53 protein-coding genes, 1 pseudogene and 1 riboswitch are annotated in these 48613 nt (G+C 64.4%); of the genes and pseudogenes, 21 read left to right on the top strand and 33 right to left on the bottom strand.

Features of this window, described 5'->3' with window-relative positions; translation table 11 throughout:
- On the bottom strand, positions 1–299 hold a 299-nt coding region (locus tag Q0R16_RS01650), incomplete at its 3' end, for a DUF3237 family protein (RefSeq protein ID WP_295631134.1).
- Positions 296–1693, bottom strand: coding sequence for an aldehyde dehydrogenase (locus Q0R16_RS01645; RefSeq protein ID WP_295631132.1), 1398 nt, complete (start codon positions 1691–1693; stop codon positions 296–298). The genes Q0R16_RS01650 and Q0R16_RS01645, both read right to left, overlap by 4 nt.
- A 79-nt stretch (positions 1694–1772) precedes the next feature.
- On the opposite strand from Q0R16_RS01645, the gene Q0R16_RS01640 reads away from it, so the two are divergent.
- Entirely contained in the window at positions 1773–2204 is a 432-nt protein-coding gene (locus tag Q0R16_RS01640; protein ID WP_295631130.1) for a MarR family transcriptional regulator, read from the top strand.
- Positions 2205–2455: 251 nt separating this feature from the next.
- Here Q0R16_RS01640 and Q0R16_RS01635 read toward each other — a convergent pair whose 3' ends face one another.
- From Q0R16_RS01635 to Q0R16_RS01610, 6 genes and pseudogenes are all read right to left on the bottom strand, one after another.
- A complete protein-coding gene (locus Q0R16_RS01635; RefSeq protein ID WP_366857047.1) occupies positions 2456–3472 on the bottom strand; it encodes an NADPH:quinone oxidoreductase family protein in 1017 nt (338 codons plus the stop codon).
- Entirely contained in the window at positions 3469–4974 is a 1506-nt protein-coding gene (locus Q0R16_RS01630) for an MFS transporter (RefSeq protein WP_295631129.1), read from the bottom strand. Before Q0R16_RS01630 ends, Q0R16_RS01635 begins: the two co-directional genes overlap by 4 nt.
- Before the next feature lie 39 nt (positions 4975–5013).
- The gene (locus tag Q0R16_RS01625; RefSeq protein ID WP_295631127.1) at positions 5014–6585 is read right to left on the bottom strand and encodes a class I adenylate-forming enzyme family protein; all 1572 of its coding nucleotides are present in this window, start codon (positions 6583–6585) and stop codon (positions 5014–5016) included.
- Positions 6586–6589: 4 nt separating this feature from the next.
- Positions 6590–7792: pseudogene (locus Q0R16_RS01620) on the bottom strand (3-hydroxyacyl-CoA dehydrogenase NAD-binding domain-containing protein); the annotation flags it as partial.
- Positions 7793–7863: 71 nt separating this feature from the next.
- Entirely contained in the window at positions 7864–9099 is a 1236-nt protein-coding gene (locus Q0R16_RS01615) for a serine hydrolase domain-containing protein (protein ID WP_295631125.1), read from the bottom strand.
- Positions 9100–9109: 10 nt separating this feature from the next.
- A complete protein-coding gene (locus Q0R16_RS01610; protein ID WP_295631123.1) occupies positions 9110–9886 on the bottom strand; it encodes a thioesterase family protein in 777 nt (258 codons plus the stop codon).
- Positions 9887–10151: 265 nt separating this feature from the next.
- Between Q0R16_RS01610 and Q0R16_RS01605 the strand changes: the two genes are divergently transcribed.
- Both Q0R16_RS01605 and Q0R16_RS01600 read left to right on the top strand, forming a co-directional pair.
- Positions 10152–11327: an acetyl-CoA C-acyltransferase gene (locus Q0R16_RS01605; RefSeq protein ID WP_295631120.1), complete on the top strand. Its 1176-nt coding sequence runs from the start codon at positions 10152–10154 to the stop codon at positions 11325–11327.
- 14 nt (positions 11328–11341) lie between these two features.
- A complete protein-coding gene (locus tag Q0R16_RS01600; protein ID WP_295631118.1) occupies positions 11342–12211 on the top strand; it encodes a CPBP family glutamic-type intramembrane protease in 870 nt (289 codons plus the stop codon).
- On the opposite strand, the gene folP is transcribed toward Q0R16_RS01600, so the two are convergent.
- The 4 genes from folP to Q0R16_RS01580 form a co-directional block, all read right to left on the bottom strand.
- On the bottom strand, positions 12205–13329 hold the full coding sequence (gene folP, locus Q0R16_RS01595; protein ID WP_295631116.1) for a dihydropteroate synthase: 1125 nt from the start codon (positions 13327–13329) through the stop codon (positions 12205–12207). The two genes, Q0R16_RS01600 and folP, sit on opposite strands and share 7 nt — an antisense overlap.
- 8 nt (positions 13330–13337) lie before the next feature.
- On the bottom strand, positions 13338–14477 hold the full coding sequence (locus tag Q0R16_RS01590; RefSeq protein ID WP_295631114.1) for a site-specific DNA-methyltransferase: 1140 nt from the start codon (positions 14475–14477) through the stop codon (positions 13338–13340).
- Between the two features lie 215 nt (positions 14478–14692).
- Entirely contained in the window at positions 14693–15292 is a 600-nt protein-coding gene (locus tag Q0R16_RS01585) for a ribonuclease HII (RefSeq protein WP_295631142.1), read from the bottom strand.
- An 8-nt stretch (positions 15293–15300) separates the two neighbouring features.
- Positions 15301–17397, bottom strand: coding sequence for a S8 family peptidase (locus Q0R16_RS01580; protein ID WP_295631112.1), 2097 nt, complete (start codon positions 17395–17397; stop codon positions 15301–15303).
- 532 nt (positions 17398–17929) lie between these two features.
- Here Q0R16_RS01580 and Q0R16_RS01575 point away from each other — a divergent pair.
- The 4 genes from Q0R16_RS01575 to Q0R16_RS01560 all read left to right on the top strand — a co-directional run bounded on the left by Q0R16_RS01575 (position 17930) and on the right by Q0R16_RS01560 (position 20699).
- Complete coding sequence (locus Q0R16_RS01575) at positions 17930–18607, top strand: pyrimidine 5'-nucleotidase (RefSeq protein ID WP_295631110.1); 678 nt, start codon at positions 17930–17932, stop codon at positions 18605–18607.
- Between the two features lie 30 nt (positions 18608–18637).
- Entirely contained in the window at positions 18638–19474 is an 837-nt protein-coding gene (dapD, locus tag Q0R16_RS01570) for a 2,3,4,5-tetrahydropyridine-2,6-dicarboxylate N-succinyltransferase (protein WP_295631107.1), read from the top strand.
- Between the two features lie 103 nt (positions 19475–19577).
- Positions 19578–19781: a hypothetical protein gene (locus Q0R16_RS01565; protein ID WP_295631105.1), complete on the top strand. Its 204-nt coding sequence runs from the start codon at positions 19578–19580 to the stop codon at positions 19779–19781.
- A 495-nt stretch (positions 19782–20276) separates the two neighbouring features.
- Positions 20277–20699, top strand: coding sequence for a DoxX family protein (locus Q0R16_RS01560; protein ID WP_295631103.1), 423 nt, complete (start codon positions 20277–20279; stop codon positions 20697–20699).
- A 69-nt stretch (positions 20700–20768) separates the two neighbouring features.
- Here the strand turns inward: Q0R16_RS01560 and Q0R16_RS01555 are convergent, their stop codons facing one another.
- Positions 20769–21305: a hypothetical protein gene (locus Q0R16_RS01555; RefSeq protein WP_295631101.1), complete on the bottom strand. Its 537-nt coding sequence runs from the start codon at positions 21303–21305 to the stop codon at positions 20769–20771.
- A 187-nt stretch (positions 21306–21492) separates the two neighbouring features.
- Between Q0R16_RS01555 and Q0R16_RS01550 the strand changes: the two genes are divergently transcribed.
- Positions 21493–21777, top strand: a complete 285-nt coding sequence (locus Q0R16_RS01550; RefSeq protein ID WP_295631098.1) for a hypothetical protein — start codon at positions 21493–21495, stop codon at positions 21775–21777.
- Positions 21778–21944: 167 nt separating this feature from the next.
- Here the strand turns inward: Q0R16_RS01550 and Q0R16_RS01545 are convergent, their stop codons facing one another.
- Entirely contained in the window at positions 21945–22397 is a 453-nt protein-coding gene (locus Q0R16_RS01545) for a glycine zipper 2TM domain-containing protein (RefSeq protein ID WP_295631096.1), read from the bottom strand.
- Between the two features lie 205 nt (positions 22398–22602).
- On the opposite strand from Q0R16_RS01545, the gene Q0R16_RS01540 reads away from it, so the two are divergent.
- Positions 22603–23382: a transglutaminase family protein gene (locus Q0R16_RS01540; protein ID WP_295631094.1), complete on the top strand. Its 780-nt coding sequence runs from the start codon at positions 22603–22605 to the stop codon at positions 23380–23382.
- A 41-nt stretch (positions 23383–23423) separates the two neighbouring features.
- Here Q0R16_RS01540 and Q0R16_RS01535 read toward each other — a convergent pair whose 3' ends face one another.
- Both Q0R16_RS01535 and Q0R16_RS01530 read right to left on the bottom strand, forming a co-directional pair.
- Positions 23424–23630 carry a cold-shock protein gene (locus Q0R16_RS01535; RefSeq protein WP_295631092.1) on the bottom strand — a complete coding sequence of 69 codons (207 nt, stop codon included), beginning with the start codon at positions 23628–23630 and terminating at the stop codon, positions 23424–23426.
- Positions 23631–23894: 264 nt separating this feature from the next.
- Positions 23895–25193, bottom strand: a complete 1299-nt coding sequence (locus tag Q0R16_RS01530) for an adenylate/guanylate cyclase domain-containing protein (protein WP_295631090.1) — start codon at positions 25191–25193, stop codon at positions 23895–23897.
- Between the two features lie 149 nt (positions 25194–25342).
- Here Q0R16_RS01530 and Q0R16_RS01525 point away from each other — a divergent pair, with 149 nt between their 5' ends.
- On the top strand, positions 25343–25660 hold the full coding sequence (locus Q0R16_RS01525; RefSeq protein WP_295631088.1) for a zinc ribbon domain-containing protein YjdM: 318 nt from the start codon (positions 25343–25345) through the stop codon (positions 25658–25660).
- Between the two features lie 32 nt (positions 25661–25692).
- Positions 25693–26145, top strand: a complete 453-nt coding sequence (locus Q0R16_RS01520; RefSeq protein ID WP_295631140.1) for a YaiI/YqxD family protein — start codon at positions 25693–25695, stop codon at positions 26143–26145.
- A gap of 12 nt (positions 26146–26157) precedes the next feature.
- On the opposite strand, the gene Q0R16_RS01515 is transcribed toward Q0R16_RS01520, so the two are convergent.
- Positions 26158–27099 (bottom strand): OmpA family protein, encoded by a 942-nt coding sequence (locus tag Q0R16_RS01515; RefSeq protein WP_295631086.1) that lies wholly within the window; start codon positions 27097–27099, stop codon positions 26158–26160.
- Positions 27100–27156: 57 nt separating this feature from the next.
- On the opposite strand from Q0R16_RS01515, the gene Q0R16_RS01510 reads away from it, so the two are divergent.
- Complete coding sequence (locus tag Q0R16_RS01510) at positions 27157–27282, top strand: hypothetical protein (protein ID WP_295631085.1); 126 nt, start codon at positions 27157–27159, stop codon at positions 27280–27282.
- 24 nt (positions 27283–27306) lie between these two features.
- On the opposite strand, the gene Q0R16_RS01505 is transcribed toward Q0R16_RS01510, so the two are convergent.
- Positions 27307–27750: a DUF3833 family protein gene (locus Q0R16_RS01505; RefSeq protein WP_295631083.1), complete on the bottom strand. Its 444-nt coding sequence runs from the start codon at positions 27748–27750 to the stop codon at positions 27307–27309.
- A gap of 340 nt (positions 27751–28090) precedes the next feature.
- On the opposite strand from Q0R16_RS01505, the gene Q0R16_RS01500 reads away from it, so the two are divergent.
- Entirely contained in the window at positions 28091–28483 is a 393-nt protein-coding gene (locus tag Q0R16_RS01500; RefSeq protein WP_295631081.1) for a hypothetical protein, read from the top strand.
- A 289-nt stretch (positions 28484–28772) separates the two neighbouring features.
- Here Q0R16_RS01500 and Q0R16_RS01495 read toward each other — a convergent pair whose 3' ends face one another.
- The 11 genes from Q0R16_RS01495 to Q0R16_RS01445 form a co-directional block, all read right to left on the bottom strand.
- Positions 28773–28973, bottom strand: coding sequence for a hypothetical protein (locus tag Q0R16_RS01495; protein ID WP_295631079.1), 201 nt, complete (start codon positions 28971–28973; stop codon positions 28773–28775).
- Between the two features lie 184 nt (positions 28974–29157).
- A complete protein-coding gene (locus Q0R16_RS01490; RefSeq protein ID WP_295631077.1) occupies positions 29158–29415 on the bottom strand; it encodes a LysR family transcriptional regulator in 258 nt (85 codons plus the stop codon).
- Between the two features lie 85 nt (positions 29416–29500).
- Positions 29501–29893: a type II toxin-antitoxin system death-on-curing family toxin gene (locus Q0R16_RS01485; protein WP_295631075.1), complete on the bottom strand. Its 393-nt coding sequence runs from the start codon at positions 29891–29893 to the stop codon at positions 29501–29503.
- A gap of 2 nt (positions 29894–29895) precedes the next feature.
- Positions 29896–30123 carry an AbrB/MazE/SpoVT family DNA-binding domain-containing protein gene (locus Q0R16_RS01480; RefSeq protein ID WP_295631073.1) on the bottom strand — a complete coding sequence of 76 codons (228 nt, stop codon included), beginning with the start codon at positions 30121–30123 and terminating at the stop codon, positions 29896–29898.
- 137 nt (positions 30124–30260) lie between these two features.
- Positions 30261–30824: a hypothetical protein gene (locus Q0R16_RS01475; protein WP_295631071.1), complete on the bottom strand. Its 564-nt coding sequence runs from the start codon at positions 30822–30824 to the stop codon at positions 30261–30263.
- Positions 30825–31090: 266 nt separating this feature from the next.
- Positions 31091–31444: a cystatin domain-containing protein gene (locus tag Q0R16_RS01470; protein ID WP_295631069.1), complete on the bottom strand. Its 354-nt coding sequence runs from the start codon at positions 31442–31444 to the stop codon at positions 31091–31093.
- Entirely contained in the window at positions 31441–32079 is a 639-nt protein-coding gene (locus Q0R16_RS01465) for a hypothetical protein (RefSeq protein WP_295631067.1), read from the bottom strand. Before Q0R16_RS01465 ends, Q0R16_RS01470 begins: the two co-directional genes overlap by 4 nt.
- Positions 32080–32098: 19 nt before the next feature.
- Positions 32099–33943 carry a phosphomethylpyrimidine synthase ThiC gene (gene thiC, locus Q0R16_RS01460; protein ID WP_295631065.1) on the bottom strand — a complete coding sequence of 615 codons (1845 nt, stop codon included), beginning with the start codon at positions 33941–33943 and terminating at the stop codon, positions 32099–32101.
- A gap of 43 nt (positions 33944–33986) precedes the next feature.
- Positions 33987–34092, bottom strand: a riboswitch (TPP riboswitch).
- 61 nt (positions 34093–34153) lie between these two features.
- Positions 34154–35383, bottom strand: coding sequence for a hypothetical protein (locus tag Q0R16_RS01455; protein WP_295631063.1), 1230 nt, complete (start codon positions 35381–35383; stop codon positions 34154–34156).
- A gap of 146 nt (positions 35384–35529) precedes the next feature.
- A complete protein-coding gene (locus tag Q0R16_RS01450) occupies positions 35530–36474 on the bottom strand; it encodes a MipA/OmpV family protein (RefSeq protein ID WP_295631060.1) in 945 nt (314 codons plus the stop codon).
- A gap of 194 nt (positions 36475–36668) precedes the next feature.
- Entirely contained in the window at positions 36669–38219 is a 1551-nt protein-coding gene (locus tag Q0R16_RS01445) for an NAD(P)/FAD-dependent oxidoreductase (protein WP_295631058.1), read from the bottom strand.
- 211 nt (positions 38220–38430) lie between these two features.
- Between Q0R16_RS01445 and crtY the strand changes: the two genes are divergently transcribed.
- From crtY to Q0R16_RS01405, 8 genes are all read left to right on the top strand, one after another.
- On the top strand, positions 38431–39666 hold the full coding sequence (gene crtY / locus Q0R16_RS01440; protein WP_295631056.1) for a lycopene beta-cyclase CrtY: 1236 nt from the start codon (positions 38431–38433) through the stop codon (positions 39664–39666).
- Entirely contained in the window at positions 39663–41141 is a 1479-nt protein-coding gene (crtI, locus tag Q0R16_RS01435; protein WP_295631054.1) for a phytoene desaturase family protein, read from the top strand. The genes crtY and crtI overlap by 4 nt, the downstream gene beginning before the upstream one ends.
- Before the next feature lie 10 nt (positions 41142–41151).
- Entirely contained in the window at positions 41152–41733 is a 582-nt protein-coding gene (locus Q0R16_RS01430) for a TIGR00730 family Rossman fold protein (protein ID WP_295631052.1), read from the top strand.
- Positions 41734–41810: 77 nt separating this feature from the next.
- The gene (locus Q0R16_RS01425; RefSeq protein ID WP_295631050.1) at positions 41811–43715 is read left to right on the top strand and encodes a DUF3604 domain-containing protein; all 1905 of its coding nucleotides are present in this window, start codon (positions 41811–41813) and stop codon (positions 43713–43715) included.
- 21 nt (positions 43716–43736) lie between these two features.
- A complete protein-coding gene (locus Q0R16_RS01420; RefSeq protein ID WP_295631048.1) occupies positions 43737–44564 on the top strand; it encodes a peptidylprolyl isomerase in 828 nt (275 codons plus the stop codon).
- A complete protein-coding gene (locus tag Q0R16_RS01415; RefSeq protein ID WP_295631046.1) occupies positions 44561–45544 on the top strand; it encodes a HupE/UreJ family protein in 984 nt (327 codons plus the stop codon). The genes Q0R16_RS01420 and Q0R16_RS01415 overlap by 4 nt, the downstream gene beginning before the upstream one ends.
- A 114-nt stretch (positions 45545–45658) precedes the next feature.
- Positions 45659–46531 (top strand): cytochrome b/b6 domain-containing protein, encoded by an 873-nt coding sequence (locus Q0R16_RS01410; RefSeq protein WP_366857046.1) that lies wholly within the window; start codon positions 45659–45661, stop codon positions 46529–46531.
- Entirely contained in the window at positions 46528–47283 is a 756-nt protein-coding gene (locus tag Q0R16_RS01405) for a molybdopterin-dependent oxidoreductase (protein ID WP_295631044.1), read from the top strand. Before Q0R16_RS01410 ends, Q0R16_RS01405 begins: the two co-directional genes overlap by 4 nt.
- On the opposite strand, the gene Q0R16_RS01400 is transcribed toward Q0R16_RS01405, so the two are convergent.
- The 4 genes from Q0R16_RS01400 to Q0R16_RS01385 form a co-directional block, all read right to left on the bottom strand.
- Positions 47280–47501 carry a hypothetical protein gene (locus Q0R16_RS01400; protein ID WP_295631042.1) on the bottom strand — a complete coding sequence of 74 codons (222 nt, stop codon included), beginning with the start codon at positions 47499–47501 and terminating at the stop codon, positions 47280–47282. The two genes, Q0R16_RS01405 and Q0R16_RS01400, sit on opposite strands and share 4 nt — an antisense overlap.
- Positions 47498–47812: a hypothetical protein gene (locus Q0R16_RS01395; protein ID WP_295631040.1), complete on the bottom strand. Its 315-nt coding sequence runs from the start codon at positions 47810–47812 to the stop codon at positions 47498–47500. Before Q0R16_RS01395 ends, Q0R16_RS01400 begins: the two co-directional genes overlap by 4 nt.
- Positions 47813–47941: 129 nt before the next feature.
- Positions 47942–48457 (bottom strand): hypothetical protein, encoded by a 516-nt coding sequence (locus tag Q0R16_RS01390; protein WP_295631038.1) that lies wholly within the window; start codon positions 48455–48457, stop codon positions 47942–47944.
- A 9-nt stretch (positions 48458–48466) separates the two neighbouring features.
- Positions 48467–48613 (bottom strand): carboxyl transferase domain-containing protein (locus Q0R16_RS01385; protein WP_295631136.1); only part of this gene is annotated, 147 nt, incomplete at its 5' end.

Raw genomic sequence — 48613 nt, 5'->3', positions numbered from 1 at the left:
GCATAGCGCGTGTCGATCTTCGTCAGCCCGCCGGGCATGATCGTCTGCCAATCGCCCCCGCCGGGCATGACGGTTCCCGACAGGCGCGGGCCATAGACCCGCCCGCCGGTAATCGCGATGAAGCGGCGCCGGCCGCCATCGACAGTGCCTTGCTCGATTGGCGGTGCCAGTTCGATCCTTGCCGAGAACACGTAAGTCAGGTGCGGTGCGGGGGCCGATGGACCTTCGGGTCCGGGTCCGGCGGCACCAGCCATTGTCGCAAGCCCGATCGCCGCAGCCGTGATGATCGGCCGGATCATATGGGGAAGTGGCCGGGCTGCGTCTCGATCGTGATCCAGCGCAGTTCGGTGAAGCTGTCGATGCCGGCCTTGCCGCCGAAGCGCCCGTAGCCAGATGCGCCCACGCCGCCGAACGGCATCTGCGCCTCGTCGTGCACCGTTGGTCCGTTGACGTGACAGATGCCCGAGCGGATCTGGCGGGCAACGGCCAGGCCCTTTGCCGTGTCACGGGTGAAGACGGCGGCGGAAAGGCCGTATTCGCTGTCGTTGGCCAGTTCGATCGCGTGCGCGGTGTCGCGCGCTCTGATCATCGCGACCACCGGTCCGAAGCTTTCGTCGCGGTAGAGGTTCATCCCCGCCGCGACGTGATCGACCACCGTGGCGGGCATCAGCACGCTGTCTGCCTTGCCGCCCGCGATCACCGCTGCGCCTTTGGCCACGGCATCGTCGATCAACGCGTTGACGTGATCGACGGTCTTGCGATCGACCACCGCGCCCAGCGACGTGTTGCCCTCGCGCGGGTCGCCGGTGGGCATGGACTTGGCCTTGGCCGCGAACTTTGCGGCGAAAGCATCGGCAACGGCGTCGACTACGATGATTCGCTCGGTGCTCATGCATATCTGGCCCTGGTTCATGAACGCGCCGAATGCTGCGGCCTTGACCGCTTGATCGAGCTCGGCGTCTTCCAGCACCAGCAGTGGCGCCTTGCCGCCCAGTTCTAACAGGCACGGCTTGAGATGCCCGGCGGCGCGCTGCGCGATGATTCGGCCGACCGTGGTCGATCCGGTGAAGTTGATCCGCTTGACCTCGGGCGCATCGATCAGCGCGCCGACCACGTGTGCCGCATCGGCGGGCGCGTTGGTGACGACCTGGACCACGCCCTCAGGGAAGCCGGCTTCGGCGAACGCCTCGATGATCAGCGCGTGGGTGCGCGGGCAGCTCTCGCTGGCCTTCAGGATCACGGCGTTGCCGCAAGCCAGCGGAACCGCAATCGCGCGCACGCCCAGGATGATCGGCGCGTTCCACGGTGCGATGCCCAGAATCACGCCGACCGGTTCACGCAAAGCCATCGCCAGGCAGCCGGGCTTGTCCGAAGGGATCACTTCGCCCGCGATCTGCGTGGTGATCGCGGCGGCTTCGCGGACCATGCCCGCGGCGAGGCCCAGGTTGAACATCGCCCAGCCCGCGGTGGCGCCGATTTCGCCCATCATGGCTTCGACGAACGCATCCTTGCGCGCTTCAAGCGCGGCAGCGGCCTTCATCAGCACCGCGCGGCGGGCGTTGGGGCCTTGCGCCGCCCAGGCCGGAAAGGCGGCGGCGGCGCGGTGGGCGATCGCCGGAATGTCGGCGGCCTGCATCGCCGGAGCAGTCGACGCCACAGCACCGGTTATCGGGTTCAGTCTCTGGAAGTCCATCGCGATTCTCTCCCACGTTTGTTATGCTTCATAGCAATCCTGTTTGCGTTGGACAAGCGTCTTTGGTAGATCGGCTGGCATGAAAGACCCGCTGGTTTCGCTTCCTGGTTATGCACTGCGCCGCGCGGCTTCGGCGATGATCGCCGAACTGGGCGAACGGCTGGTCGAGATCGGCTTGCGCCACACCGATGTGTCGATCCTGATCCTGATCGAGGCCAATGCGCGCATCACCGCCAGCGCGCTGGGCCGCGCGCTCGACATCAAACGCGCCAACATGGTGCCGCTGGTCGGGCGGCTGGAGGCGGGCGGATTGATCGAGCGCCGGCCGATCGACGGCAAATCACATTCGCTCGAATTGACGGCGCGCGGACGGACACGATTGGCCGAGGCCTGGGCGATCATCGAGCAGTTCGAGGCCGAATTGCTGGCGCGCGTTCCGGCCGCGCACCGCGATCACCTGCTGCCCGCGCTGAACGCGCTGTGGCAAGGTCCGCCGCCCACTCTCGGCTGACCGATCGGTATTGCAGATTTCGCTGCAAGTCTGAGGATTTGCGGCGTGCAATCGTTTGATCCGGGCTATGCAGACGTATGCGCAGTTGCGTTTCGCACATGCGTGATCGTGCCTTTCGCACTTGCACAAAAACTGATGGTGGCCCACTTAAAACCTGCCTTTCAGGCATCCTCTCCCAAAACTTCCAAGGCCGCCCTGGCAACGGGGCGGCCCTTTTTTGTGGTGTTTCGGGGGGGTAAGGGTGGGCCCTTCTAAGCCCAGGGCAGGACCACGGTCCGCCCCACCACCGATCGGTCCTCCATCGCGGCAAAGCCATCGCGCCAGCGATCAAGCGGCAATTCGGCGTGAACCTGCGGCGAAATCGCACCCTCCTCCGCCAATTGCCGGATCGCCGCCACATTCGCGCGGCCCAAGTCAGGAAAGCGTCGGCCGTATTCGCCCGCCCTCACCCCGATCACCGAGAAGCCCTTGATCAACGCGACATTGGCCGAAAGCGTCGGGATGCGCCCGCCAGCAAAGCCCACCACCAGCAACCGCCCCGCAAAAGCGATGCACCGGGTCGATTCATCGAACACATCACCGCCGACTGGATCGTAAACCACGTCCACCCCGCGCCCGGCGGTGATTTCCAGCACCTTGTCGCGGAACCCCGGCCCGGCTTCGATCACGTGCTCGGGCGCGAAGGCATGCTTGATCGCCGCGCGCTTGGCCTCGCCGCTCGCCCCTGAATCCCCGGAAACCGCAATGGTTCTCAATCCCAGGCTCCGCGCCAGATCGACCGCCGCCAACCCCACACCGCCCGCCGCGCCGTGGACCAGCAGCCATTCACCGGGCACCACCACCGCGCGCCGCACCAGCGCCACCCATGCGGTGAGGTAGGCCGCGCGCAACGATGCGGCTTGGGCGAACGACAGACCAGCCGGCTTGGGCATCAGCGCCTCAGCCGGATAGACCCCGAATTGCGCAACACCCCCGGTCAGCCCGCCGGCGATCACCGCCATTCCCGGCGCGATGCCGGTCACGTCCGCACCGATTGCAACCACGATGCCCGACGCTTCCATGCCCGGTGTGAACGGCAGCGGCGGCTTGGCCTGGTAGCCGCCGCGCGTCATCAGCAAGTCCGGAAAGCCCAGCGCGGCCGCTTCGATCCGCACCAGGACCTGGCCCGGCCCGGGCTGCAGAACCGGATTTTCCACCAGCGCACAACCTGAAAAATCGGTCGACAGAGCCAGGACCGACAGCGCGCGCATGGTGTCTGGAGCGGTCATGGCCTTCCGGCATCGATATCCATCGGCACGTATTCGCCCTCGGAGCCAGGCAGGATCATACCGGCGGCAGCGATTTCGGAGAGGCGCCGATCATGCTCGGCGCGCCCGCCCAGCGGAAACCGCCGCAAAACCAGATAGCCGCACGTGGCCAGCACCACCACCAGCACGCAATAGATCACGATCAGGTTGTTGAGCACCGGGATCGCCACACGCCCCGGCTCGGCCTTGTCGGGGAAACCCACCGCAGACAGGATCGCGCCCGAAAGAAACAGCCCGATCCCGGTCACGCATTTCTGCATGAAGAACGATCCGGCGAAGAACAACCCTTCGCGCCGTTCGCCGGTGCGCGATTGTGCGTCCTCGACCACGTCGGCCATCATCGACGCGGCCAGGATCGTGACCGTGACGCTGAAGGCTACCGCGATCGTGGTCAGCAGCATCAGCACTGGAAACAGCAACGGCGTGCCGTTGTCGGGCATCACGCCCATTGCGCGCCCGATCAGCGGCGCGCAGACGATCGCCGGGTAGATCGACAGGCACAGCAGCGCCGCGCGCAGCTTGTCCATCCGCCGCGACAGCACCCGCGCCAACACCACCGCCACCGCCACGCCGCCCAGGACCGAGAACGTGTAAGTCACGAAAATGCTCTGCGGAAACAGCCAGACGTAGGAATTGAAGTAGGCGGCAAGGCTGAACGTCAGCCCCTGGCTGGTGAAGATGAAGACGCCCGCCATCAGCAATGTCAGAAATGCCCGGTTCCTGAGCGTGGCGAAAATGGCGTGGAAGGTGCGCCGCACCGGCGGGCGGACGCCTTGCGGCTTGGGCAGGAACTTGATGCGGTTATGCGTGCCCAGCGCCGACAGCACGATCGCCGTAGTCATCAGCACCGAAGCGGTGACCGCGTAATGCCGATAGCCCTCGGGATTGAGCTGGCCATGCGGATACTGGGCGGTCGGCGCCAGGAAGACCGCGAACGCCAGCAGCAGCATGACCATGCCGCCGCTCCACGAAAACAGGTAGCGCAAGGACAGCACGGCGGTGCGTTCGTGGTAATCGGCGGTCAGTTCGGGGGCGAGCGCGGAACTGGGCACTTCGTAGCAACTGATCGCCGAACGCACCGTCACCGCCACCGCGACCAGATAAGCGAGCGTGGCGAAGTGGCTGGCGCCCTCGGGCGGATTCCACAGCAGCAGGTACAGCAACCCGACCGGCAACGCGGCGGCGTACATGAACGGGTGGCGGCGGCCCCAGCGCGAGCGCAAATGATCCGAAAAATGCCCGATCACCGGATCGACGAACGCATCGATAACCAACGCCAGCATGATTGCCAGGCCCACTTGCCCCGCCGGCAAGCCCACGACCTGGTTGTAAAACAGCAGCAACAGCGTGGAAAAGCCGCTTTCCTTGATCCCGTAAGCGACTGAGCCGAAGCCGTAGGCCAGCCGCGTGCCCGTTCTGAGCGGTGGAGCAGTTGGGGGTGGACTGGCGGTCGCTGCGGTCATGGGCTCTCCGATGGGCTGTCTGGCCGCTATACGACACTGTCAGGCGTTTGTAATATGGCCAGAAACCGGATTTCCCCCGAACCGGTCACGAAGTTCGCGTTTGAGCACTTTGCCGATCGTGCTGCGAGGCAATTCGTCAACGATTTCAAGTCGACTGATGCGCTGGGTCTTGCCCAGTCGGGCGTTGGCCTGCGCCAAAATTTCAGCGAGATCGGCGGTCTTGTCGGCCAGCACCACCACGCCCACCGGAGTTTCGCCCCAATCGCGGCTGGGCACGCCGACCACTGCCGCTTCGCGGACGCCCGCGTGCTTGAGCAGTTCGGCTTCGAGGTCGGACGGATAGATGTTGAATCCGCCCGAGATGATCATGTCCTTGGCGCGGTCCATCAGGATCAGGAACCCATCCTCGTCGAAGCGCGCGACGTCGCCGTGGCGGATGTAGCGGCGGCCTTCGGCATCATGCCACTCGGTCTCGCGGGTCTTGCCCGGCTGGTTGTGATAGCCGTTCATCATCGCGGGTGAGTGGCCAACGACTTCACCGACTTCGCCTTGCGGCAGTTCGTTGCCGTCTTCGTCGATGATCTTGATCACATGGCCGGGCTGCGCGCGGCCGACGGTGTGGAGCTTGTCGGGAAATTCGTGCGCGAGCAGCAGGCACGTGCCGCCGCCCTCGGTCATGCCGTAGATTTCCATCAGCCCGCCGGGCCAACGCTTCAGCACATCGGCCTTGAGCTCGGCCGAGAATGGCGCGGAAGTGCAGGTTTTCAGGACATAGCTCGACAAGTCGAAGCTGTCGAAATCGGGCAGGTCCATGATCCGGCGGTACTGCACCGGCACCAGCATGGCGTTGGTCACCCGCTCGCGTTCGCTCAATTCGAGGAACTTGCGCGCGTCGAACTTTGTCATCAGCACGACTTTGCCGCCCGCCGCCAACGCGGGGATGAAGCTGACCAGCGTGGTGTTCGAATAGAGCGGAGTCGAATTGATCACCACCGTGTGATCGCCATAGCCGCCCTGCACGGTGCGGCGCAGGTGCTCCATCCGCATCTGGTGGCTCTGGACGATGCCCTTGGGGGTGCCGGTGGTGCCCGACGAATAGATGATGTTGAAGCCGTCAGTGGGCGCGGGCGTGTGCGGTGCGGGCTGCGCGCCCTCGGGGGCTAGCCATTTCTCGAACGGAATGCCGGGCGCGCCGGGTTCGAGTGCGACGCGGATCAGGTTTGCGGGCAGCGCCTCCCCCGCCAATTGCGCGGACATTGCGGCATCGGCGAGCAGGATGCGGCTGCCGCAATCGGCCAGCATTGCGGCGATCGCGGTAGGCGTAGCCGAGGACGTCAGCGGCGTGGCGATAGCCCCTGCCCGCACCGCGCCCAGAAACGCCAGCGCGTAGTTGACCGAATTGGCGCCGACAATCGCCACCGGTTCGCCCACTTGCACACCATCGCGCTGCAGCCCGGCGGCGACGCGATCGACCGTGGCGTCGAGTTCGCGCCATGTGACGCGGCTGGTTTCATCGGCCAGCGCGATCGCATCGCCCAGCCGCGCGCCGTGCGCGCGCAGGATCTGGCTGAATGGCACGAATTCGGCCTCGACGATCTCCTCAAGCCGCATCGGTTCAGCCGAACACTTCGCCGGCCGCAGCTTTCTTCGCCAGCAATGGCGCCACCGGCAGGTCATTGCGCTCCAGCCCCGCGACGATCTCGGAGAGCCCGACGTGATCGGCCCAATACATCGGCCCGCCGGTCCAGGCGGGCCAGCCGTAGCCGTTGAGCCAGACGGTATCGATGTCCGAAGCGCGCTGCGCGATGCCCTCATCAAGGATCTTCGCGCCTTCGCTGATCATGGGATAAAGCAGGCGTTCGCGGATCTCGTCTTTGCCGATCACGCGCTGCGCCGTGCCTTCCTTGGCCGCAAAGTCAGCGATGATAGACTTCACTTCGGGCGACGGGCTGCGCTTCCTGTCGGCGTCGTAGTCGTAGAAACCCTTGCCGGTCTTCTGCCCCCAGCGCCCGACCGCGCAAAGCGCCTCGCGCACCGTGGTCACCTTGGTGGGATCGCGGTGCCAGCCGATATCGAGACCCGCCAGGTCGCCCATCTGGAACGGACCCATCGGGAAGCCGAATTCGAGCAGCACTTCGTCCACGTCCCAGTAATTCGCGCCTTGCATGATCAGCGCATTGGCCTGCTGCTGGCGAGGGCTGAGCATGCGGTTGCCGATGAACCCGTCGCAAACGCCCGACACCACTGGCACTTTGCCGATCTTCACAGCCAGCGCCATCACGGTGGCCAACTGGCTCGCCCCGGTCAGCTTGCCGCGAACAACCTCCAGCAATTTCATCACGTTGGCGGGCGAAAAGAAGTGCATGCCCAGCACCGCTTCGGGGCGCTTGGTGGCATGCGCGATCACGTCCACATCGAGGTAGCTGGTGTTGCTGGCAAGGATCGCACCCGGCTTGGCGATGGCGTCGAGCCGGCCGAACACGTCCTTCTTCACGTCCATCGATTCATAGACCGCCTCGATGATCAGGTCGGCCCCTGCCAGCGCTTCGAAATCGAGGCTGGGGGTAAGCCGCGCCATCGCCGCTTCGGCCGCGCTCGCGTCGAGCTTGCCGCGCTTGACCGAATTCTCGTAATTGCGCCGCATTACCGCCACGCCCTTGTCGAGCGCTTCCTGTTCGCGTTCCACGATCGTGACCGGAATGCCGGCGGTGAGAAAGTTCATCGCGATCCCCCCGCCCATCGTGCCCGCGCCGATCACGCCGACGCACTGGATCGGGATCAGCGGGGTATCGGCAGGCAAGTCATCGATCGTGGCGGCGGCAATCCGCGCGGCGTCGATATGGGCTTTCGCTCCGGGTAGGGGATCGGACATCGGTTTTCTCCTGGAAATCAGGCGCGGCTGGTGGCCAGCGCGGCATAAATCAACGTCTTGAGCTGGCGGCGGATCGGGTAGGCGGAGCTTGGCATAAGCTGCGTCATGAACACCATGTGCAACCCCTCCAGCGGATCGATGAAGAACGCGGTCGAATACATCCCGCCCCAGTAGAATTCGCCCGCAGACCCCGGGATCAGGGTGCGCGCGGGATCGATCGTGACGCCGAAACCAAGCCCGAAGCCAGCGCCAGCATTATACGCCTCGCTGAACAACGATTTCGACATCTGCGTCAGGTCTGCACCGCCGGGCAAGTGATTGCGCGTCATCAGGTCGAGCGTCTTGGGCGAGACGATACGCACGTCATCAGCCGCGCCGCGCCCCACCAGCATCCGGCAGAACTTGTGATAATCGTCGATCGTCGAAAGCAGCCCGCCCCCGCCGCTGTGGAAGCCCGCCGGGCGCACCATGTTGCTGGTAGCGCCCGGATCGATCAGCCGCGGCGGCTTGCCGGGCACGTAAGCGAAGGCATCGGCCAGCCGGTGCTGCTGGTCCGCCGGGCAATCGAAGCCGGTATCGGTCATGCCCAGCGGTTCGAAGATGCGGGTGCGGAAGAATTCGCCGAGCGTCATGCCCGACAGCCGCGCCACCACCACGCCCAGCACATCGGTGGAAATCGAGTAATTCCAGCTTGTTCCGGGCGCAAATTCAAGCGGAATGCCAGCCAGCGCGGCCACGAACGCGTCGTTGTCGGGCAGCTTGCGCGCCATGTCGAGATCGGCCTTGCGGTACGCTGCATCGACATTGGTACGGTTCTGCAAGCCGTACGTAAGCCCCGACATGTGCGTCAGCAGATCGACCATCCGCATCGCCGGCGCGGGCTTGACCGGCAAGAACGGCGCATCGCCGCCACCGCCGGCATAGACGCCGAGACCGGCGAATTCGGGGATCACGCGCGTCACCGGATCGTCGAGCGCAACCAGCCCTTCCTCGACCAGCATCATGAACGCGATCGAGGTGACCGGCTTGGTCATCGAGGCGATGCGGAAAATCGTGTCGTTGGCGAGAGCCGGGCCATCCTTCCGCGCCGTTCCCAGCCCGAAGCGGAGCACTTCGGCCCCATCGCGCGCGAGCAGGAACTGTGCGTTGGGCAGCTTGCCGGTCGAAATGTAGTGCTTGTCGACGAAGGGCGCGATCCGCGCCAGCCGATCGGGATCGAACCCGGCATCCATGGGTGTCATGGTCTCGCTCATCGCTCTGCTCTCATCCGAAAATCGCCACGCTTTGCAGCCCGCGCATCACTTCAGCGCCATCCGCGTCCCACAGTCGCAAGGTTTCGCTGCTGAACCCGTCGCCCGCATAATTCGATGCGGTTTCGACCAGCCACCAGCCATCGCGCGTAGGCCGTGCCTCACCCAGCAGCGTCATCGACCAATTGATCGAACTCAGCGGGCCCTTGCGCACCATCGCGCGCGCCGATCCGGGGGGCAGCGCGTCAGCGATCGCCAGCAATTCGTCGGTTGCGTCCATGCCATCGCGTTCGTGAAGCCTGATCCAGCGCCGGAATGCGCCGATCCGCGTGCCGCCCTTGGTTTCGCCGCGGCGCTGCTCGAAGCGGTGCGTGAAAAAGCCGGGATCGCTGTGCGCGGGAAAGGGCTCGGCCTGGTCGAACGGCACGAAGTCCTCCGCCCGGCCCACCGCAACTTCGGCATTGGCGGGCCGCGCGCTGCCGAACAGCCACAGCGTGCGGTGCGCCAGCGCGCCGTCAGAATAGAGATCGGTCGTCACCTGACTGACGCTGCGCCCCTGCCGCAGCATCGACACTTCGATCGCGATATCGTCGAGCACCGGCGCAACAAAGCCCACTTGCGCCGCGCGCAGCGGCGGAAGATCGGGGAAACGGCTGAGGACTGCGCGATAGGCCAGATAAGTCGATGCACCGCCGTACATCGTGCGGCCCTGCATCCATCCATCCGCGCCCGACAGCGCCAGGCGCCCGTCGCGTTCTTCCAGCCGCGCAGCCAAAGCCGCCAGGCGCATCCCGTTCTCCCGATCTCGAATCGCGGCGGCCTTGTCCGGGCCCCGCGTAACAAGTCATTACGCTAGACGCGCCGCCCCCGCTTCCGCAAGCCGCACGTGCCAGGAGCCCGCGCAATTCCGCCATTTTACGGCTTGACGCTACGGCACGGCTGGCTCGACTCCGCTTGTCGCAACGGGCGCGCATCGGTAGTAAGGCGCGCGAGCGGCCAGAGCCGCCCCAAAGCTGCCAAAGCGCCAACAGGCGCCACAAACCGGAGAGAATTCCATGCGCGACGCCGTTATCGTCAGCACCGCCCGCACCCCGATCGGGCGTGCGTACAAGGGCGCCTTCAACATGACTGCCGGCGCCACGCTCGGCGCCTATTCGCTCAAGGCCGCGGTGGAACGCGCCGGGATCGACGGTGCCGAAGTCGACGACGTGCTGTGGGGTTCGGCGTTGCAGCAGGGCAACCAGGCCGGCAACCTCGCGCGCCAGGTCGCGCTGCGTGCAGGCCTTCCCGTCACCACATCGGGCATGACGATGGACCGTCAGTGCTCGTCGGGATTGATGACGATCGCCACCGCCGCCAAGCAGGTGGTGATGGACCGTATGGACGTGGTCGCCGCGGGCGGTCAGGAATCGATCAGCCTGGTGCAGACCAAGGACATGCGCGTCGGGCCGGATCGTTCGCTGATGGAAATGCACCCGGCGATCTACATGCCGATGCTGCAAACCGCCGAGATCGTCGGCAAGCGTTATGGCATAAGCCGCGATGCTTGCGATGAATATGCGTTCCAGTCGCAACAGCGCACCGCCGCCGGGCAGGCATCGGGCGCATTCGACGCCGAGATCGTGCCCGTCACCGTGACGATGGGTGTCGCTGACAAGGCCACTGGCGAAGTCTCGACCCACGAGATCACGCTCAGTAAGGACGAGGGCAACCGCCCCGAAACCACGCTGGAGGGCTTGCAGTCGCTCAAATCGGTGCTGCCCGATGGCATCGTGAGCGCGGGCAACGCCAGCCAGCTTTCGGACGGTTCATCGGCGGTTATCGTGATGGAAGCGGGCCTGGCCGCCAAGCGCGGGCTCACCCCGCTCGGCCGCTATGTCGGCATGGCGGTGGCGGGCACCGAGCCCGACGAAATGGGCATCGGCCCGGCGCTGGCGATCCCCAAGCTGCTCAGCCGCTTCGACCTGACGATGGCCGACATCGGCCTGTGGGAATTGAACGAGGCGTTCGCGGTGCAGGTGCTGTATTGCCGCGACAAGCTGGGCATTCCCAATGACTTGCTCAACGTCAACGGCGGCGCGATCTCGATCGGGCACCCTTATGGCATGACCGGCGCACGCTGCACCGGCCACGCACTGATCGAAGGCAAGCGTCGCGGCGCGAAGTATGTCGTGGTGACGATGTGCGTCGGCGGCGGCATGGGCGCGGCCGGCCTGTTCGAGGTGCTGTGACCGATTCACCGACTATGAATGACGACGTTTCCGGGTTCGCGCCGATCGGCGGCGCGGGCCCGGTGCCGTTCGTGGCGCTGACTTTTGCGATCAGTTGGGTGATCTGGCTTGGCGGCTGGCTGATGGCGGGGCGGCCCGGCTCGCTGGCCAATCCGGGGATGAGCGCGGCGGCTTACCTGGGCTCTTTCGGTCCCGGGATCGCAGCGGCGGTGCTGTCGCGGCGCGCGGGTCGGCTGGCGGCGGGTCAATGGGCGCAAGGCTTCCTGCGCTGGAACATCGGCTGGCGTGCCACAGCGGTGGTGGCGCTGGTCTTGCCGCTCATGGTGGAGGTACTGACGCTGGCGCTCGGGTTCACCCCGCGTATGCCGGCCGGTCAGGCGGCTAACCCGGTCCCTGCATTCGCCGCGCTGTTTCCCGTCTCGGTCCTGCTCGGAATGATCGCAGGTCTGTTGGGCCGAGGCCCACTCGGTGAGGAAGGCGGCTGGCGTGGCTATCTTTTGCCAAGGCTGCTCGCGCGCTCCGATGCGCTGAAAAGCTCTGCGCTGTTAGGCGTTATCTGGATCGTCTGGCAATTGCCGATCCTGCTGCTCTTCACCGATGCCCGCGACGGGCAGACGCTGGCCGGGTATCTGTCGATCGGCACGCTACGGGCACTCGCCCTGTCGTACATCGCAACCACGGTCTGGCGGCGGAGCCGGGGCAGTCTGGTGGCCTGCATCTGGTTGCAGGGCATGGTGCTGGCGCTCGCGCCCATGGCGTTCGTGCCCACCGGCTGGACCAGTTCGTGGAATGTGGCGAGCGGCTTCGTGCCGTTCACCCTTGCGCTTTGCCTGGTGGCAGCCGGGCTGGCACTGATCCAGAAACGGCGCAGCGGCGCCTACTGAGGCAACTCGATGAAATCGGTCAGTGCCGCATCGCGCAGGCCCCGCCACACATGCAGCGCCTGCACCGTTTCCGCCACGTCGTGTACGCGCAGCAGTTGCACGCCCGCATCGAACCCGCGCATTGCCAGCGCCAGGCTGCCGCCCATGCGCTTGTGCGCGGGCGCTTCGGCCGAGAGCGCGCCGATCATGCGCTTGCGGCTGCCGCCCAGAAGCAACGGCTGGCCGAGCGCGTGGAACAGCGGCAGAGCGTTAATGAGCGCGAGGTTTTCCGCCAGCGACTTGCCGAAGCCCAGCCCCGGATCGAGCATGATTTTCGCGCGCTCGATCCCACCAGCGATCGCTGCGTCGCGGCTGGCGCGCAACGCTTCGAACACGTCGAGCACCACATCGCCGTACTTGCCATCGGCGTGCAGGTCCCCCGCCCCGCCCGGCGCGTGCATCAGCACCACCGGCACGCCGCTGCGCGCAACAATCTCCATGCTGCGTGGATCATGCCGCAGCGCCGAAACGTCGTTGACGATCCCCGCCCCCGCCGCCAGCGCCGCTTCGATCACGCTCGATCGGCGGCTGTCGATCGACACCGCCGCGCCCGCGTTGACCAGCTTTTCGATCACCGGGACCACGCGCTTGAGCTCGTCGCCCTCCCACACCGCCGCCGCGCCGGGGCGGGTGGATTCACCGCCGACATCGATGATCGCCGCGCCCGCCGCCAGCATGTCGCTGGCGTGTTCCAGCGCCGCATCGGGCTTGTCGAGAAACTTGCCGCCATCCGAAAAGCTGTCGGGCGTGACGTTGAGGATGCCCATGATTTGCGGCTGATCGAGCCGGATCGTACGATTGCCGACGGGCACCGTGAGTTCGAGCGGCGCATGGCGTGCGGTCAGCGCCGCCCATTGCGTCGCACCTTCGTGGGCCAAGGCGTCGGGAAACGCCGAAAGTGCCTGCGGCACTTCGCCAGCCACGAGCCTTTGGCGCGACACGATCCTGCTATTCTCGCGCACCAGCAAGGCGAACCGGCTGGCATAGACCAAGCCGCCAGCCAGCCGCACCGCATCGCCGTCCTCGCTTTGCGGGCTATCGGCCAGTGCGATCGGGCGGATGTACAGGCTTTGCGCCATTGGGCGGATCAATCCTCGGTGGCGAGCAGGTAAAGCTGGCGCAATTCGTCGATTGGCTTGATTTCGCCCTGGTGCTCGATGTGCCAGAAGGTCCAGCCGTTGCAGGTGGGCGCGCTCTGCACTTTGGCGCCGAGCGAATGGATCGAGCCGGTCTCGGCTTCGAAGGCCAACGAGCCATCGGTGCGCACGTTCGCCATGAAGCGTCGCTTCTTGTCGAACACCAATGTGCCCGGTTCGATCCAGCCAGTTTCGACCAAAGCGCCGAACGCCACCTTGGCAGTGGGTTTGACGCTCTGCATGGTCGTGAGCGCCGATTCATCGAGCGGCAGCGCGCCGGCGATGCGTTCCTCGGCCACTGAAATGTAGGCTTCCTCGCGCTCGCAGCCGATCCAGTGCCGGCCGAGCCGCTTCGCCACCGCGCCGGTGGTGCCGGTGCCGAAGAACGGATCGAGCACCACGTCGCCGCGGTTGGTGGTGGCCAGCATCACGCGGTAGAGCAGCGCCTCGGGCTTCTGCGTCGGGTGCGCTTTCACGCCATTGCGCTTGATCCGTTCGGGCCCGCCGCAGATCGGCAAGACCCAGTCCGAACGCATCTGAAGTTCATCGTTGAGCGTCTTCATCGTGCGATAATTGAAGGTGTAGCGCGCCTTTTCGCCCATCGACGCCCAGATCAGCGTTTCATGCGCATTGGTGAAGCGCGTGCCCTTGAAGTTGGGCATCGGGTTGGCCTTGCGCCACACCACGTCGTTGAGAATCCAGAAGCCGGTGTCCTGCAGGATCGCGCCGACGCGGAAGATGTTGTGATAGCTGCCGATCACCCACAGCGAGCCGTTGGGTTTCAAAATGCGCCGAGCCTCGGCCATCCAGGCGCGAGTAAAAGCGTCATACGTGGCGAAGCTGTCGAAGCGATCCCAGGCATCGGTGACGGCGTCGACATGGCTGCCATCGGGGCGCGACAAATCGCCGCCGAGTTGGAGATTGTAGGGCGGATCGGCGAAGATCATGTCGATGCTGGCATCGGGAAGGCTGCGCATTGCTTCGATGCAATCGCCACGCAAAATCTGGTCGAGCGGCAGCGCAACCGGGGGCGGCAGGGCTCTTGCCGCCGGTGCCGCGCGCGTGCGCACCTTCAGCGCTGTGGTCGCCATACTCGTCAATGCCCCCATGTCCGAAGCGCTTAGAGTGAGTCAGTGTGAGCCCCGCGTCAAGCCGCGACTCGCCGGAATTCTTGGGCTCCGATGGTTAAGATGGCGTTAGCGGCATTGGAACGAAACGGGATCGACACCAGATGTTGAGTCCGCCGCGCCGGGCGGGACTCGATATGTCGTGGTGTGGCTTCGTGGACTCGGACGCGAAAATAATTTCAGATCGCCAGCACCAGTTGCGCCACCGGGGCAAAGCTGCGGCGATGAAGCGGGGTCACGCCGTGCCGTTGCAGCGCGTCGAGATGCTGGCGCGTGCCATAGCCGGCGTTGCGTTCCCACCCGTAATGCGGGTGATCGCAGGCATGTTTGCGCATCAACCGGTCGCGGTGTTCCTTGGCGATGATCGAGGCGGCCGAGATGCACGGTTCGATCGCATCGCCGCCCACGATCGGCCGCGCGGGCCAGGTCCATTCGGCGCAGCGGCCATGCGGCGTCATGTTGCCGTCGATCAGCACTTCATCGGGATGCGCGCCGAGTTCAGCGCACAGCGCCGCCACCGCGCGGGTCATCGCCAGCATCGTCGCCTGAAAAATATTGATGCGGTCGATCGTCTCGACATCGGCTTCGCCCACCGCCCAGCGGCAACCGGCCATGATCTCGGCTTCCAGCATCGCGCGGCGCTTGGCCGAAAGCACCTTGGAATCGGCAAGGCCCTGCGGCGCGGGATCGCACAGCACCACCGCCGCAGCCACAACCGGCCCGGCCAGCGGCCCCCGGCCCGCTTCATCGACCCCGATTATGAGGCGCCCTGCATGGATGAACGTAGTCAGAAATCGCGGCTCCAGCGCATCGCCACGCCCTTGTCGACCGGCAGCGCGGCGTAATGACCGGGCTGGCGCCGGATGAACAGGCTGCTGGCCAGCGCTCCCCGCCATAGCGCCGTCCGCCAGGCCAGTTCGCCGATGATCTCGCGGCCTTGCGGTGCCAGCGACAACCGCTGGTCGGCGAACGTCGCGCTGCTGGTTTCGTAGGAATAGTCGATCGGCAAGCGCAACGAAACGCCCCCGCTTTCCACCCGCAACGGCTGTGCAATGCGCAAGCCCACGCTGTCGGATGCATTGAACACGCCTTGGCGCATGAGATCGACCGACCAGGCCGAACTCAGCAAGCTCGATCCGCTGCCGAGCAATGCGTTGCCGCTTGCCCGCGTCCAGCCCAACTGCCCGGCCGTGCCCAGCCGCCAGCGCGGTGCCACTTGCCAGCCGAGATTGCCTTCGCCGAACAGCGTGCTGGCGCCGCCACCGCCCAGCGAGTCCGAGAACCGTGCGCCCAGCACCGTGCGATCTTCGCGCAGCAGGCTGAACCCGAACGCGGCGTCGAGCGCGCCGAAGCGCCGATCCACCACCGCACCGATCCGCGCCATGCCATAGCGTTCGTGCCGGCGTAGCTGAGTATCTGCATAAGCGATCGGAGTGGTCACCACGGCGCCGCTTTCGGCGCTGACCGTAAGACCCCAGCGTCCCAATTGTTGGCGCAGCGCGAAAGCCCCGCCGATGTCCTGCCTGAAGCCTGAATTGGCCGTGCCGCTGCCCGCGATCATGAACGCTGGCTCGTCGTGCCCGACCAGGCTGCCGACCAGCCCGCGTGCGTCCTGCCGAATGCCGAACGCCAGTTGCCGCCCCGGCGCGATCCGCGCGACAACGCTGGCGGCCAGCACTTGTGCCACCCTTGCATCACTTGCGGAAAGGCTGAGCGGGCCGGCCAGCGTTCCTTGCCGTCCGATCGTGAACGCCACCGACAGCGCGCCATTGCCCAGCGCCACCGACCGGCCACCGAGCGCGAGCGAATTGTACAAGTGCTGCTCCAACTGCGCGCTGCGGATCGAGTGCGCCAGATCGACCGCGAAGGCGCGGCGATAGCCATCGAGGATCACCGTGCCGAGCGACCCCGCCTTCGCCGCCGCGTCGCCCATTGCGGGCGACAGCGCCAGGCTGGTGCTGCCCAGCGATACCGGCACCAACGTGCCCGCCAGCGACAGCGTGCCCTGCGGCGAGAAGGCTGCCGCGATGTCGAGAATGCCGCGCCCGTAGATCGCGTCGGTGCCCACCGTGCCCGCATCGCGCGCGGTGCGCAGCAGCAAGTCGACGATCTGCGCGCCGGTCAGGTTCGGGAACGCCTGCGCCAGCAGCGCGACGGCGCCAGTGATCTGTGGCGCGGCAAAACTGGTGCCCGAACCCAGTGTCACGAAGCGCTGGCCATTGGTGGTGGTGATCTGGATCGTGCTGCCGCTGTAGACACAGCACAACCTCTGGCCCAGCGCGGCCAGATACCACTGCGATTCGGCCCCGGCGCGGTTGCTGAAGGTGGAAATCGTGCCGGTGTTGTCGACCGAGCCGGCGATGATCACGTTGGTGCCGCCCGCCATCTGGATGGTGGTGGCGAAAGGATCGGGCTGGGTGCCGTCCTTGGTCGGGTCGGTGCTGGCGCCGTCATTGCCGGCGGACACGACGACCACGATCCCCGCCGCCGAAGCCCGCCCGATCGCGTTGGCGAGCGTGCGGTTGATCACCGATCCGCCAAGCGAAATGTTGATGACCCGGGCGCGTGCGTTGACCGCGGCATCAACCCCGGCCGCGATATTGTTGTCCGAAAAGGTGCAGCCGGTGTCCTTGTTGCCCGTCACCGCAGTGGCGCAGGTGCCGGGAGTATCGGCGCGCAGCACCTGGATCGTCGCGTCGAAGGCGATCCCCAGGATGCCGCTGTCGTTGCGCGCGGCGGCCGCCATCAGCGCGATGAAGTTGCCGTGATCATCCTCGCCCTGGATGCCGCGGTTGCCGACCACATCGGCCGAAGCCGAACTGATGCGCCCGGCGAATTCGGTGTTGGTGGTGTTGATCCCCGAATCGACAATCGCCAGCGTCACCCCCGCCCCGGTCGCGCCCTTGCTCCAGGCGGTAATGGCGCCGTGGAACTGTGGGCCATCGGATTGACGATATTCAGCGGTATCGAACGCAGCCGTCGGTGTGGGTGTGGGAGTTGGCGTCGATGTGGGGGTTGGAGTTGGGGTTGGGGTTGGAGTCGGAGTCGGAGTCGGAGTCGGTGTGGGAGTTGGCGTTGGCACGGGTGTCGGTGTCGGCGTGCTGACCATACCGCCGCCGCCCCCGCCGCACGCCGAAAGCAACGCAATCGGCGCCACTGCAAGCGCGCTGAACCAGCGCCTTGCGAGTGCCGGCTTGCGCATGGGCCCTGCGGTCATCTCAAACACTCCTGTTCAACCCCGGCGCCCAACCCCGGCACCTGACCCCCGGCGCCTGACCCCGGTCAGCTTGCGCAAAGTACCGATCCGATAGTCATTCTGGTCGCTTGGCTGTAGCAAGGCAATTCGCGAAATCGACCAGTACCCGGCTTTAACAAGCCAAAGTCGATGGTTTGCCAATGAACGGTAAGGATTACCAATGGGTTTTGACGCCGACGCGGTGGATTGCTGGATCTTCGACCTCGACAACACGCTCTATCCGCCATCGACCCGGCTGTTCGACCAGATCGACGTGAAGATGGGCGAATATATCGCGGAACTGCTGGGTTGCGACGCCATCGAGGCGCGGCGCATCCAGAAGCTGTATTTCCACGATAACGGCACCACGCTGGCGGGCCTGATGCACAACCACGATGTCGATCCGTTCGATTTTCTGGGCTTCGTCCACGCCATCGATTTTGCCCCGCTTGCCGCCGCGCCGCGCCTGGCCGATACGATCGCGCGGCTGCCGGGCCGCAAGCTGGTCTGCACCAATGGCGATGCCGACTATGCAGGCCATGTGCTGGCCGCGCTCGGGCTCGAACACAGCTTCGAAGGGCTGTGGGACGTCCACGCGATGCACTACCGCCCCAAGCCCGAACGTTCGGCCTATACCGGCATGATCGAGGCATTCGGCATCGACCCTGCGGGCGCGGCGTTCGTCGAGGACATGGCGCGCAACCTCACCGTGCCCAAGGCGCTGGGGATGCAGACGGTGTGGATCGACCTTGGCACCGACTGGGGCGACCGTGCCAAGGACGACGCCGCGATCGACGTGGTGATCGACGATCTGGCGCGCTGGCTGGGCACGCTTGTCGAACTGCCACCGACAAGCTAGGCGCGCCCGACGAACAGCAGGGGATTTGCGATGACCGCCCAACTCGAAGCCGCAATTGAACGGGCGTGGGACGCGCGCGACACTGTGAACCCCGGCAGCACCGAGGTGCGTGGCGTCGTCGAACAAGTGCTCGAACTGCTCGATGCAGGAACCTTGCGCGTCGCCGAAAAGGTCGATGGCGCATGGGTGGTCAACCAGTGGATGAAAAAGGCGGTGCTGCTGTCGTTCCGGCTTAACGACAACGTGGTGATCGAACAGGGCGCGGGCGGCGCTCCGGCGTTCGACAAGGTGCCTTCGAAATTCACCGGCTGGGGTGAGAACCGCTTTCGCGACGCCGGCTTCCGCGTGGTGCCGGGTGCCGTTGCGCGGCGCGGCGCGCATATCGCCAAGGGCGTGGTGCTGATGCCCAGCTTCGTCAACATCGGCGCCTATGTCGATGAAGGCACGATGGTCGACACCTGGGCCACCGTCGGTTCGTGCGCACAGATCGGCAAGAATGTGCACATTTCCGGCGGCGCCGGCATCGGCGGCGTACTCGAACCCTTGCAGGCCGGCCCGGTGATCATCGAGGACGGCGCATTTATCGGCGCGCGCAGCGAAGTGGCCGAAGGCGTCGTGGTCGGCCAGGGCGCGGTGCTGTCGATGGGCGTTTATCTCGGCGCGTCGACCAAGATCGTCGACCGCGCGACCGGCGATATCCACATCGGCCGGGTGCCGCCTTACGCTGTGGTCGTACCCGGTGCGATGCCTGGCAAGCCGCTGCCGAATGGCCAGCCGGGGCCCTCGCTGTACTGTGCGGTGATCGTCAAAACGGTCGATGCGCAGACCCGCAGCAAGACTGCAATCAACGAATTGCTGCGCGACTGAACCTTCGGGACGGTATCCCGCACGGAACAGCGCCATCATCCATGCGTAGTTGCCTTGACAAGTCCGCCGGCCTGGCCGCGGGCAGCATGCAAGGATACAGGCCATGGAACGGCACGGAGAAGAAATTCACATCACCACTGAAGAAGCGCGAGGTGGGCGAACAACCAAAATCATGCGCTTCGTGCTGGCGATCAGCGTGTTGCTGGCGATCGTCGCACTGGCGCTGGTGTGGGTCGCGACGAGTTCGTCGAAGCCCGATATCAATCAGGCCACGGCATCGGAACCGGCTGCGGTCGCATCGCAGTGATCGGGCAGTGATCGGGCAGTGATCGGGCGCTGATCGGGCGCTGATCGCCGAAAACGCCGCCAATCGCCACTATGCCACGGTATTTTGCTGCAACTGCGAACGTTCTGGCGTGGCACGGGACCGGCTGGTCGCAACAATTGCCGATTTAAGTGGAACCGCCTGGCCGTTCTAAGGTTCATGTAAGCGGTTGGTACGACAAGGATGCGTGCCACATGAGGTCGCAATCATGGTCAATCGCCCTATCGCCGTCGTGTCGGAAGACACAGCTAGCCAGCCTTCCGCATCAACCGTCCGCTTCGTCCTGGCCACGGGATCGCTGATGTCGTTCTTTGCGGTCGCTTCGGTCTGGATCGGTGAACTTCTGGGCGGTTGATCCACTCGACTGACATCCACGACTTACGGCACGGCAGGACTTACGACGCGCCAAGACTTACGGCACGCCAAGACTTACGGCACGATTGACTCGTCAACGGCATCGGCCGACCCTCGCGGGCGATGAAACGATCCCGAATCCGAACCACGCTGATGTGGGTACTCGCGGCGTTCTATGCGTTCGCAGGGATTGTGCACCTGACAGCGCCGCAACCATTCCTGCGGATAATGCCCGACTGGGTGCCTTCGCCCGGGCTGGTTGTCCTGCTGACCGGGGTGGCCGAATTGCTGGGTGCGATCGCGCTGGTCCAGCCGTTCGATGCACGATTGCGCAAGGCTGGCGGATGGGGCCTGGCGCTTTATGCAGTGTGCGTATTCCCTGCCAATATCAACCACTTCGCGATGGACATGGCAAAGCCCGATCATGGTATCGGGCTGGGTTATCATGTCCCGCGAATATTTGCGCAGCCGCTGCTGGTGTGGCTGGCGCTATGGGTTTCGTCCGCGATCGAATGGCCGTGGCGGGCACACAGCGCACGCGGCTGACCGGTCACGTCAAGCGGCGGGAGCGCTTTCGCGCCCCCGCCGGGGTTGGATCCATGCCGAACGGTGCGTTCAGGCGTCGACGGTTGTCCGGTCAGCCACAGGCAGCGCGGGTTCACGCGGGGCCTGGAAGTTGCGCCAATCGAAACCATCCTGGCCCGGCTGCTGCTGTTCGTTTTCACGCGCCTGCAGGATCAGCCGGGCGCGGCGACGGCGCCCCTTGGCCGTGGTGAACGGGTTGGCCGAATCGGGCGCGGCGGCCACCATGCGATCGATCAGCCGCTGGCGCGCTTCGCCGGTGGGGACCGGTCCATCGGGCATTGTCACGCCCCGGCTCGGCACTTCGGCGGTTTCCGCAAGGTCGTAAGTCGCATATTCGGGCGCGGTCATGGCAGGAACGGCGGCGCCGGTAACGATCGGATCGATAATCGCCGGAGCCTCGTCTTCAATGACAACCTTGCGGCGCCGGCGGGCTGCGAACGCCCCCAGGCCGACGACACCAAGCGCCGCTAGTGCGCCAAGCCCGACCAGCGAACCGTTATCCGACGATTGCGCCGCAGCGGGCTGTGCCGTCGTTGCCGGCTGCGCTTGATCCGGCGCGGGTGTCATTGGCGAAGGTGCCGGGGAAACCGGAAACTGCGGCATGCTCACGGGCTTGGCGGCGGCAATTGCCGGAATAGCGCCGGTGGCGGTAGCCCTGACCACTCGCAGTGCGGGGGTTGAGCGACCTACGGGTTCAACGCGCGCCCTTGAAGTGGCGCGGGCTGGTGCGTCGCTTGCCGAATCAAGGGCGGGAGTGTCGACGGGTGCGGGTGCGACGGACTGGACGGTCGCTACAGGCGGAGAAGCCGCCGGTTGCGCCGATAGCACGATGACAGGGGCCGGATCTGCAACTGCTGTGGGCGGTGCAGCGTTGTTGATCTCCTGCGCAAACAGCGGGGTTGAACAGAGCGCAAACGACGCGGCAATCGCGTGGAATCCGCAAGACGAGCGGTTGATACGGTTGGTCATGACAAAACAACCAATCAACACCGACATGGATGCAACAGTGTTTTCAGAAAGCGCCGAAGCGTGGCGATAAAGTGGTTGAAACGATTTTCTTTGGATTTCATATGAACGGCGGATTACGATTGTTGAATAGCGCGTTCACATTCGATCTGGCCCATTTTCAATGTTGTCCTGATACGAAACGACGCCGGCCCTCTGTGCGAAAACCGACGCCGTTGCCGTGCAGCAATGTGCGCACGCCTAGCGGCAGCGAACGCCGTTGTTGGTATCGACCGCTGCGCCAACCGCGGCACCTGCAGCCGCACCAAGCAATGTGCCGATCGTCTTGGAACCGCCAGGAGCGATGATGTTGCCAATCACGCCGCCGCTGACGCCACCCACGATCAATCCGGTCGTCCCATCCGAACGGCGGCAGTAATAGCGGTTGTCACGGCCGCGATAGACGCGATCGCCCTCATTGAGGCGGCGTTCGTGGTACCGTGAATCGTCACGGTAGTAATTTTCGGCGTAGTAGCCGCCGTAGCGCGGGTCGTTGCGATTGTAGTCGTAATTGCCGTACTGGCTGTGATAGCTGCGGTCATAATAACCCCAGCCGCCATCGCCGCCTGTTCCTCTGGCATCACCATACATCGTGCTTGCGCAGCCACCCAACAGGGCGGCGCCGCCCACGGCCATCAAAAGTGCAGTTTTCATCGAAAGTCTCCAACCCGGTTGCAGGCCCTTGTCCTGCAGTGCGCCCCGTCTCAATGACTCCAGCAACGGCGAGAGTGGCGGTTGTGTTCCCGCCAACCACCGGAACAACCAGCCTGACCGATCATTGCGCGTCACGAGAGTGGCAACGGAGAGCCGCCCGCTTGCTTCCCTCCACTCTGGCCCACATCCCGGAACCCTTCCCGTCATGCGCATCGCGATCAACTGTCATATCGATTACGACTTGCCCGGATCGACCTCGGTCATCCTCCAGCTCGAAGCTGCGATCGTGCCCGAGCAGACGGTCGAGGATGCCTTCATCGAATTGTCACCGGTAGAGCACTTCGCGCGGGTGCCGGCGCACGACATGGTGGGGGAACGGCTGCTGATGCGCGCCACCAACCGGCTGATCGTCGATTATCGCGCCACGGTTCAGGTCGAACGGGTCTGCGCCGATATCGCCACCCTGCCCGCGGTCGACCTGCACCTGCTGCCGGGCGAAACGGTGCAGTATCTGTTCGGATCGCAATATTGCCCGGTGTTGCCGTTCCTGCGCTTCGTGCAGAGCGAGTTCGGCGAAACCGAGGGCGGCGCCAGGATCGTCGCGATCCGCGATTTCGTCCACGACAAGCTCGCCTATGTTCCGGGATCGAGCGATGCCGAAACCACCGCGCTCGACACATTCGTGCGCCGCGCCGGAGTGTGCCGCGATTACGCACACATGGTGATCGCGCTGGCGCGGGCGTCGAACATTCCGGCAAGGCTCGCCAGCGTCTATGCGCCGGGCGTTACCCCGCCCGATTTCCACGCGGTGGCCGAAGTTTTTGTGGGGGGATCATGGCAGATGGTCGATGCCACGGGCATGGCGACGGAGAATTCGATGGCCAAGATCGGCGTGGGTCGCGATGCCGCCGACGTGGCGTTCCTGACCGCGTTCGCGCCGGTCACGATCAATGCGCAGACTGTGGAAGTGGTTGAGTTGAAGTGAGTTGAAGCCCGGTGAGCGTCGCTCACCGGGCTTAGAAATCGTCAGGCAGACGCGAGGTTCGCGGCCGACTTCTTGCCATTGCGGCCGATTTCGACCTCGTAGGTAAGGCGCTGGTCCTTGTCGAGCGACTGCATGCCGGCGGCCTGGACTGCGCTGATGTGGACGAAGCTGTCTTCGCCGCCGCCATCGGGCGCAATGAAGCCATAGCCTTTTTCGGTATTGAAGAATTTCACGGTGCCGACTGGCATGGAATGTTCCTTTCAAGAACACTTTTGGTAGACCTGCGCACAACGCGTGCGCGGGGTATGCGAGAGGTCGTGCGTTGAAAGGAAGTCGCCGTACTCGGGTGCCCACGAGCGACACGCCGCGCCGAAGTCCGCCAATATCTGACGTCAGCGGCGCCGCCGTAGCACGGGACTTCGCGGCGACCTAGCGCCTTCGCAAGCCCCTTGCCGCACCTCGCTTCCGGTCCGCCGCAACACCGGCCAGTTTTGATCCGAACGGGTTGCGCTTCAAGCGACGGCGGGAAGATCCCCAGCAGCGTCGCCCGCCCCCTCCCCCACCACCGGCCCGAGCAGGCAAAACACGCGGGTCTTGCCGATGCCCTTGAGTTCGGTCTCGCCCTTCGGCTCCATCGCGAAAAAAGGCTTGAGCCGCCAGTACGCGCTTTCGGACACCAGAATCGTGCCGGGCGTGGCATGGCCTTCGATGCGGCTGGCCAGGTTGACCGATTCCCCCCAGCAATCGAAAGCCGGGCGGGTCACGCCGATCACGCCTGCCACCACCGGGCCGACATGCAGTCCCACGCGGATCTGCAGCGGATATTCCATTTCGTTTACAAGTTTCAGCACGCGCGCCTGGATCGCCAGCGCAAACAGCGCGGCAGCTTCGACGTGGTCGGTGCCATCGACGCTGCGCCGAAGCCCCCCGATCGCCATGTAGGCATCGCCGATGGTCTTGATCCGCTCGATCCCCAACCGTTCGGCATCGCGGTCGAAACTCGAGAACAAGTCGTTGAGCACCCTGACCAGATGCGACGGACTGATCTTGCGCGACATTTCGGTAAAGCCCGCAAGGTCCGCGAAGATGATGCTGACTTCGCCATGGAGATCGGCAATCGCGGTTTCCCCCGCCTGGATGCGTTGCACCACCTCGCGCGGCAGCATCGAGTGGAGCAATTCGTCGACACGCTCGCGCGAGGCGACCAGCGCCTTTGTTGCCCGAAACGCCGCGCGGGCTTCGCGCTCGCGCAAGTAGGCCGAGAGCGTGCCCATGCCGATCGACACCAGCGCCGCTATCAGGTTGACCAGCAGCCAGCCCGGCCCGGCATTGTGCGCCAGCAGATGCCCGACGACCACGATCACCATGCTCAGGAACGAACCGATGACCAGGAACCGTGATCGGATCGGAAACATCGTGGTCGTGCCCAGCATCGCCATCGTGAAGGCCAGCGCGGCGTACTGGTAGCCGTGATCGAGCACCGCGTAGATCGTGGCCAGCCCGGTCATCACCAGCAGCAGCATGGTCAGCACGAAGGCTTCGAAATGGCGTTTGCCGAACGGCGTGAAGAGCACGCTGGCCACCAGCACCATCGCCGGCGCCACGAGCAGCCCGCGGATCATGTGCGTGGTGTTCCAGTTGACCGGGTCGATCATCCGGTCCCAGAAGAAAAACACGTAAACGGTCAGCGCGCTCAGCACCATGAAGAGCTGCGATTCACCGACTGTGCGCAGCAGGTAACCATCGGCAAAGACGCGTTCGTCTTCTATGGATGAACAATGCAATCCAAAGCGCTGGAGCAGTTTGAGCACTACGCCTCTCCCTCTCTCCCGCCGTGAAGCTACGCAACAAGCGGTTGCACGACAAGGCGCGATTGCCGCGTGCGGTTCGCGCATGCTTGCGTCGCTGGCCAAGCCGACGCGCACCTGCCATGGCGGCGCGACAATTGGGGACCCTGACGATGGCCGGTGACGACGAAGACTACGTCTATGACGAAGACAGCGGCGAATGGATGCCCGCTGGCGAACTCGCAGCGAAACGCGAGGCGGCGGGTGCGGCCGATGCAATCGAAGTGCGCGATGCGAACGGCAACCTGCTCGCCGATGGCGACCAAGTCGTGCTGATCAAGGACCTGACAGTAAAAGGTGCCGGGCAGACACTCAAGCAGGGCACAGTGATCAAGTCGATCCGGCTGACCGGCGACGCGCAGGAGATCGATTGCCGGTTTGACGGCATCAAGGGCCTGGTGCTGCGCGCGGAGTTCGTCAAAAAGCGGTAAGCGAGGCTGCGATGCATAATGCACTTGGTCCGATCCGCATCCTGGTCGATGCCGACGCCTGCCCGGTCAAGGAGGAGATCTACAAGGTTGCCTTCCGCCGCGAGGTGCCGGTGTCGATCGTCAGCAATTCGCCATTCCGCGTGCCCGCGCACCCGCTGGTCAGCCGGGTGGTTGTGCCGGGCAACTTCGATGCCGCCGATGACTGGATCGCCGAACGAGCAGATGCGCGCGCGGTGGTGGTCACGGCCGACATCCTGTTAGCCGATCGCTGCCTGAAGGCGGGCGCGGTAGTGATCGGCAACAATGGCAGGCCGTTCACGCTCGCCTCGATCGGCGCTGCGGTAGCGACGCGCGCGATCATGGCCGATTTGCGCGCGGGTGCCACTGGCGATGCGATCGGCGGGCCGGCGCCGTTTGCCAAGGCCGATCGTTCGCGGTTTCTGTCCGCGCTCGACGAAGCGCTGGTCATGTTGGCGCGAACTTAAAGGCCCGTAACCTTACGGCTTTGCCACGTCGGCCATGACAACCTCGACGCGACGGTTGCGCGCTTCGCTCGCGCTCAGCCCAGGCAACGGGCGATCGAAACCATAGCCCACCGGTTCGAGCAAGGACTGTGAAATCCCGTTGGCGACCAGGTAATCGACCAATGCGCGCGCGCGACGTTGCGACAGATCGAGGTTGTATTCACGCCCGCCGCTCGAATCGGTGTGGCCGGCAATGATAACATGCTTTCCCGCGAGCATCGGTCCGGTCAACGCGCCGAGCAGCGCTTTCGCCTGGCGTTGCCCTGCCACATCGAGCGAATCGGAAGCGTTTGCAAAGCCGACTGCCAGGCTTGACGATACGATTGCTCCGGTCCGCATCTTTCCTGTTGGACGGGTGGCTACAATCACGCGACTGCGTACCCCCGGCGACGCTGTTTTTGCGCCAGACGTCGCGTAAGTGGCAGGTTTGCTCAGGCTAGACCGCACCGCCAACTTGGTAGCGCCCGTGCCGAGCTGCGAAGCACTGCCACCTTTGGGCATGACCGCGAGGCTGAATTTGCGGCTCTCACCGCGTGCCTGCGCAGGAGCCGCAGCCTCTTCACCGCACGAGTTTGTCAGTTCGCATGTGATCTGCTCTACCGACTTAAATCCGTCCGGTGCGGTTTGGGCATGAGCCGAAGCACCGGCGAGTACAAACGCAGCAGTCAGCAGTAGTCGAGTTGCCATCATGACCGAAGTCCCTGAAAGATTTCGAATAAACCTAAAGCTCGAATCGATTGTTAGCATCGTATAAACCAATATTGTGGCATCCGCTATGCGATTTGTCACATCGCGTCCTGGGCCAAGTTGCCTGCCCCAATTCGGGATGCCGGCTTCGACCGCGAGCTTCGACCGCCCGCCTCGACCGGCAGCCTTCACGCTGCCGACGCCTGAAAGCCGATAATCGTTCGACAAACTTGCGCCGCAGGCCCAAGCCCAGCAAGGGCCTGCCGGCCCGGCAGGAGAAGTGCGATGGCCAAGAGCCAGAAGAAATCGAGCAAAGAAGTGCGCAAGCCCAAGGCCGAAAAGCCCAAGAAAGCAAACGCTTCGAACCCGACCCAGAAAGGCATTGCGGTTTCGGACAAGCCGTCGAAGTAGTGCCCCGGCGCTGCGGCGCCAGCCTCAACGGCGCGTGATCGTCTCGCGGACCGTCGCGACGACCATGCCCAACTTGCGCACTCTCATCACGTTTTGCGACACCTGTCCGCCGGGCTGAAGTGTCAGCACCTGGCTGAAAACCAGGCCGCCCTTGGCATGATAGCGGATCCGCATGCGGCTCCCCGTCACATCGAGCCTGACCGGACCCGAAGCGTCGGTCAGCGTCCCGACATAGTGATCGGGCGCGGTCTGGCGGATGCGCCACTGCCGGGACTTGGCATGATCGCCCTCGGTCGTCACCGTCTGGTCGAGCACCAGCACGCCATCGCCCTGCAACATCCCATGCCCGCTGACATGTATCGACTTTGCCCGCGAAAACATCACCTTGAGCCGACCCCTGCCCTCGGTTTCGCCAGTGAAGAACGCGACAGGATCAAAGTGCGGACCGGCCGCTGCCAAGTCCCGCACGGATGCCGCCGGTGCCCATGCCGTCATCATCGCAAGCGCAGCCGCGCCGATCAAAGGGAGGTGCATGGCATAGTTCCGGGTATCGAGCATGCCCGCAGGATAGCCCGGCGGGCCAGCGGGTCCATTGCCAAATCGCGGAATCTCGGCACCTGCCGCTTCAATCCACATCGGACCAATACTTTCAACATGCAGCGTCAACTAGATCAGTAATCGGCAAACAATTGCATCCAAATGCAATGCAATCGCACGCGGCTTATTGAACAGGATCGCTTTACCTTGGTAACAGTCGAATGTTGCAAGGGAGCGATTCGAAGGTTACACCAATTCGGGGGCAATTCGCGTGGACGATCTGACTGCCAAGGCGGGGCGCATGATCGCCATGCTACTCGACAAGACGCGCTTTCGCGTCTTCAACTGGTCCAACACCACGCAAGCCAACTGTTACTCGCTGGCAATGGCCGATTTCCACTTCCTCGCCAGCGGCCTGATCCGCCCCGGCCCGATCCGCAGCGGTGGCGCAACCGCAGCCTTCCGCCAGATCAGCCTCGAAATCAGCAAGGCCTGCGGGCGCCACGTGCTCACCGCTTATACCGGCCCGCTGATCGAGGCGATCCAGGAACCTGCCAGCATTGTCCTCCCGCCCCGTCTGTCGGAAGACCTGAGTTCGCTTTACGGCCTCCTGGCATCGAGCACCGACGATCTCGACACGATCATCGGCATCCTGCGCCGCTGACGCATGACTGCGCCATGATGGACGACATCCCGATGGCCGCGTAACTTGAACCAGATGGCCTCCGACAATCCCGAGGCGGTTCAGCCCCACTGCATGACCGATCTTCGAGCCGAGCCCGTGGACCAGCAGTGCAGCGGGGCCAAGTTCCCACGAATGCGCCGCGGCCTCAAACTTGCTTTCGATCCTTTCCATAGCGGACTTGTCTTCGATGGCACCCGGCCGAGCCGCACGCGGCGGTGGCACGCCCGGAAAGCCTGGCGCGGCGGGGAGAGCCAAGCCGCTCCGCCGGTCAGTCGTTCCGCACGAAACCGCGCACCGCTCCCGCGACCAGGCCCACCACGAAGCCCAGCGGACCGGTGATGAAGATGCCCAGCATCGGATCCTGGTTGGCATCGGGCATGAACACCATCGGCACGAAGAACCCGCCGGCAAAGCCCAACAATCCCAACCGGAACCCCCAGCGCATCGCTGTTTTGCCGATGCCCGCCATCCTCGCTGCCCCCTCGATCTTTGCCCGGGCTATTGTGGTGCCGAATTCGTAAACACACCGCCAACGCCACCCAAAAGGTGACAAGTTGACGCAATGGACGGTGTCCTGGGGAACAAATTCGCAGGCGGTTCCGCCGCATCTTCCCCTGCTTCCGCTCCCGAAGCCCGGATCACCACCCGACCCGTCATGCCCCCGCATCCGCCTGAGCAGATTTCCACCACGGCCACACGCCTGTCAGCGCAGCCGCCCACGCCGCATCGAACCCCGAACCCCGCTGCCGCGCGCGCAACCGATAGGCCGAGTTGCGCGACATCCCGACCACCCGCGCCGCCTTGGTGACCGAACGCGTGGCACGAAGCTCCATCAGGAATGCGACCTTCTTGGCGAGGGTCCAGCATTCGTAGTCGGGAGCGGTTGCGGGCGTGGTTTCGGGTTCGGACATGCGCGAGTGCATAACCGATCTGGTTTGTTGTAGGAAAGAAGGAAGATGCGAGGAATTGAGTCCCTCGCGCTCCCCGTCACTGGTGCTAAATCACGGGTGCAGCGTGGTCGCGGAACCATTGGGTCAAGTCGGCTTCGCTCAATTCGCCTGCGGCGAGGGCGACGAATGCGACCACCAGTTCGGCGTCGCTGGCGGTGAGTTGCCAGCGGTTGAGCGCCAGGAAGGTTTCGCCGACTACCGCCGCCATGCGCTTCTTGCTATCGTCGAAAGGATGATTGCGCGCGATGCCGAAGGCATAGGCCGCCGCCAGATCGCACGCGTCGCAGTCTTCGTATACCGCGCGCTGGCGGGCCTGCGCCATCGCGCTTTCGTGCGCACCTGCATCGCGCGTGCCCTCGCCGCCGTCGTGTTCGGCCAGTTGCTCGCGATGCGCCGCTTCGGCGACCGCCGTGGCGACCCACACCCAATCGTCCGCCACGCCTATTTCGCCAGTTCGCCCAGCGCCCGCTTGCGCCGCGCCATCACCTCACGCGCCACCGCCATCTGCGCCTCGAAATCGCCATCGGCCGCAGCCGGTTCGATCCCGCGCGGCGTGGTAACGACCGACACCGTCTCCCCAACCGCGACGCCAAGATGTGCCAACACATCGCGCGGAAAAATCACGCCTGCCGAATTGCCGATCTTGGTGATCTTGAGGGTGACGTTCATCCGAGCGTTATAACGCATGCTTTAAGTGGCCGCAAGGCGGACTACAACTAGAGCTTATTGCACATGTCGCCAGAACTAGTTATTCTAGACATTCAATAATCGACCAAACGTTGCTAACCTATAAATTTTTAATTTACCTATTCATATACGTTTGGCGGGAATATCGAATTCATAAAGCTTTGCAACTCAGTGGACAATTCATTGAGCGAACCTGAAAGAGAGACAATTTTGCCAATTCCAAACATGTATTTCTCTCGCAATTTATGCTCTTTCGGATTTTTTAATTTATCCTGAAGTTCAATCGATGATGGATCATACCTTCGAAATGGCCTGACTCGATGTTTTATATCATTCTGAAAAGAGGCGATTACCACTTCAAGCATCCAATAACCATGAACAAGCTTATTTCGAATTCCTCCGGCAGAATTTAAGCGATCCATTAGCGATGAGCATTTCTCGGCAGTTGTCTCGTCGAAAATTGCTCCGCTTAACTCACGGACTGTTTCAATCTGACCGCGCACCCCAAGATTGCCAGCAAGGGTCGGCATCAGTGACCGTTCGACGCCAAGCATCGAGATCAGCAAATCTCCCAAAATATGCTCCAAGAAGTTCCATTCATCCAAATATCTACCAAGTGCAAGATGAGCTGGATCAATTTCCGGTTCTTGAAACTTTACTTTGTAGATGCCGTCAGGCCCCATGCCACCTTCCCTCGGATCTCCCGGAGGAATCAAGATCGTAGGACAATGCAACTCGTTTAAGACGTAAGCTGTCAGGATTTTGTAATTCGGGTGCATGGGTTCAATCGTAGCTTTCGAAACGTGAAACGCCGATAAACTTCAACGTAGTGGATGAAAATTTCTAGACAATTTCATCAAGGGCGAAGTTTTCAACGGACTTCCAACATGCTTCAAGGGTAGGCGCGAAGGCCTACCTATGATGCGATTTCTTTCGGCAAATATTCAGGTTACCGCTCCCGCTCAACCCCACTCACCACCATCACCCCATCCAGCTTCCGCCACACCGTGGCCGACCACCGCTGGCCATTGCTCAACCTCAACACCAGCCGATAGTTCATGCCCGCCACCACCTGCCGCTCGGCGCTTTCGATGCGGCGCAGGCGGGCGTGGTGGGGCAGTCTGGTGAGGGCGGCGCGGGCGGCGGCGCGGACTTCCGGATCGGCGGCGGGCGCGGGGATCGGGCTCCAGCCGCCAGCAATCATCGGCCTTGCCGGTTCGGGTTGATCGGGCGTGGCGGTGGCCGCGAGCGGCAGCGTTATGGCCGCCAGCACGGCGAGGTGCAGAGCCAGCGGGCGGGTCATGGTTGCGGGTTTCCCGGAATGCGGGTCAGCAACGTGCGGTTACGGGTGTGCCATCCGCCCGGCTTGTCCCCAGCCTTGTCCGGCACCTTGTCCCCCGGCTTGCCCACAGTCCGGTCATTTGGCGCGCCGGTGAAATGCACTTCCTTGAGGCTGGTTAAGCTATCGCCATCGCGGCGCGTGGTGACGCGCACTTCGGCGGGTCGGTTGTCGTCGCGGCCCGCTTCGGTTTCGATCACGGTCCAGTGCCGGGCATCGCTGCTGGCGGGATCGAGCAGGACCGTGCTAGTGGACACTTCGGGCACCTCGCCCTTGCGGAACGAGACCGAATGGCTTGTCCGCCCGTCGGTGCTGGCGATCGAAACCGTGGTGATCCGCACGATCTTGGCCTTGGGCGCGGACTTGGGGCCATCGTCGAAATCGGCGGTGCGGATCTGCGTCACACCGTCGCCGCCGTCTGTGACATGGACCGTGACCGGCAAGCCGAACCAGCGATCGGACTGGTAATCGCGGTATTCGAGCTTGCCCTGCCAGTCGCCCAGTTCGGAGCGCCGCACGGCATCCAGCGTGAGCGGTTCGGCAAACGCGGGGGCGCTGGCGAGGAACAACCATGCCGCCCCCGCCAACGCGCCACGCATGGGCCAGTGCCCGGCCATGTTACTCGGCCGGCAGGTAGAGTTCCCCACCCTTTTCCTTGAACACCTCGCTCATCGCTTCCATGCCCTTTTCGGCGTCTTCGGCGGCGATGAAGCTGTCGGCATCGGCGTTCTGCTTGGCGGCGAATTCGCGGACTTCCTGGCTGATCTGCATCGAGCAGAACTTGGGCCCGCACATGCTGCAGAAGTGCGCGGTTTTCGCGCCTTCGGCGGGCAGCGTCTGGTCGTGGTATTGTTCGGCGGTGTCGGGATCGAGCGACAGGTTGAACTGGTCGCGCCAGCGGAAATCGAAGCGCGCACGGCTCAGCGCATCGTCGCGGACTTTGGCGGCGGGGTGCCCCTTGGCGAGATCGGCGGCGTGCGCGGCGAGCTTGTAGGTGACCACGCCGACCTTCACGTCATCGCGGTCGGGCAGGCCGAGGTGCTCCTTAGGCGTGACGTAGCAGAGCATCGCGGTGCCGAACCAGCCGATCATCGCGGCGCCGATGCCGCTGGTGATGTGATCGTAACCGGGCGCGATATCGGTGACCAAGGGCCCGAGCGTGTAGAACGGCGCTTCGCCGCAGACCGCGAGCTGTTTGTCCATGTTCTCCTTGATCTTGTGCATCGGCACGTGGCCGGGGCCTTCGATCATCACCTGCACGTCTTGCGCCCAGGCGCGCTTGGTCAGTTCGCCCAGCGTGTAAAGCTCGGCGAACTGCGCTTCGTCGTTGGCATCGGCGATCGATCCGGGGCGCAGGCCGTCGCCGAGCGAATAGGCGACGTCGTAGGCCTTCATGATCTCGGTGATCTCGTCGAACCGTTCGTAGAGGAACGATTCCTTGTGGTGGCTGAGGCACCACTTGGCCATGATCGAACCACCGCGGCTGACGATCCCGGTGACGCGCTTTGCCGCCAGCGGAATGTAGGCGAGGCGGACGCCGGCGTGGATGGTGAAGTAGTCGACGCCCTGTTCGGCCTGTTCGATCAGGGTATCGCGGAAGATTTCCCAGGTCAGGTCCTCGGCCACGCCGCCGACCTTTTCGAGCGCCTGGTAGATCGGCACGGTGCCGATCGGCACGGGGCTGTTCCGTAAAATCCATTCGCGCGTGTCGTGGATGTTGCGGCCGGTGGAGAGGTCCATGACGGTGTCGGCGCCCCAGCGGATCGACCAGACCATCTTGTCGACTTCATTGGCGACATTCGATGCTACCGCCGAATTGCCGATGTTGGCGTTGATCTTGACCAGGAAATTGCGCCCGATCGCCATCGGTTCGCTTTCGGGGTGGTTGATGTTGCTGGGGATGATCGCGCGGCCGCGCGCCACTTCGTCACGCACGAATTCGGGGGTGACGAAATCGGGGATCGCCGCGCCCCAGTCCTGACCGTCGCGCACATGGTTGGCGATCATCTCGCGGCCGAGGTTTTCGCGGGTGGCGACGTATTCCATCTCGGGGGTAATGATGCCTCTGCGGGCGTAGTGCATCTGACTGACGTTGGCGCCGGGTAGCCCGCGAAGGACTGTCTTGCGCACGCGTGGAAACGCAGGAACTCCGCCCGAGCGATCGGGGCCGAGCTGGCCGTTGTCCTCGGGCTTCACATCGCGCTGGAGCACTTCCTCAACGTCGCCGCGCCCGCGAATCCAGTCGCGGCGCAATTCGGCAAGGCCGGCGGCGATGTCGATGGTGACGGCGCTATCGGTGTAGGGGCCAGAAGTATCATAGACGCGCACCGGCGGTTCGCCCGAAGTGGGTTCGAGCCGGATTTCACGCATCGCCACCTTGAGCGGGCCGACGTGGACTTTGGAGGAGCCACGGATCGGGCCTGTGGTGACGCCGATTTCGAGCTTGGAATTGATGTCGGCCATAAGTCGCACGCTCCTTGGACAGCAGAGCGTGGGAGCCGCGTGGTCGGATGCCGCGAGCCCTCCCTCCGCCCGTGCTAACGGGTTCAGGTTCGACGGGTCGTGGGGTGCGATGCCCACCTCTCAGCCAAGCGGCTCCCCGGGGATGGCGGGCAACCTAGGCGTGCAGGTACAAGCTGTAAAGCGTGCCGGGGCGATCGTGCGGTCGGAAAATCAGGAAGCGCGGCGGCCGAAGCCGCCACCGCGCGCGCCTCCGCCGAAGCCGCCAACGGCTGGGCGGGCCGGCATCGGGCTGGCGGGGCGCAGCGGCATCGGCGCGGCGGCCTGCGGTATCGTTGCACCCGCCACGGTCACTCCGCCGCGCACCGTGACCGCGATGCCACGATAAATCGTCAGCAGCCCGTCATCGAGCGCGGGAACGGCGCCGTTCAGCCAGCTTTTGTCGGCGCTGAACAAGTCGTGCGTGCGGCCGGTGTTGCGATCGTATTCGCCGATGTCGGTGACGGTGCGCGGCAGCGTGGCGCTTTCGGCGCAATCCCAATGCGTCAGCCAGTTGCCGCGGTTGTCGAGTTGGTATTGCGCGTCGTCGTCCACGCCGCGGATCAGCGTGGCGCAGACCGTCAGCGCTACCCGGCGGGCGAGCGCCAGGTCGCGCCCGGCATCTACGCACACGCGCACGTGGCTGCGGTGCGGCGGCGCGGCAAGTTCGCGCGGCAGTGCCTCGTGGCGTCCGTCGATCATGATAGAGAGCTTGCGGCCGGGCATCGCGCCGACCACCAGCTTGCGGCCAGGAAAGCTTTCGCCAGAACCAGTCGGGGCATCGGCCTGCCAGCGGTAAAGCGGAAAATTGTCGGCCAGCGCGCGCTCGATCAAATCACGGCGGTAGGGCAGTGGCCGGGTCGTGGCGACCACCGACAGCAGCGTCAATTCGTCGAGGCCCGGATCGTAGCGGCCAACCGGGACGGCCACCGCAAAGCGCGACGCCGCCACACCCAGCAACCCGGCCAGCGCCATGTCCTGCCCTTGCGCCAGCATCTGCACCATGCGCTGTGCATCGGCGGCGGAGAGCCAGTTGCCGCCGGGTTCACGCTGGAGCAGCGCGCCCTCGCCGCCGCTGGCCAGCAACGGCGTGGCCAGAGCCAGCGTCACCCGATCGAGCAGATCGTCCGACGGACATTCGCCAGCATCGATCCGCGCATGCCACTGGTGCGGCGGCGCCTCACCGGCAAAGCGGTTGGCATTGGCGGTGAGCGTCACCGACAGCCGCGTGGTCGGCGATGTGCCGGTCAAGATCGCCTTGCTTGGAAATTCGTGGATGTTGCCTGGCAGCGGCACGCCCGCCTCGCTCACCGTCCAGCGGAACTGGGGAAGCCCGGCATCGAGCGCATTGCGCACCGCAGCCGTCGGAAACGAAAACTCGCGCGCGAAAACCAGAACTGCCACCAATATCCCCCCGGATCATGCGGACCGCAGGTCGACGTACGGTGCAGGTGTTAACAATCGGTGAGATGATTTCTTCGCCTGATTCAAAACTCGCGAAAGAGCGAGTTTTGAAGCCTGTTCCGAAACGAAGTTTCGGACCAAACAAATCAGCGCTTCACCCTGAACGCAAAGGCCAGGCCGGTGCCGATCACCACCTGATCGTGCGTGCCATTGCTCTTGACCAGCGGCGATCGCGCGGCCGAGCCGACCAGCCGCGAATAGCCGATGCCGAACAGGATCGAGAAGCCGCCGTTGCGCATATCGTGATCGAGATCGTAAGCCGTGAAGATCCGCCCGCCCACGCTGCGCAGGCCGGCGCGCGGCGTGGCTCCGGCTATCACGGTCACCGCGCCGGTGGGGGTGACTGTGTAAGTCTGGTTGGCCATGCGCTGGTTGTAGAAGTCTGCGCTGGCCGAAATGCCGACCACCTGGCCATTGCTGACCGGCGTGAAGTAGTTGATCCCCGGCGCTATCACACGACCGCCGGTTTTGCCGGTCGCGTCCCAGCGTATATCGGTGCCAAGGCTTAGGGTATCGTACTTCGACAGGATGTGCTTGAGCGCGATCGACGCATTGAAGCCAAGTTCGAGGCTGCTCTTGCCCTTGCCCACGCGGACGGGCGTAGGGTCTGAAATCGCGACGGTGCGCGTCCCGCGGTAACGGATCACCGGGCCTAACGAGAGCCCGATCCGCGATCTGCGTGGCGGGATCAGGTTGAGTGCAACACCTGCAGAGCGCGGGCTTATGCCGATACCGTGGATGCGCCCCCCCACGCCGAACGCAGGGATCACGTGGTGGCGGTGCGATCCTTCGTAGGCCGGCAGGACCGCCGCGCCAACGCCGATGATGAGATAGTCGCCCGCATAGATATCGCGTTTCGGTGTGGCGCGTGGCGCGGGTTCTGCGTCCTGTACGCCGGCCTGGCCCACCGCGACTTCGGGCAGCACCGGCCGCGTTACCGACGTATCGGTGTTTTCGGCCGAGGTCACCACCGGCTCGTCGGCAGCGTGCGCTGGGGCGGGCATGGCGCCCATTGCCACTGCACTGGCCACGCAGGCTGTCCAGCCATTTCGATTTATGTGCATGGACCCGTGCGCCCCCGGGTCAGACTGCCAACCCGGTTTTTGCGTGTACGCGAATGTGCGCTTTGGTAAAGGTTCGCTTAACTTTCGTTCTACTTGAAGCTGTGGACCATAATGGGCCAGTGACGTAAGGCAGTGGCGTGAGGCAGTGACGATCAGGCCGTTCAGGCCGCCACGGTTGCGCGCGCATCGCTGGCTTTGGTTTCGTCCGGACCGCCATGCTTGCCGTCGTAGACGAACTCGCTCCCTTCCAGGTCGATCGCGGGGATTTCCTCGCGTTCGCGCCAGTAATCCTGGTTGTGGCGCCATTCGGGCTTGGCCCCGGCGCGCGGCATCTGGCCGATGCCGCGCTGGATATAGCCGGGATTGAAGTTGTCGGGCTCGATCCACGGGCTGAGCGTCATTTCGGCATCCTCGTCACGCAGCGCGACCTCGACCCGTTTCGCGCCGATCCGGTCCATGTGGTTGATCATCCGGCACACGAAATCGCCCAGCATATCCACCCGCAGCGTCCACGAGGCGCGGAAATAGCCCATGACCCACACCATGTTGGGCACGCCGGTGAACAGCATCCCGCGATAGTTGACGGTATCGTGCCAATCGACCGGCTGGCCATCCACCTCGAACGGAATGCCGCCCATCATCAGCAGGTTGAAGCCGGTGCAGGCGACCACGATGTCGGCCTCGATTTCCTGCCCCGAAGCGGTGCGCACGCCCTTTTCGGTGAAGCGGTCGATCGTGTCCGTCACCACGGTCAGTTTGCCTGCGGCCGCGGTCTGGAACAGATCGCCATTTGGGCAGAACGCCAGCCGCTGCTGCCACGGGCGATAATGCGGGGTGAAGTGAGGCTCGAATTCGAAATCGTCGCCCGCGTATTGCCGGATCAGCGCTTTCAGTTCCTCGAACACCACGTCGGGTTCGCTCTCGCAACGCTTGGTCAGTACATCCATGTCGTACATCACTTGCGCGCGCACAACGCGGTGGATGGTCGGTTCATCGGTGCCGATCTGGCGCAACCGATTGGCCAGTTCGTTCTGGTTGGGGGTGGCGAAGAAATAGGTCGGCGATCGCTGGAGCATCGTGACGTGCGCGGCGGTTTCGCCGAACGCCGGTACCACCGTGGCCGCGGTCGCGCCCGAGCCGATCACCAGCACGCGCTTGCCGGCGTAATCGATCGACGGATCCCACACTTGCGCATGGACGAATGTTCCCTTGTAGTCCGACAAGCCGGTCCAGTCGGGCACGTAGGGCGTTTCGTGATCGTAATAGCCCTGGCACATCCACAACAGGTTGGCGGTGAACGTCACGTGTGCGCCATCTGCCTTGCGCGTGGCTTCGACGGTCCACAGGTTGTCCGCGCTCGACCAGCGGCAGGCTGTGATGCGGTGGCCATAGTGGATGTGCGGGGTGATGCCGTTTTCCTCGATCACCTCGCCCATGTACTTGAGGATTTCGGCCGAACTTGCGATCGGCGCGCCGATCCACGGCTTGAAACGGTAACCGAAGGTGTAAAGGTCCGAATCCGAACGCACGCCGGGGTACTTGTGCGTATCCCACGTGCCGCCGAAGGTGTCCTTGGATTCGAGCACCGCATAGCTCTTGCCGGGGCACTGATCCTGCAAGTGGTAAGCCGAACCGATCCCCGAAATGCCCGCGCCGACGATCAGCACGTCGACATGGGTTGCGGCGGCTTCAATCGGGGCAACTGCGTTCATCGACCTCGTTCCTCTCCAGGCAAGGCGGGCCGTTTGCGACTCCGCCGACAGGTGTGATTAACCGAGCGATTAAACACCGCGCATTGATCGCGATCAACCGCTCATTTCAAGCCAGGCCATCGTTACGGCGCGGGACGAGCCCGGTTGGTGCGATCGCATCGGCCACTGCCGGTTGCGCCCGCTCTGCCAGCGGCTTAAGCCTCGATCGGTAATGGCGGCAAGAACGGCAGATATCGCGATCCTGGGTGGCGGGCTCGCCGGCGGGCTGATTGCCATGGCGCTTGCGCGCTGGCGCAAGGACTTGTCGGTGCTGCTGGTCGACGAGGCTGATCGCTTCGGCGGGAACCACTTGTGGCCGTTCCTCGGCAGCGACGTGAGCGAGGCCGGGCGCGCGCTGCTGACCCCGTTGGTCGTGTCCGGATGGCGCGGCTACGATGTGCGCTTTCCCGATCTGTCGCGTGATTTCCCCACGGCGGTTTACGCCGTCACGTCGGACAGGCTCGATGCCGTTCTGCGCCGCGCACTGCCCCCGTCGGCCATCATGACCGGCGCGCGCGCGCTGGCGTGCAGTGCGCAAGCCGCCACGCTGGTCGACGGCACGCGGATCGAAGCGTGCGCGGTGATCGACGCGCGGGGCCTGCGCAACACCACCGCGCTCAGCGGCGGGTGGCAGCGCTATCTCGGGCGGCGGCTGAAGCTTGAACGCCCGCACGGGCTGGTGCGGCCGATCCTGCACGATGGCAGCGTCGATCAGGTCAACGGGCTGCGCTTCGTGACGTGCCTGCCCACCGCGGCCGACGAGGTCCACGTCGAGGACATCTGCTACGGACAGAGCCCGACGGTGGCCGGCGCCACGCTGGCGGCGCGGATCGACGATTATGTGCGCGCGCAAGGCTGGCTCGTGCGCGAGGTGCTGGGCGAGGAGCACGGCGTCCGCCCGGTGGTGGCCGATGGCGAGTTCGACACGTTCTGGCGCGCCAACGGCGGCGAGACCGCGCGCGCGGGCATGCGCGGCGGGCTGTTCCACCCGCTCACCGGCAGCACGCTGGCCGAAGCGGTGCGTTATGCGCTGGCGGTCACGCGGCAGGTTCCGGCCGATGTGGCGAACCTCGACGGAGCGGCGCTCGCGCGCTTCAGCCAGACCTGGGCGCAACGCTATTGGCAGCGCGGCAAGTTCGCGCGACGGCTGGCGGCGATGATTTTTGCGGCGCCCGGACCCGATCGCCAGACCCGGGTGTTCGAAGCGTTCTATCGGCTGGACAATGGCCTCATCGAGCGAATGCACGCCGGCCGTTCGACCGCGGCCGATCTCGCGCGGCTGTTCGCCGGCCGGCACCCGCTGCCGTTGGGCCGCGCGCTGGGTGTGCTTACCGGGCTGGGCCAGACTGGTGAAGCGGGGCCGCAGCCGATTCATGGCGCTGGCCATGGCGCGGGCCCGGCAGCTTGAAGCACGCTTGCGTGATCGGCGCCGGGATCGGTGGGCTGGCGCTGGCGATCCGGTTGCAGGCGGCCGGGGTGCCGACGACGCTGATTGAAGCCGCTGCACAGCCCGGTGGCACTTGTTCGGGGCTAATGCGCGATGGCTTCACGTTCGACTCCGCGCCCGCCGCAATCAACGATGCCGATGGCTTGCGCGCATTGTGGGCGCTGTCGGGCCGCGCATTGGAACACGATCTCGAACTGCTGCCGATCGAGCCATACACACGCTTTTGCTGGCCCGACGGCACGGTGTTCGAGGCCTCTCCCGATCGGGCCGAAGTCCTCGCCGCGATTGCGCGGATCAACCCGGCCGATGTCGCGGGCTACGAGGAACTGGGGCGCATGGTCGCGTCGATCCGCTCCGATGGCCAGGCGCGGCTGGGCAGCGCGGCACTGCTCGAATGGCGGGGTATGGCGCGCAGTGTTCCGGCGCTGCTGCGGCATCAGGCTTGGCGCGCGCTCGACGACATGCTCGACCGGCACGTGGCGAGCGAGAAGCTGCGCCACGCGCTGGGCTATCCGGTGCTGCGTATCGGCGGCAATCCGCTGACGCTACCCACGTTGCTGGCGCTGGGGCTGGCGCGCGATCCGTTCGCGCGGGTGGCGTGGCCCAAGGGCGGCAGCGACGCGCTGGCGGCGGCGATGCTGGCCGAGTTCACGCGCCTGGGCGGCGTGGTGCGGCTGGGCGAGGCGGTCACGCGCATCGCCACGCTCGGCACCCGCGTCACCGGGGTCGAGACGGAGAGCGGCTGGACGGCGCACTTCGACGCGGTGTGCGGCGGGATCGATGCGATGCACATGTACCGCGAACTGCTGGCCGACAATCCGCGCGGGCGCAGCATGGCGAAATGGCTGGGGCGCAAAACCTATAGCCCGGCGCAGTTCGTGGTGCACTTCGGGCTTTCGGGGGCCTGGCCCGGGATCGCGCACCGCACCGTGCTGTTCGGGCCGAGGCATCAGGGCTGGCTGAGCGATCTGTTCGATCACGGCGTGCTGCAGCAGGACTTGTGCATCGAGCTCCACCATCCCAGCCTGACCGATCCCTCTGTCGCGCCCGAAGGCATGAGCGCGTTTTCGGCGGTGGTGCCGGTGCCCAATCTCGGGCGCTTGCCGGTGGATTGGGCGCGGATCGGGCCGGTGCTCGAGCGCCGCGTGATCGAGGAGATCGGGCGGCGGCTAATCCCCGATCTGGAATCGCGCATCGTCGCCCGTTTCCAGCACACCCCGGACGACGCCGCGCGCGACTGGAACAGCCATCTCGGCAGCGCGCACGGGTTGGCACCGGGGTTGCTGCAAAGCGGTGCATTGCGTCCGCACAACCGAGACCCTGTCATCGAAAATCTGTACCTGGTGGGCCCGGACACGCACCCGGGCGCGGGCCTGCCGAGCGTGCTGGCGGGCGCCGAACTGACTGCGACCATGATGATCGAACAATTGCTATGAAGGAAATCTGATGAAGCGCTTGGCAGTCTATTGCGGTTCGGCCAGCCCCGAAGATCCGCGCTATGTCGGGCTCGCCCGCGAAGTCGGCCGCACTTTGGCCGAACGCGGGATTGGCGTGGTCTATGGCGGCGGCAAGCTGGGCCTGATGGGCGCGGTGGCGAGCGGCGCGCTGGCTGCGGGCGGCGAAGTGATCGGGGTGATCCCCGAAGCGCTGGTTTCGGGCGAAGTCGCCAACCACGATTGCACCGAACTGCACGTGGTGAAGGGCATGCACGAGCGCAAGGCCGCGTTCACCGAGCTGTCCGACGGGTTCCTGACGCTGCCCGGCGGGGTGGGCACGATGGACGAGTTGTGGGAAGCGGTAAGCTGGGCGCAACTGGGGTATCATGCCAAGCCGGTGGGCGTGCTCAATGCCTTCGGGTTCTATGACGGGCTGCTCGAATTCAACCGCAAGATGATCCAGACCGGCTTTATCCGCGCCGCGCACGCGGGTATCCTGATCGCAGAGCACGATCTCGACATGCTGCTGACGCGCATGGCCGCACACGAACCGCACCGTCCGATCTTCGCGATGAAGCTGGACGAGTTGTAAGGTTTGAAGGGCTGGTCATTACGACACCGTGCGTGCAAGATGTTTTGAATAACGACGCCTGGAGGGGTGCAAAGGCCATGAAGACGACACGGTTCCTGTTCGCTGGCGCTGCGCTGTGCGCGGTTTCGCTTGTCCTGGCCGGGTGCAACTTGCTGCCGGGCCGCAGCGTGGCGCCCAAGGACGACAGCAAGGTGCCGCTGACCGACGTGCCCGAACGCGTGTTCTGGGGCGATACGCACCTCCACACCTCGAATTCGGTCGACGCCTTCGGTTTCGGCAACCGGCTCCCGCCAGAAGCCGCATTGCGCTTCGCGCGCGGCGATGAAGTGACATCATCCACCGGGCTCAAGGCGCAGCTCGATCGGCCGCTCGATTTCCTGGTCATTTCGGATCACTCGACCGGGCTCGGTTCCACGCAGGCGTTGTATGATGCTCCCCGCTTGTTGATCCGCGATCCCAGGCTGCTGCGCTGGCACGACCTGTTCCACGGATCGACCAAGGATTCGCTGCAAGCCACCGCCGAGATCCTGGCCGCCAAGGGGCGCGGCGAATCGTTCGGCGCGATGAACGATCCCAAATCCTCGGAAAAGCGCACGCGGTCGATCTGGAACGCCAGCGCCGACATGGTCGAACGCTATTACGAACCCGGCAAGTTCACGGCGTTCCACGGCTTCGAATACACGCTGATGCAAGGCGGCAACAACTTGCACCGCAACGTGATCTTCCGCGACGCGATCGACAAGATCAAGACCGTGCTGCCGCTGGATGACAGCGGCCACACCACCCCCGAAGCGCTGTGGGACTTCATGGAAGGCTATGAAAAGGCCACCGGCGGCCACGTGCTGTCGATCCCGCACAACGGCAACTTGTCGAACGGGCTGATGTGGCAACTGGTCGAACCCGGTGGCGGGCCGATGAGCGCAAGCTACGCGCGCCGCCGCGCCAGCCACGAACCGATCGTCGAAATCACCCAGATCAAGGGCGACAGCGAGGCGCACCCGTTCCTGTCTCCCAACGATGAATTCGCAGGCTATGGCACGCTGGGCTGGGACCAGAACAACCTGCTCAACAACCAGCCGACCAAGCCGGGTGATTACGCCGGCAGCTATGTGCGCGAGGCGTTGAAGCGCGGGCTGGCGATCGAGCAGCGCACCGGGGTCAACCCCTACAAGTACGGCGTGATCGGATCGACCGATGCGCACACCTCGCTGTCGACCGCCGACGAGAACAACTTCTTCGGCAAGCATCCGGGCGTGGAGCCGAGCGCGCACCGCGCCAGCGATTCGTTCATTCCAGGCCTCGATAAAGTGCGGATGAACTGGCAGTCGCTGGCCTCGGGCTATGCGGCGGTGTGGGCGCGTGCCAACACGCGCGGGGCGATCTTCGACGCGATGATGCGCAAGGAAGTCTATGCCACCACCGGCCCGCGCATGACCGTGCGGTTCTTCGGTGGGTGGGACTTCAATGCGGGCGATCTCAAGGGCGATTGGGTCCATGCCGGCTACAAGCGCGGGGTGCCGATGGGCGGAACTTTGGCCGCTAAGCCCGACGCGAAGCCCAGCTTCATCGTCTCGGCACTCAAGGACCCCAAGGGCGCCAACCTCGATCGCGTGCAGATCATCAAGGGCTGGATCGACAAGGCCGGCGCCACGCACGAAAAGGTGTTCGACGTGGTGTGGTCCGACATGGACAAGCGCAAGGCCGCCAGCGGGAAAGTTCCGGCGGTGGGTGATACGGTCGATCTGGCCAACGCGCGCTACACCAACACGATCGGCGCGCCGAGCTTGTCAGCGGTGTGGACCGATCCCGAATTCGATCCCAAACTGCGCGCGTTCTACTATGTGCGCGTGATGGAAATCCCCACCCCGATGTGGCCGGCGTTCGATGCGGTGAAGTACCACATCAAGCTGCCCGCCGACGTGAAGGCCAAGGGACAGGAGCGCGCTTATACCTCGTCGATCTGGTATGCGCCTGCCGGCTGAACTGGGGCGTAGCGGGTGACAATGCGGGACCGATTGCGCACGGTATTGCGCGAGCCGCTGGTGCATTTCCTGATCGCGGGGGCGGTGATCTTCGCGGTGTTCTCGAACCTGCCGCCCGATGCGGGTGAGCGGCGGATCGTGCTCAACGAAGGCGCGCTGACGCGGCTGGTGGAACGCTATGTCGAGACCTATCACCGCGCGCCCAGCCCGCAGGAACTGCAAGGACTGATCGCCGACACGGTCAAGGACCAGGTCTATTACCGCGAGGCGCAGCGGCTCGGCCTCGATCGCGACGACGAGATCGTGATCCGCCGGATGCGCGGCAAGATGCAGGCTTTGGCCACTTCGGAAGCCGAGACAAAACAGGCCAGCGACGTGGATTTGCAGGCCATGCTCGATCGCGATCCGGCCCATTATGCCACCGATGTGGTGACCAGCTTCGATCAGGTCTGGCTTGGGCCGGATTCCCCGGCCACACGCGCGGCTGCTGCCGGGGCGGTCGAGCGGTTGAACGCAGGTGCGGCGCCCGCTAGCGTCGGACAGATGGTGGCGCTGCCACTCCATTTCGATCGCGCGAGCACCAGCGACGTTTCGGCGCAATTGGGCGATGAATTCGCCGCCGCGCTGCGCGATCCGCCGCAAGGCCGCTGGACCGGGCCGATCGGGTCCGGGCTGGGCCTTCACGTAGTGCGGGTTGTTTCTCGCACCGTGCCCGCCAAGCCCACACTCGCCACGGTGCGCCAGCGGGTCGAGAATGACTGGCGCGCCGGGATGATCGCGCGTGCGGAAGATGCGGCATATGCCAAGATGCTGGCCGGCTACCAGGTCGAGATCGCGCGGCCCAAATGACCTGGCGCGCGCTTGTGCTGGCTTTGCTGACGTGGCTGGCGATAGCTAGTCCGGCACGCGCCGATGATTTGCGCCCGGGGTTCCTCGAACTGACCGAAGGCGCGCCCGGCACTTGGGCCATGGTGTGGAAGGCGCCGATCCTGGGCGGCCTTGCGGTGCGCGCGCGGCCGCAATTGCCCGCGTTCTGCAAGCTCGATTGGCAACCGCCGCGGCTGGTCGGCGGATCGCTGGTCGAGACCGGCACCGCGCACTGCGCAAAATCACTGGAGGGTGCGACGATCGGCCTTGCGGGCATGGAGCACGGCTTCACCGATGCGCTGCTGCGCGTCGCGGCGCGCGGGACTCCGGTCGAAGCCGCACGGTTGACCCCTGCCCGACCCTTCACCACGCTGTCGACTGTCCCCGACCGGGCCGAAGTGTTGCGCACCTATCTGACGCTTGGCGTCACGCATATCCTCACCGGGTACGATCACCTGCTGTTCGTGCTCAGCCTCGTGCTGCTGATCCGGCGCGGCTGGTCGGTGGCCAAGACCGTCACCGCATTCACGCTCGCGCATTCGCTGACTTTGGCGGCGACCACGCTGGGTCTGTTCGTGGTGGCGCGGCGGCCGGTGGAGATCTGCATCGCGCTGTCGATCGTGTTCCTGGCGGTCGAGATCGTGAAAGACGATCCTGCGCGCCCTCGCTTCACCGCGCGGGTGCCGTGGGCGGTGGCGTTCGCGTTCGGGCTGCTCCACGGGCTGGGCTTCGCCGCCGCGCTGGCCGAAATCGGGCTGCCGCAGGGCGAGGTGGTCCCTGCCCTGTTCGCGTTCAACGTGGGGGTGGAGGCGGGGCAACTGGTGATCGTGGCGGCGGGGTTTGCCGCGTTGTGGCTGGTGGCGCGGGTGACCGCAGCGCACGCGGGCGCGGTGCGGCGGGTGGCGGCTTATGCGATCGGCTCGATCGCCGCGTTCTGGATGATCCAGCGCGCCGTCTCATGATTTTTTTCGCGCCCCTGTAACCACTGACACACCGGCAGCGTATCGCCAGCCGGGAGGGCTTGCCGCGGCGATTGTTCGTGTCATGCTCCTGCGCATCCGAGGGGGACTCGCCGAATGACCGAAGCCGCGCCTGTATTCCGAGAGCCCTTACCCACCGTGGCGCAGTCCGCAATGCCGCCCCCGCCTGCCGAAACCCTGATTTATCGCACCAAGCTGCCCGTTCGGCTGTGGCACTGGACCAATGCGATCACGATTTTCATCATGCTGATGAGCGGGATGATGATCTTCAACGCGCACCCGCACCTCTATTGGGGCAAGTTCGGCGCCAACCCCGATTACCAGTGGCTGTGGATCGGACACATCGGCACGCGCGGTTTCACACGGCTGTTCGGAGTGGAGTTCAACACCACCGGCTTTCTGGGTTTTGCCGGCGGCGTCGCGATGCCGTTCCCGCCGATCCTGACGATCCCGACGACGTACAGCCTGGCCGATGCGCGGCTGTGGCACTTCTTTTTCGCCTGGGTGCTGGTGGTGCCGGGGCTGCTGTTCGCATTGTGGGCGCTGGTGACGAAGCATTTGTGGCGCGACATTGTGCCCAAGGCCAAGGAGCTCGCGCCCGGCCACTTGCTTCACGACACTAAGGAGCACGCGCTGCTGCGCTTTCCCACCGGCGAGGCCGCGCGGCATTACAACGTGTTGCAGAAACTGGCCTATTGCGTGGTGCTGTTCGTGCTGCTGCCCGGCATCGTGCTGACGGGCCTGACGATGTCGCCCTACATGGACGCAGCGTGGCCGTGGCTGCTGACGCTGTTCGGCGGACGGCAGACCGCGCGCTCGATCCACTTCATCCTGGCAACCGGGTTTGCCGGCTTCATCTTTGTCCACCTCGCGGCTGTTGTGGCGGCCGGGCCGTTCAACGAAATCCGCTCGATCATCACCGGCTGGTATCGCCTGCCACAACCCAAGCTTAAGGGAGCGCGCAAGTGAGCCTGATTTCACGCCGCGCCGCGCTGGTTGGTGTCGGAGCTTCGTCGCTGCTGCTGGCGGGCTGCGACAAGATCGTCCAGTCGCCCACCGTCCGCCGCACGATCGGCCTCGGTGAAAAAGCGACGATGACCACGCAGCGGCTGATCGCCGATCGCAACGCGCTGGCGCCCGAATTCGCCGCATCGGACCGTTCGCCGGTGTTCCGCACCAATGGCAACGTGATGCCCACCTCGGCCGAATACCAGGCACTGATGACCGGGCAATTCGCCGACTGGAAGCTCAAGGTCGACGGCATGGTCACCAACCCGATGACGCTGAGCCTCGCACAGATGCGCAGCGCGCCGCAGCGCCGCCAGACCACGCGGCACGATTGTGTTGAAGGCTGGAGCGCGATCGGCGAATGGACCGGGGTGCCGCTGGGACTGCTGCTCAAAACCGCGCAATTGTCCTCGAACGCGCGCTACGTGGTGTTCCATTGCGCCGATACGACCAGCGGCGTTCCCTATTACGAGAGCATCGACCTGGTCGACGCGTTCCATCCGCAGACAATCCTGGCGCACACGCTCAACGGTGAAGCACTGTCGGTCGGCCACGGCGCACCGCTGCGGCTGCGCGTGGAACGGGCACTGGGCTATAAACAAGCCAAGTACGTGATGCGCGTGGAAGCGGTGGCGAGCCTCGATGGCATCCACGGCGGCAAGGGCGGGTATTGGGAAGATGGTGCCGGGTACCAGTGGTACGCGGGGATTTAGCCTTCAAGCCGGGGTGGTGACGGAGGTGCGCCGCGCGCGGTGGCGACCTCGACCAGCGTTTCGATCCGAATGAGGCGCTTGTCGATGCCCACGACTTCGCCGACCACTTGCCTGTGGTTGGCGGAAAGCGTCTGAATTGCGCCATCGAGTGCCGCAATTTTTTCCTGCATGATCAGCAGGCGCTGCACGCCCTTGAGGGCATCGCTCAGGGTGCTCATTTGCGAATTCCCGCCTCGCGCAGCATCCGGTCAACCTCGTCGTTCGTTTCGGCAATCGTCTTGATCGAGCGATCGAGGCTGGCCTGCATCGCGGGCAGCGCTTCGACCAGATGCGCGACGATGGCGGCCAGTTCCGCTTCCTCGGCGCTATCCTCAGCCGTAGTTTCAGATTGCGCCATGTAGCGCGCGGTTGCTTCGCGGACCACGTTGCCCACGGATTCGCCGCGGCTGGCGGCAAAGGCATCGAGCGCGGCCTTTTGCTGGCGGCTGGTGAGGAACGTCACGCGTTCGGACTGGGGGGTGCTTGCCATGATAAGGACATGATAAGGTACACACCGACGGGTTGCAAGGCAGAACCGGTCATTCCACCATTTCCGATCCGCTTCCGCCCGCTCAGTGCCCGCAAAAACGATCGTACCGCTCTAAAATTCAATCCGAAATCAGTATCTCGAAGCCAAATGAACCGAAAAATCATGAATTAAAACTGGATATCCTGCCTCAAATCCGGACATGGTTGGCTGAGTAGAATATGGATTTCCCTCTGAAACAGAAAATCCGCCACTTCCTCTCAATTCCACCTTTAACATTGATTGCACTGCGAATTGGAAACTCTCATGCAATTTTCTGAAATTATCTTCCCGCATTCCTAGACAAAAATTGCATACACTTTCATTTGATTTCGCAGGATCGTGCCAATACGTCACCCAGGCGAAATCTGATTCGTCCGTAATAGCTTGCAGCAAAGCCTCGCCTTTCTCCAGCATATTTGAAAGTATTCCCTTCGCAGTTTCGACGGAATAAATTCCGAATGCTCCGCTCGCTTTACTCACGACGGAGTCAAGGGGCCCTCGCCAAGCATCCATTGACCTCCAGTTGACGGCGCGGCCGGAAATTGACCTTTCGGTCGCCGGATAAACCTTAAAGACTGGGCGATCGAGTTCAAAGAACCAGTTCACGTCAATGCCTCACAGCGGAATGTTATCATGCTTCTTCCACGGATTTTCCAACGCCTTGTTGCGCAATTTCCGCAACCCCAGCGCAATCCGCCGCCGGGTCGAATGCGGATAGATCACCTCATCGATAAAGCCCTTTGACGCCGCCACGAACGGGTT

The organism is Novosphingobium sp. (assembly GCF_025351285.1).
Classification (GTDB): Bacteria; Pseudomonadota; Alphaproteobacteria; order Sphingomonadales; family Sphingomonadaceae; genus Novosphingobium.
Note: the sequence above shows the minus strand (reverse complement) of the source record. Positions and strands in the feature narration are given on the sequence as shown.

Excerpts from the sequence above, each read along its gene's own strand:
- Q0R16_RS01470 (WP_295631069.1), bottom strand. The coding sequence starts at position 31,444 with ATGACCCGCCCGCTGGCTCTGCACCTCGCCGTGCTGGCGGCCATAACG.
- Q0R16_RS01525 (WP_295631088.1), top strand. The coding sequence starts at position 25,343 with ATGGCCGGTGACGACGAAGACTACGTCTATGACGAAGACAGCGGCGAA.
- thiC (WP_295631065.1), bottom strand. The coding sequence starts at position 33,943 with ATGGCCGACATCAATTCCAAGCTCGAAATCGGCGTCACCACAGGCCCG.
- Q0R16_RS01610 (WP_295631123.1), bottom strand. The coding sequence starts at position 9,886 with ATGCGCCTGGCGGCTTTGGCTGCGCGGCTGGAAGAACGCGACGGGCGC.
- Q0R16_RS01535 (WP_295631092.1), bottom strand. The coding sequence starts at position 23,630 with ATGCCAGTCGGCACCGTGAAATTCTTCAATACCGAAAAAGGCTATGGC.
- Q0R16_RS01600 (WP_295631118.1), top strand. The coding sequence starts at position 11,342 with ATGAATGACGACGTTTCCGGGTTCGCGCCGATCGGCGGCGCGGGCCCG.
- Q0R16_RS01635 (WP_366857047.1), bottom strand. The coding sequence starts at position 3,472 with ATGACCGCTCCAGACACCATGCGCGCGCTGTCGGTCCTGGCTCTGTCG.
- Q0R16_RS01420 (WP_295631048.1), top strand. The coding sequence starts at position 43,737 with ATGCGGGACCGATTGCGCACGGTATTGCGCGAGCCGCTGGTGCATTTC.
- Q0R16_RS01555 (WP_295631101.1), bottom strand. The coding sequence starts at position 21,305 with ATGACACCCGCGCCGGATCAAGCGCAGCCGGCAACGACGGCACAGCCC.
- Q0R16_RS01475 (WP_295631071.1), bottom strand. The coding sequence starts at position 30,824 with ATGGGGCCTGACGGCATCTACAAAGTAAAGTTTCAAGAACCGGAAATT.
- Q0R16_RS01410 (WP_366857046.1), top strand. The coding sequence starts at position 45,659 with ATGACCGAAGCCGCGCCTGTATTCCGAGAGCCCTTACCCACCGTGGCG.
- Q0R16_RS01490 (WP_295631077.1), bottom strand. The coding sequence starts at position 29,415 with ATGTCCGAACCCGAAACCACGCCCGCAACCGCTCCCGACTACGAATGC.
- Q0R16_RS01495 (WP_295631079.1), bottom strand. The coding sequence starts at position 28,973 with ATGGCGGGCATCGGCAAAACAGCGATGCGCTGGGGGTTCCGGTTGGGA.
- Q0R16_RS01425 (WP_295631050.1), top strand. The coding sequence starts at position 41,811 with ATGAAGACGACACGGTTCCTGTTCGCTGGCGCTGCGCTGTGCGCGGTT.
- Q0R16_RS01565 (WP_295631105.1), top strand. The coding sequence starts at position 19,578 with ATGGAACGGCACGGAGAAGAAATTCACATCACCACTGAAGAAGCGCGA.
- crtY (WP_295631056.1), top strand. The coding sequence starts at position 38,431 with ATGGCGGCAAGAACGGCAGATATCGCGATCCTGGGTGGCGGGCTCGCC.
- Q0R16_RS01395 (WP_295631040.1), bottom strand. The coding sequence starts at position 47,812 with ATGGCAAGCACCCCCCAGTCCGAACGCGTGACGTTCCTCACCAGCCGC.
- Q0R16_RS01640 (WP_295631130.1), top strand. The coding sequence starts at position 1,773 with ATGAAAGACCCGCTGGTTTCGCTTCCTGGTTATGCACTGCGCCGCGCG.
- Q0R16_RS01575 (WP_295631110.1), top strand. The coding sequence starts at position 17,930 with ATGGGTTTTGACGCCGACGCGGTGGATTGCTGGATCTTCGACCTCGAC.
- Q0R16_RS01545 (WP_295631096.1), bottom strand. The coding sequence starts at position 22,397 with ATGAAAACTGCACTTTTGATGGCCGTGGGCGGCGCCGCCCTGTTGGGT.
- Q0R16_RS01415 (WP_295631046.1), top strand. The coding sequence starts at position 44,561 with ATGACCTGGCGCGCGCTTGTGCTGGCTTTGCTGACGTGGCTGGCGATA.
- Q0R16_RS01560 (WP_295631103.1), top strand. The coding sequence starts at position 20,277 with ATGAAACGATCCCGAATCCGAACCACGCTGATGTGGGTACTCGCGGCG.
- Q0R16_RS01645 (WP_295631132.1), bottom strand. The coding sequence starts at position 1,693 with ATGGACTTCCAGAGACTGAACCCGATAACCGGTGCTGTGGCGTCGACT.
- Q0R16_RS01445 (WP_295631058.1), bottom strand. The coding sequence starts at position 38,219 with ATGAACGCAGTTGCCCCGATTGAAGCCGCCGCAACCCATGTCGACGTG.
- Q0R16_RS01400 (WP_295631042.1), bottom strand. The coding sequence starts at position 47,501 with ATGAGCACCCTGAGCGATGCCCTCAAGGGCGTGCAGCGCCTGCTGATC.
- Q0R16_RS01615 (WP_295631125.1), bottom strand. The coding sequence starts at position 9,099 with ATGAGCGAGACCATGACACCCATGGATGCCGGGTTCGATCCCGATCGG.
- folP (WP_295631116.1), bottom strand. The coding sequence starts at position 13,329 with ATGGCGCAAAGCCTGTACATCCGCCCGATCGCACTGGCCGATAGCCCG.
- dapD (WP_295631107.1), top strand. The coding sequence starts at position 18,638 with ATGACCGCCCAACTCGAAGCCGCAATTGAACGGGCGTGGGACGCGCGC.
- Q0R16_RS01540 (WP_295631094.1), top strand. The coding sequence starts at position 22,603 with ATGCGCATCGCGATCAACTGTCATATCGATTACGACTTGCCCGGATCG.
- Q0R16_RS01590 (WP_295631114.1), bottom strand. The coding sequence starts at position 14,477 with ATGGCGACCACAGCGCTGAAGGTGCGCACGCGCGCGGCACCGGCGGCA.
- Q0R16_RS01625 (WP_295631127.1), bottom strand. The coding sequence starts at position 6,585 with ATGCGGCTTGAGGAGATCGTCGAGGCCGAATTCGTGCCATTCAGCCAG.
- Q0R16_RS01480 (WP_295631073.1), bottom strand. The coding sequence starts at position 30,123 with ATGAACGTCACCCTCAAGATCACCAAGATCGGCAATTCGGCAGGCGTG.
- Q0R16_RS01630 (WP_295631129.1), bottom strand. The coding sequence starts at position 4,974 with ATGACCGCAGCGACCGCCAGTCCACCCCCAACTGCTCCACCGCTCAGA.
- Q0R16_RS01465 (WP_295631067.1), bottom strand. The coding sequence starts at position 32,079 with ATGCGTGGCGCGTTGGCGGGGGCGGCATGGTTGTTCCTCGCCAGCGCC.
- Q0R16_RS01430 (WP_295631052.1), top strand. The coding sequence starts at position 41,152 with ATGAAGCGCTTGGCAGTCTATTGCGGTTCGGCCAGCCCCGAAGATCCG.
- Q0R16_RS01605 (WP_295631120.1), top strand. The coding sequence starts at position 10,152 with ATGCGCGACGCCGTTATCGTCAGCACCGCCCGCACCCCGATCGGGCGT.
- Q0R16_RS01510 (WP_295631085.1), top strand. The coding sequence starts at position 27,157 with ATGGCCAAGAGCCAGAAGAAATCGAGCAAAGAAGTGCGCAAGCCCAAG.